Source organism: Pseudomonas sp. PSB11 (assembly GCF_014596605.1).
In the GTDB taxonomy this organism is placed as follows: Bacteria; Pseudomonadota; Gammaproteobacteria; order Pseudomonadales; family Pseudomonadaceae; genus Aquipseudomonas; species Aquipseudomonas umsongensis.
Window position 1 is genome coordinate 1 of record NZ_NOIO01000006.1, and the last position, 57671, is coordinate 57671.

55 protein-coding genes (1 of these 55 running past the window's edge) are annotated in these 57671 nt (G+C 60.2%); 28 read left to right on the forward strand and 27 right to left on the reverse strand.

The features are described from left to right. A partial coding sequence (locus CGA21_RS09465; protein ID WP_188264089.1) for a transposase occupies positions 1-131 on the reverse strand: 131 nt, incomplete at its 3' end. A gap of 90 nt (positions 132-221) precedes the next feature. Beyond that, positions 222-1100: an MBL fold metallo-hydrolase gene (locus tag CGA21_RS09470; protein ID WP_188264090.1), complete on the reverse strand. Its 879-nt coding sequence runs from the start codon at positions 1098-1100 to the stop codon at positions 222-224. A 118-nt stretch (positions 1101-1218) separates the two neighbouring features. Here CGA21_RS09470 and CGA21_RS09475 point away from each other — a divergent pair, with 118 nt between their 5' ends. Together CGA21_RS09475 and CGA21_RS09480 are read left to right on the forward strand one after the other, a co-directional pair. After that, entirely contained in the window at positions 1219-2124 is a 906-nt protein-coding gene (locus CGA21_RS09475; protein ID WP_223194086.1) for a LysR family transcriptional regulator, read from the forward strand. A gap of 147 nt (positions 2125-2271) precedes the next feature. Then, positions 2272-2448 (forward strand): hypothetical protein, encoded by a 177-nt coding sequence (locus CGA21_RS09480; protein WP_020799474.1) that lies wholly within the window; start codon positions 2272-2274, stop codon positions 2446-2448. Positions 2449-2456: 8 nt separating this feature from the next. Here CGA21_RS09480 and CGA21_RS09485 read toward each other — a convergent pair whose 3' ends face one another. Further along, positions 2457-3353 (reverse strand): helix-turn-helix domain-containing protein, encoded by an 897-nt coding sequence (locus CGA21_RS09485; protein WP_188264091.1) that lies wholly within the window; start codon positions 3351-3353, stop codon positions 2457-2459. On the opposite strand from CGA21_RS09485, the gene CGA21_RS09490 reads away from it, so the two are divergent. Both CGA21_RS09490 and CGA21_RS09495 read left to right on the forward strand, forming a co-directional pair. Continuing rightward, positions 3346-3651 carry a hypothetical protein gene (locus CGA21_RS09490; RefSeq protein ID WP_188264185.1) on the forward strand — a complete coding sequence of 102 codons (306 nt, stop codon included), beginning with the start codon at positions 3346-3348 and terminating at the stop codon, positions 3649-3651. The genes CGA21_RS09485 and CGA21_RS09490 overlap by 8 nt on opposite strands. 137 nt (positions 3652-3788) lie before the next feature. After that, on the forward strand, positions 3789-5243 hold the full coding sequence (locus CGA21_RS09495; protein ID WP_411157068.1) for an MDR family MFS transporter: 1455 nt from the start codon (positions 3789-3791) through the stop codon (positions 5241-5243). 134 nt (positions 5244-5377) lie between these two features. Here CGA21_RS09495 and CGA21_RS09500 read toward each other — a convergent pair whose 3' ends face one another. From CGA21_RS09500 to CGA21_RS09515, 4 genes are all read right to left on the reverse strand, one after another. Then, positions 5378-6226, reverse strand: a complete 849-nt coding sequence (locus CGA21_RS09500) for a cache domain-containing protein (RefSeq protein ID WP_033043449.1) — start codon at positions 6224-6226, stop codon at positions 5378-5380. 114 nt (positions 6227-6340) lie between these two features. Further along, positions 6341-7213: an ATPase gene (locus tag CGA21_RS09505; protein WP_188264093.1), complete on the reverse strand. Its 873-nt coding sequence runs from the start codon at positions 7211-7213 to the stop codon at positions 6341-6343. Between the two features lie 108 nt (positions 7214-7321). Beyond that, complete coding sequence (locus tag CGA21_RS09510) at positions 7322-8314, reverse strand: NAD-dependent epimerase/dehydratase family protein (RefSeq protein ID WP_110752801.1); 993 nt, start codon at positions 8312-8314, stop codon at positions 7322-7324. A 56-nt stretch (positions 8315-8370) separates the two neighbouring features. Continuing rightward, the gene (locus CGA21_RS09515) at positions 8371-9264 is read right to left on the reverse strand and encodes a LysR family transcriptional regulator ArgP (protein ID WP_110752798.1); all 894 of its coding nucleotides are present in this window, start codon (positions 9262-9264) and stop codon (positions 8371-8373) included. Between the two features lie 94 nt (positions 9265-9358). Between CGA21_RS09515 and CGA21_RS09520 the strand changes: the two genes are divergently transcribed. The 3 genes from CGA21_RS09520 to CGA21_RS09530 all read left to right on the forward strand — a co-directional run bounded on the left by CGA21_RS09520 (position 9359) and on the right by CGA21_RS09530 (position 11141). After that, entirely contained in the window at positions 9359-9760 is a 402-nt protein-coding gene (locus CGA21_RS09520; RefSeq protein WP_110752796.1) for an ACT domain-containing protein, read from the forward strand. Positions 9761-9765: 5 nt separating this feature from the next. Beyond that, positions 9766-10368, forward strand: a complete 603-nt coding sequence (locus CGA21_RS09525) for a LysE/ArgO family amino acid transporter (RefSeq protein ID WP_110752794.1) — start codon at positions 9766-9768, stop codon at positions 10366-10368. 176 nt (positions 10369-10544) lie between these two features. Beyond that, positions 10545-11141 carry a superoxide dismutase gene (locus CGA21_RS09530; protein WP_020799465.1) on the forward strand — a complete coding sequence of 199 codons (597 nt, stop codon included), beginning with the start codon at positions 10545-10547 and terminating at the stop codon, positions 11139-11141. Positions 11142-11260: 119 nt separating this feature from the next. Here the strand turns inward: CGA21_RS09530 and CGA21_RS09535 are convergent, their stop codons facing one another. Both CGA21_RS09535 and purL read right to left on the reverse strand, forming a co-directional pair. Further along, the gene (locus CGA21_RS09535) at positions 11261-11572 is read right to left on the reverse strand and encodes a YqfO family protein (protein ID WP_110752792.1); all 312 of its coding nucleotides are present in this window, start codon (positions 11570-11572) and stop codon (positions 11261-11263) included. Positions 11573-11577: 5 nt separating this feature from the next. Then, complete coding sequence (gene purL, locus CGA21_RS09540) at positions 11578-15474, reverse strand: phosphoribosylformylglycinamidine synthase (protein ID WP_188264094.1); 3897 nt, start codon at positions 15472-15474, stop codon at positions 11578-11580. A gap of 285 nt (positions 15475-15759) precedes the next feature. On the opposite strand from purL, the gene mltF reads away from it, so the two are divergent. Next, entirely contained in the window at positions 15760-17220 is a 1461-nt protein-coding gene (gene mltF / locus CGA21_RS09545; protein ID WP_188264095.1) for a membrane-bound lytic murein transglycosylase MltF, read from the forward strand. Between the two features lie 124 nt (positions 17221-17344). Here mltF and pdxJ read toward each other — a convergent pair whose 3' ends face one another. The 8 genes from pdxJ to lptF all read right to left on the reverse strand — a co-directional run bounded on the left by pdxJ (position 17345) and on the right by lptF (position 25751). Continuing rightward, on the reverse strand, positions 17345-18091 hold the full coding sequence (pdxJ, locus tag CGA21_RS09550; RefSeq protein ID WP_110752786.1) for a pyridoxine 5'-phosphate synthase: 747 nt from the start codon (positions 18089-18091) through the stop codon (positions 17345-17347). Between the two features lie 49 nt (positions 18092-18140). After that, positions 18141-18824 (reverse strand): DNA repair protein RecO, encoded by a 684-nt coding sequence (recO, locus tag CGA21_RS09555; protein ID WP_020799459.1) that lies wholly within the window; start codon positions 18822-18824, stop codon positions 18141-18143. 154 nt (positions 18825-18978) lie between these two features. Further along, positions 18979-19881 carry a GTPase Era gene (era, locus tag CGA21_RS09560; RefSeq protein WP_020799458.1) on the reverse strand — a complete coding sequence of 301 codons (903 nt, stop codon included), beginning with the start codon at positions 19879-19881 and terminating at the stop codon, positions 18979-18981. After that, the gene (gene rnc / locus CGA21_RS09565) at positions 19874-20563 is read right to left on the reverse strand and encodes a ribonuclease III (protein ID WP_018927089.1); all 690 of its coding nucleotides are present in this window, start codon (positions 20561-20563) and stop codon (positions 19874-19876) included. The genes era and rnc overlap by 8 nt, the downstream gene beginning before the upstream one ends. 184 nt (positions 20564-20747) lie before the next feature. Beyond that, positions 20748-21602 carry a signal peptidase I gene (gene lepB / locus CGA21_RS09570; protein ID WP_110752782.1) on the reverse strand — a complete coding sequence of 285 codons (855 nt, stop codon included), beginning with the start codon at positions 21600-21602 and terminating at the stop codon, positions 20748-20750. A 5-nt stretch (positions 21603-21607) separates the two neighbouring features. After that, a complete protein-coding gene (gene lepA / locus CGA21_RS09575; RefSeq protein ID WP_020799456.1) occupies positions 21608-23407 on the reverse strand; it encodes a translation elongation factor 4 in 1800 nt (599 codons plus the stop codon). 171 nt (positions 23408-23578) lie between these two features. After that, positions 23579-24640, reverse strand: coding sequence for an LPS export ABC transporter permease LptG (gene lptG, locus CGA21_RS09580; RefSeq protein ID WP_188264096.1), 1062 nt, complete (start codon positions 24638-24640; stop codon positions 23579-23581). Further along, positions 24633-25751 (reverse strand): LPS export ABC transporter permease LptF, encoded by a 1119-nt coding sequence (gene lptF, locus CGA21_RS09585; protein ID WP_188264097.1) that lies wholly within the window; start codon positions 25749-25751, stop codon positions 24633-24635. Before lptF ends, lptG begins: the two co-directional genes overlap by 8 nt. A 405-nt stretch (positions 25752-26156) precedes the next feature. Here lptF and CGA21_RS09590 point away from each other — a divergent pair, with 405 nt between their 5' ends. From CGA21_RS09590 to rlmF, 5 genes are all read left to right on the forward strand, one after another. Beyond that, positions 26157-27647 (forward strand): leucyl aminopeptidase, encoded by a 1491-nt coding sequence (locus CGA21_RS09590; RefSeq protein ID WP_033039432.1) that lies wholly within the window; start codon positions 26157-26159, stop codon positions 27645-27647. Positions 27648-27707: 60 nt separating this feature from the next. Continuing rightward, the gene (locus CGA21_RS09595) at positions 27708-28136 is read left to right on the forward strand and encodes a DNA polymerase III subunit chi (protein WP_188264098.1); all 429 of its coding nucleotides are present in this window, start codon (positions 27708-27710) and stop codon (positions 28134-28136) included. Positions 28137-28144: 8 nt separating this feature from the next. Next, on the forward strand, positions 28145-28534 hold the full coding sequence (locus tag CGA21_RS09600; RefSeq protein WP_188264099.1) for a DNA polymerase III subunit chi: 390 nt from the start codon (positions 28145-28147) through the stop codon (positions 28532-28534). Positions 28535-28758: 224 nt separating this feature from the next. Continuing rightward, positions 28759-31605: a valine--tRNA ligase gene (locus tag CGA21_RS09605; protein ID WP_110752770.1), complete on the forward strand. Its 2847-nt coding sequence runs from the start codon at positions 28759-28761 to the stop codon at positions 31603-31605. A 224-nt stretch (positions 31606-31829) separates the two neighbouring features. Further along, positions 31830-32861 (forward strand): 23S rRNA (adenine(1618)-N(6))-methyltransferase RlmF, encoded by a 1032-nt coding sequence (rlmF, locus tag CGA21_RS09610; RefSeq protein WP_188264100.1) that lies wholly within the window; start codon positions 31830-31832, stop codon positions 32859-32861. Positions 32862-32923: 62 nt separating this feature from the next. Here the strand turns inward: rlmF and CGA21_RS09615 are convergent, their stop codons facing one another. Next, positions 32924-33205: an HU family DNA-binding protein gene (locus CGA21_RS09615; protein WP_007905514.1), complete on the reverse strand. Its 282-nt coding sequence runs from the start codon at positions 33203-33205 to the stop codon at positions 32924-32926. 395 nt (positions 33206-33600) lie between these two features. On the opposite strand from CGA21_RS09615, the gene yejK reads away from it, so the two are divergent. Further along, positions 33601-34605, forward strand: coding sequence for a nucleoid-associated protein YejK (gene yejK, locus CGA21_RS09620; RefSeq protein ID WP_020799836.1), 1005 nt, complete (start codon positions 33601-33603; stop codon positions 34603-34605). Beyond that, positions 34605-34955, forward strand: coding sequence for a glutaredoxin family protein (locus CGA21_RS09625; RefSeq protein WP_110752766.1), 351 nt, complete (start codon positions 34605-34607; stop codon positions 34953-34955). Before yejK ends, CGA21_RS09625 begins: the two co-directional genes overlap by 1 nt. Positions 34956-35047: 92 nt before the next feature. Here CGA21_RS09625 and CGA21_RS09630 read toward each other — a convergent pair whose 3' ends face one another. From CGA21_RS09630 to CGA21_RS09665, 8 genes are all read right to left on the reverse strand, one after another. Continuing rightward, complete coding sequence (locus CGA21_RS09630; RefSeq protein ID WP_188264101.1) at positions 35048-35983, reverse strand: glutathione S-transferase family protein; 936 nt, start codon at positions 35981-35983, stop codon at positions 35048-35050. Positions 35984-36071: 88 nt separating this feature from the next. Further along, entirely contained in the window at positions 36072-36383 is a 312-nt protein-coding gene (locus CGA21_RS09635; RefSeq protein ID WP_188264102.1) for a GIY-YIG nuclease family protein, read from the reverse strand. 40 nt (positions 36384-36423) lie between these two features. Next, entirely contained in the window at positions 36424-36894 is a 471-nt protein-coding gene (locus tag CGA21_RS09640; protein WP_033043298.1) for a nuclear transport factor 2 family protein, read from the reverse strand. A gap of 100 nt (positions 36895-36994) precedes the next feature. Continuing rightward, on the reverse strand, positions 36995-38302 hold the full coding sequence (locus CGA21_RS09645) for a CynX/NimT family MFS transporter (RefSeq protein ID WP_110752760.1): 1308 nt from the start codon (positions 38300-38302) through the stop codon (positions 36995-36997). Next, complete coding sequence (locus CGA21_RS09650) at positions 38292-38951, reverse strand: FadR/GntR family transcriptional regulator (RefSeq protein WP_110752758.1); 660 nt, start codon at positions 38949-38951, stop codon at positions 38292-38294. The genes CGA21_RS09645 and CGA21_RS09650 overlap by 11 nt, the downstream gene beginning before the upstream one ends. 168 nt (positions 38952-39119) lie before the next feature. Beyond that, positions 39120-39461 (reverse strand): Grx4 family monothiol glutaredoxin, encoded by a 342-nt coding sequence (gene grxD, locus CGA21_RS09655; RefSeq protein WP_007938922.1) that lies wholly within the window; start codon positions 39459-39461, stop codon positions 39120-39122. 97 nt (positions 39462-39558) lie between these two features. Then, entirely contained in the window at positions 39559-41664 is a 2106-nt protein-coding gene (locus tag CGA21_RS09660; RefSeq protein WP_188264103.1) for a molybdopterin oxidoreductase family protein, read from the reverse strand. A gap of 134 nt (positions 41665-41798) precedes the next feature. After that, positions 41799-42089: a hypothetical protein gene (locus CGA21_RS09665; protein WP_110752754.1), complete on the reverse strand. Its 291-nt coding sequence runs from the start codon at positions 42087-42089 to the stop codon at positions 41799-41801. Between the two features lie 405 nt (positions 42090-42494). Here CGA21_RS09665 and argF point away from each other — a divergent pair, with 405 nt between their 5' ends. Together argF and CGA21_RS09675 are read left to right on the forward strand one after the other, a co-directional pair. Next, on the forward strand, positions 42495-43415 hold the full coding sequence (gene argF / locus CGA21_RS09670) for an ornithine carbamoyltransferase (protein ID WP_110752752.1): 921 nt from the start codon (positions 42495-42497) through the stop codon (positions 43413-43415). Continuing rightward, entirely contained in the window at positions 43412-44521 is a 1110-nt protein-coding gene (locus CGA21_RS09675) for an ABC transporter ATP-binding protein (protein WP_110752750.1), read from the forward strand. Before argF ends, CGA21_RS09675 begins: the two co-directional genes overlap by 4 nt. Before the next feature lie 99 nt (positions 44522-44620). Here CGA21_RS09675 and ybaK read toward each other — a convergent pair whose 3' ends face one another. Then, a complete protein-coding gene (gene ybaK, locus CGA21_RS09680) occupies positions 44621-45091 on the reverse strand; it encodes a Cys-tRNA(Pro) deacylase (RefSeq protein ID WP_110752748.1) in 471 nt (156 codons plus the stop codon). Between the two features lie 346 nt (positions 45092-45437). Between ybaK and CGA21_RS09685 the strand changes: the two genes are divergently transcribed. The 11 genes from CGA21_RS09685 to CGA21_RS09735 all read left to right on the forward strand — a co-directional run. Continuing rightward, the gene (locus CGA21_RS09685) at positions 45438-46289 is read left to right on the forward strand and encodes an MIP/aquaporin family protein (RefSeq protein WP_110752746.1); all 852 of its coding nucleotides are present in this window, start codon (positions 45438-45440) and stop codon (positions 46287-46289) included. A gap of 76 nt (positions 46290-46365) precedes the next feature. Beyond that, a complete protein-coding gene (glpK, locus tag CGA21_RS09690) occupies positions 46366-47871 on the forward strand; it encodes a glycerol kinase GlpK (RefSeq protein WP_188264104.1) in 1506 nt (501 codons plus the stop codon). Between the two features lie 95 nt (positions 47872-47966). Continuing rightward, a complete protein-coding gene (locus CGA21_RS09695; RefSeq protein WP_095193067.1) occupies positions 47967-48722 on the forward strand; it encodes a DeoR/GlpR family transcriptional regulator in 756 nt (251 codons plus the stop codon). 318 nt (positions 48723-49040) lie between these two features. Then, positions 49041-50579: a glycerol-3-phosphate dehydrogenase gene (glpD, locus tag CGA21_RS09700; protein ID WP_188264105.1), complete on the forward strand. Its 1539-nt coding sequence runs from the start codon at positions 49041-49043 to the stop codon at positions 50577-50579. A gap of 342 nt (positions 50580-50921) precedes the next feature. Further along, the gene (locus CGA21_RS09705) at positions 50922-51836 is read left to right on the forward strand and encodes a glutamate/aspartate ABC transporter substrate-binding protein (RefSeq protein WP_188264106.1); all 915 of its coding nucleotides are present in this window, start codon (positions 50922-50924) and stop codon (positions 51834-51836) included. Between the two features lie 188 nt (positions 51837-52024). Further along, a complete protein-coding gene (locus CGA21_RS09710) occupies positions 52025-52771 on the forward strand; it encodes an amino acid ABC transporter permease (RefSeq protein WP_020800742.1) in 747 nt (248 codons plus the stop codon). Further along, on the forward strand, positions 52771-53442 hold the full coding sequence (locus CGA21_RS09715) for an amino acid ABC transporter permease (RefSeq protein WP_020800743.1): 672 nt from the start codon (positions 52771-52773) through the stop codon (positions 53440-53442). The genes CGA21_RS09710 and CGA21_RS09715 overlap by 1 nt, the downstream gene beginning before the upstream one ends. After that, positions 53439-54173, forward strand: coding sequence for an amino acid ABC transporter ATP-binding protein (locus CGA21_RS09720; RefSeq protein ID WP_110752742.1), 735 nt, complete (start codon positions 53439-53441; stop codon positions 54171-54173). The genes CGA21_RS09715 and CGA21_RS09720 overlap by 4 nt, the downstream gene beginning before the upstream one ends. 205 nt (positions 54174-54378) lie before the next feature. Beyond that, positions 54379-56280, forward strand: a complete 1902-nt coding sequence (locus tag CGA21_RS09725; protein WP_188264107.1) for a sensor histidine kinase — start codon at positions 54379-54381, stop codon at positions 56278-56280. Beyond that, on the forward strand, positions 56277-57605 hold the full coding sequence (locus CGA21_RS09730; protein WP_188264108.1) for a sigma-54-dependent transcriptional regulator: 1329 nt from the start codon (positions 56277-56279) through the stop codon (positions 57603-57605). Before CGA21_RS09725 ends, CGA21_RS09730 begins: the two co-directional genes overlap by 4 nt. A gap of 8 nt (positions 57606-57613) precedes the next feature. Beyond that, positions 57614-57671, forward strand: partial view of a GlpM family protein gene (locus CGA21_RS09735; protein WP_177411659.1) — the beginning only. Its footprint extends 272 nt past the window's final position; 58 of the gene's 330 nt are visible here — the first part of the coding sequence; its start codon is at positions 57614-57616; its stop codon lies off the right edge, out of view.

Sequence of the window (57671 nt, forward strand, 5' to 3'; positions counted from 1 at the left end):
TAGGCCGCGATCCACTGGCGCAACGAAGAAAAATCAACATCGTGCCGATCCGCAACATCTCTAAGACCCGCATTACCGGAACAGTAATCCTGCACCGCCAACAGCTTCACTTGAACTGTGTACTTCCCCATGAAACACCCCATCGGTTGTGTCCAACCTTTGGGGTGCAGTCCACTCTGCGTGGGAATGCAGCCCGGGACGCTCTGCGTCCCATTGGCGGGTTACCACTTTATCTCGCCCTTGGCGACCTTGGCGCTCAGCTCCAACGAGCTTTCCTCCCCCAGTGCCGGGAAGCGTTTTTTCATTGCTGCGATCAGTGCCGCCGAATCCTTGGCCTTGGCGGTTTCTTCGTCGAAGGCCTTGATGTATTCGGCGGTGAACTGCACGGCGGCCAGGGAGCGGGCGCTATCGCCGAGGTAATGGCCCGGCACGACGGTGTTCGGCTTCAGGTTTTCGATCGAATGCAGGGTAGCCAGCCAATCGGCATGGGACTGCGCGGTCTGGGTATCGGCCATCCAGACGTGGATGTTTTCTGCCACGACCACACCACCGACCACGGCCTTGATCGACGGAATCCACACGAAGCTGCGATCCGGTTGCTTGCCCTCAAGGCCGATCACCTGCAGTTTCTGCCCTTCGAGCATCAGGCTGTCGCCCTTGAGCACATCCGGCACAACCGTTTGGGCGGGCGCGTCAGCTCCCAATTTCGGCCCCCAGAACGCCAGTTTGCCGTCGACGGTTTGCTTGATGTGATCAACGGTCGGCGGCGAAGCGAGCACTTTTGCATTGGGGAATGCAGCCGTCAGGGTATCGAGGCCGAAGTAGTAATCCGGGTCGCCGTGGCTGATGTAGATAGTGGTCAGTTGCTTGCCACTGGCGCGGATTTTTTCCACCACTTGCGCGGCCTGGGACTTGCCGAACTGGGCGTCCACCAGGATGGCCTCTTTCTCGCCGCTGACCAGTACCGAGGTTACCGGGAATATCGCTTTATCGCCGGGGTTATAGACATCCAGTGTCAATGTCGACGCGGCTGCGTGGGCGGCGAAGCCGAGGACAGCGGTCGCCAGCAAAACGCGTTTAAGTGTGGTGAAACCGATCATCTGTTGCTCCGTTGCTTGCAGGCCAGGGAAGGCCGATATGGGAACAGAGCTTAGTTGCCTGCTTCAGTACAAAAAATGCGATGCTTTAACATAGTTTGTTTCTGAAACCGGGCAAATCATGGATCGTCTACAAGCAATGCGGGTGTTCGTCACGGTGATCGATCTTGGCAGCCAGTCGGCCGCCGCCGATCATCTGGAGCTGTCACGGCCGGTGGTTTCGCGTTATCTGGCGGAACTGGAGAACTGGGTTGGCGCACGCCTGATGCACCGCACCACGCGCAAGTTGAGCCTGACCGCCGCCGGTAGCGAAATACTGCCCCGCTGCCGGCAGATGCTCGACCTGTCCACGGACATGCAAGCTGCCGTCAGCGTGCCAGACGATACGCCCCGCGGCCTGCTGCGAATCAGCGTCAGCACCTCGTTCGGCCAGGCGCAATTGGCCGATGCCATGGCAGCATTCGTCAAGCGCTACCCGGGTGTCAGCATCGACATGCAAATGCTTGACCGCACGGTGAACCTGGTGGACGAGCGCATCGACCTGGCCATTCGCACCAGCAATGACCTGGACCCGAACCTGATCGCCCGTCGACTTACCGTCTGCCGATCAGTGATCTGCGCCGCCCCCGCCTATCTGCGTGAACACCCTGCACCCCGGCGGATCGAGGACTTGAGCCTGCACAATTGCCTGACCCATTCGTACTTCGGCAAAAACCTGTGGCACTTTGAACAGGGTGGCGAACAGGTGGCGGTGCCCGTGCAAGGCAACATCAGCGCCAACGAAGCCAGCACACTGCTTCGCGCCACCCTGGCCGGCGCAGGCGTGGCCATGCTTCCCACTTATCAGGCCGGCGTGTACATCCAAAACGGTGATCTGGTGCGCCTGCTGCCCCGGGCAGAGCCAAGGCAGATGAGCGTGTACGCCGTGTACGCCTCACGCAAGCACATGCCGACAGCGTTGCGCTGCCTGGTGGATTTTCTGGTGGAGAGGTTCCCCGAAGATCCGGAGTGGGATACTGGCCTGTAGGAGCTGCCGCAGGCTGCGATCTTTTGATATGGATCTTCTAAACGCCGCTGAAAATCAAGATCAAAAGATCGCAGCCTCCGGCAGCTCCTACGCATCTGACCTATGCTCAAGTTAATACCGAAGGGTATTCGTTCAGAGGTCTACGCCATGAACATCAAAACAAGAAGGTACCTCGCCATCTTCATCACCTGCGCGGTCACGCTCGGGTTGTATGGCGCTGCTGCGTGGCGTGTCGAGCAGCTACGCAACTTGCCCCGGGAGGCTGCCAGTTGCAACTTCGAGCGCTGCATCCCACACAACGCCACCCTTAACGCACTGCGCTAAGGAGCGGATCAGCCTTCTTTGTCCTGATCGGCCTTCAAGCGGTCGCGAAACGCCTTTGGCGAGATGCCCACGCGTCGTCGGAACAGGCGCGTGAAATTGGTCGGATCAGAGAACCCCAACACGTCGGACATTTCATAGATGGTCATGCTGGTGTAGGTCAGCAGGCGCTTGGCCTCCAACAACTGCCGTTCGTGCATGATCTGCAACGCCGGTTGCCCCGCCAACTCGCGGCAGGTGCCATTGAGGTGAGAGACCGAAATCCCCAGCCGATGGGCCAGGTCTTCAACCTTGACGTGCTGGCGGTAGGTTTCTTCCACCAACTGGATGTAGCCATTGAGGTATTCCCGCGCCCGCTGCGGTCGTTGACCGGCTGACCGGCGCTGGATCACCTGGCGGCTGACCCAAACCATGATCACGCTGACCAGCGAATGCATAAGCATTTCCCGCGCCGGTTGGTGGCCGGTGTATTCGTTCTGCAACGCGCCGAACAGACTGTTGAGGTATGCGGCGTCGGGGCCTGCCGGGTAGCTCTCGGCCTGGGCCAGGGCATTTACCGAATGCCCCAATTGCGCCTGAAGATGCGCGATAAGTGGTGCCGCGAGGGTGACCACGAACCCCTCGACGTCTTCGCTGAACCGAAAACCATGCACCGACAACGGCGGCAGGATCTGGATCGCCGGCTCAGTCAGTTGCGAACGTTTGCCTTCGATTTCAAGCTCTGCCTGACCTTTGAACACGAAGAGCAACTGACATAAATCGGCGTGGCGGTGGGGTTTGATTTCCCATTGGTGTTCGCGACTGCGTTTGGAAATGGTTTCACAGTGCAGCAAGTCCGGGGTCGGCCAATCCAGGCTTTCACCGTAGAGCTTGAACACCGGAATCGAAGGCAGGTCAGGCTTGTTCATCACTTCAATCCAGGTTTCGGAATGGACGACGGGCGATAATCGCACCGATTGGCAGAATGTACAGCTACCCGCTCAGTTTTCACCTTCAATTGACCGACCCGCAAGGGGAAATTGCAAGCACTCGATCCATAAAAATCAATCACCGACCCCCGCCGCGTGGGATCTGCAAGGGCTGACCCGTTGCAAAACGGTGATGGTCTACGGCCAGACAGGAGTCATCCGCGACCTGATAGCCGCTCGTCAGTTCGACGGTTTGCAAATTGATCGGCCAGGCCTTCCATATGAGGCTATCGAATAGCCTCCTATCGACTTACACTGGCGAGCATCCCGCTCGCCTTGACTGGCGGGTCATTCACTGCCGCAGGTTTATTCGTGACCACTTTCCACCAGCCTGAATTGCCCAAACCGGCCATCCGCAGCGTGCTGATCGCGCTGATGCTGGCGATTTTCCTCGGTGCGCTGGACCAGACCATCGTTGCCGTGTCGATGCCGGCCATTTCCGCGCAGTTCAAGGACGTCAGTTTGCTGGCCTGGGTGATTTCCGGCTACATGGTGGCAATGACAGTGGCAGTGCCGATCTACGGCAAGCTGGGCGATCTGTACGGCAGGCGCAAATTGATGCTGTTTGGCATGGGGTTGTTCACCCTGGCGTCGCTGTTCTGTGGCATGGCCCAGAGCATGGAGCAACTGGTGCTGGCGCGAATTCTCCAGGGGATCGGAGCCGGTGGAATGATCTCCGTCAGCCAGGCAATCATCGGCGACATCGTGCCGCCCCGTGAGCGCGGCCGTTATCAGGGCTATTTCAGCAGCATGTATGCGGTGGCCAGCGTCGCCGGCCCGGTGCTGGGCGGGTACATGACCGAATACCTGTCCTGGCGTTGGGTCTTCCTGATCAATTTGCCGCTGGGCGTGGGAGCATGGCTGGTGGCCAATCGCACGCTGGTCGGCTTGCCGATTCCGCAACGCAAACCGGTGATCGATTACCTCGGTACCCTGTTGATGATCATCGGGCTGACGGCGTTGCTGCTGGGCATCACCCAATTCGGCCAGGGGCACTCCTGGCGCAGTACCGAAGTATTGGGATTAATGGCTTGTGCGGCAGCGGTGCTGGGCCTGTTCGTGCTGCATGAACGACGGGCATCGGAGCCATTGCTGCCGATGCACCTGTTCACCAACCGCAATGCGATCCTGTGCTGGTGCACGATTTTCTTCACCAGTTTCCAGGCCATCTCGTTGATCGTGCTGATGCCCCTGCGCTTCCAGAGTGTCACCGGTGCCGGTGCCGACAGCGCTGCCCTGCACCTGCTGCCGCTGGCCATGGGCTTGCCGATCGGTGCGTATTTCGCCGGCCGCCGGACTTCCGTGACCGGGCGTTACAAACCGATGATCCTGACCGGCGCCCTGCTCATGCCGTGGTCGATTCTCGGCATGGCGTTCAGCCCGCCCCAGGCCTTTTTGCTCAGTAGCCTGTTCATGCTGTTCTGCGGGATCGCCTCGGGCATGCAGTTTCCGACCTCCCTGGTCGGCACGCAGAACTCGGTGCAACAGCGAGACATCGGCGTTGCCACGAGCACCACCAACCTGTTCCGTTCATTGGGCGGAGCGGTGGGCGTGGCACTGATGTCGGCACTGTTGCTGGCGTTGTTGCAGGATTCGAGCTTCGCCCACCTGGCCGGCTCTTCGCTGTTGGCCGAGGGTCACTCGGGGAATGTCTTGCTGGATGGCCTGAACGCCGCGCAGGGTGACGCGCAGGATGCCCTGCGCGCTGAACTGCTGCTGACGTTCCGGCATTTGCTGATGGTGAGTGCTGCGGTGTCGCTGCTGGGGCTGGCGGCGGCGATCGCCATGCCGAACAGGGTGCTCCGCGGGCGCGAGGACAAGGTCCGGTAGAGAGACCGAGTCGCCCGCATTCGCGAGCAGGCTCGCTCCCACAATGTTTTCCAGAGTACACAAAATGTGTGATCACTGAAGATTCAATGTGGGAGCGAGCCTGCTCGCGAATGCGGTGCCTCAGGCAATACCATTCAAGGGCTGTAATACCCCACCGCCACCAGGAAATGCCCGACCTTTTTCAGATAGGCATGCTTGTTCTCGACCTTACCGGTCACCGGGTTCTTCCAGCGGTATTCATACTCGCCGTAATCCTGTTTCGCGATCAGCGCCAGCATCGGCTCTCCCACCGGCTTGCCATCCGGATCATTGATCTTGCTGAAATCGGTGTTGATCAATCGCAAGTTGGTGCCATGGGCGACGTAGCGCCGGGTATCGAGGTCGACGACGAAGACATACAGGTCATCCTGCAGGTAACCGCCCTTCAGTGAGTTGATGGCTTTCAGGGTGCCCTTCTCGTCCTTGGCCAGGTCGGCCGCCGCCTTGTTCAGCAAGGCCATGGCTTGCTCCGCCGAAGCCCGTGGCAGGTAGTAACCGACCGCGAGGATTCGCTGACCGACTCGCTGATAGTAGACATGCTTGCGCTCGACCTTGCCGTCGGACCAGTTTTGCCAACGGTACTCCGCTTGCTGGATGCCATTGCCCTCGGGCACTTTGAGCGCATCCTTGAAGGCCTTCTGCAGATCCGGCCCGAGCACATCCGATACATCCCGGCCAATCAATGCAGCCGAGGGCCCACCGCTGGCAAGCATCACGCCCTTGGTATCGACCACGAAGACGTACCGGTCCTGGTCGACAAACTCGCCCTGACGGCTGAAGGCGGCGAATGCCTTGTCGCCATTGTCGTGGTAGTAGGCCAAGGCTTTTTCCAGCAAAGCGATGGCGGCCTGACTGTCGGCCTTTTCCGTTTCGGCAGCTTGAACCTGGCCCAGGCACATCAACAGCATGCCTCCCAAACAGGCCAACTTTTGCACAACTCCCATGGCACGTCCCCCGTTCTCTTGATGTTTCAAGAGCGTAGACGGCAATGACGCATGCAGGGACATTCAGCGAATCGAGGTGGGATCATTCCCGGCGAACCGGGAATGAGGCAGGGCTTACTGGCGAGCGCGCACCTGCTGTTGCAGGTTCTGGATCTGCGCTTGCAGGCTGTTGATGGTCCGGGTGACCTGGCTGCGGAAGGCATCGAACTCAGCAGTGCTTGCGCCTTGAGGGGCACTCGGACGGTTATCCTGCTGGCTTTTGAGGACCACGATGTCCTGTTCCAGGCGGTCGATGGCGGCGTTCGGATTGCCCTGTTTCTTCAGCGCTGTGATGTCGGCGCCCAGGCTCTTCAGTTGCGCGTCGAATTTTTCGGTATCCGCCGGGGTATTTTTCAGCGTGGCCAGTTCACTACCCAAGGCTTTGACCTGCTCCTGCACTTGCGCATTGGCCTTTTGCTGCTCAGTGTCCTGGGCGGCCATCTGGGTCAGCCGTTTGTCCAGGTCGCTGGTCTGCGCGGTCATCTGCGCCAGACGCTTGTCCAGGTCCGAGGCCTGGCCGGCGACGCCCTGTTGTTGCTTGCCCTGATCCTGCAGCTGATTTTGCAACTGCCGGATTTGCAGCTTCAGCGCTTCGCTGTCGGTACTGACGTTAGTCTGGCTGGCGACCACCTTGCCGGAAATATCCTGCAGGCGCCCCGCCGCTTCTTCACTGATTCGCGCAAAGCTTTCCTGGGTCGCCACCAACTGTTGCTCCATCAGCGATATCTGCTGGAAGCTCCACCAGGCAAGGCCCGCGAAGGCAAAGAACAGGGCGCCGACCAGTGCCCACAACGGGCCGGTGCTCGCCGCCTTGACCTTGACCACTGGCGGCGTGCGCGAATGCACGGTGGTGCGGGTGCTCTTCGGGAAATCATCGTCATCGAGGATGTCTGCACGCAGGCTCGGTACATCGTCGAAGTCATCGTTGGCATCGTTACGCATGGACATTGAGTCAACCTTTGTGAAACAGGGTGTTGGCTGGATGCGGCGCAGTATAACCCCCCACGGCCGCAACGATTGACCCTGAACCCCAACCTCGGTTCAGTGATGCCGATTTCAGCGGATCTCCTGGGCTTTCCACCAGGCGCAGAATTCATCGAGCGCGGTCCAGAGACTGACCTTGGGGTCGTAGTCCAGATAATGCCGGGCTCGGCTGATATCCAGGGTGAAATTTTTCTTCATGACCTGCATACCCAGTCGCGACAGGGTGGGTTCGGGACGTCCCGGCCACAACTTGCAGAACCCCTCATTGAGCGCCGCGACGCTGTAGCCCAGGCTGTAGGAACGGTAGCGCGTGACTTGTGGGACTTCCATTTTACGCATGACGTAATTGACCACGTCCCACAAAGGGATCGGCGCGCCGTTGCTGATGTTGTACACCTTGCCCAGGGCTGAACCAGTGGCCAGCAAACTGCTGAGCAACGCTTCATTGAGGTTGTGCACGCTGGTGAAGTCGACCTTGTTCAAACCGTTGCCAATGATCGCCAGGCGCCCCTTGCGCTGCATCTTGAGCAACCGCGGGAAGATGCTCATGTCACCGGCCCCGGTCACGAAACGCGGGCGCAGCGCCAGGGTTTCGAGGCCAAACTCCTGGGCGCCGAAAACTTTTTGCTCGGCCAGGTACTTGGTTGCGGCGTACGGGTGCTTGAAGCGTTTAGGCACCTGCTCTTCGGTCAATCCCAGATGATCGCGACCATCGAAATAGATCGATGGCGACGACAAGTGCACCAGGCGCCGAACCCGCTGCTTCAGGCAGGCCTCAACCACGTTTTCGGTGACCTGGACGTTGCCCAGGTGAAAATCCTGATAACGCCCCCACAGGCCAACGGCGCCGGCGCAATGCACCACGGCCTCGACCCCGGAGCACAGGTCGCGTGCCAGCAGCGGGTCGCACAAGTCGCCCTGGATAAACTCGGCGCCACGGCGCACCAGATGTTCGACGCTTTCGGCCCGGCGACCGGTGACCCGCACGTCCAGTCCCTGCTCCAGGGCGAAACGCGCAAAGCGCCCGCCAATGAAGCCGCTTGCGCCGGTGACCAGAATCTTCATGTAGTGCTCCGAATATTTCGTTTTTTGCGTATTGCGTGAGGTCTTGACGCTGCCTGTCAGCCCAACGGCACCAACCACTGCCTGGACACCTGCACCAATTGCTCGGTCAGCAGCCCCAGCAACTGACCGCCATTACGCCAATGATGCCAGTACAGCGGCACGTCGATCGGTTTATCTGGCAAAAGCTCCAGCAAAATGCCGCGCTCCAGTTGTTCGCGCACCTGAAGTTCCGGCACCAGGCCCCAGCCAAGCCCGGCCTCGGTGAGGCGGATAAAGCCTTCAGACGATGGGCAGAGATGGTGTTCGAAACCGCCATCGACGCCCAGGGATGCCAGGTAGCGATGCTGCAGGAAGTCGTCCGGGCCGAACACCAGCGCAGGAGTCCGGGCCAACTGATTGGCGCGCACGCCTTGGGGAAAGTGCCGCGCAATGAAGGCCGGGCTGGCCAATGCACGGTAACGCATCGCCCCGAGCAATACGCTGCGCGCACCGGCTACCGGGCGCTCACTGGCACACAGGCACGCTGCGACCTCGCCTGCGCGCATGCGCTTGAGGCCGACGGTCTGGTCCTCGACCACCAGATCCATCAACAGGTGGTGTTGCGCGCAAAATTCCCCCACCGCCTGGGCCCACCAGGTCGCGAGACTGTCGGCATTCAGGGCGATCCGCAGGCGTTCCGGCAGGCCCTCGTCGTCGAGCGTCGGCACCAGCGTTTGCAGATCCCGCTCAAGCAGACGTACCTGCTGCACATGGTTGAGTAAACGCCGGCCGATCTCGGTCGGCGACGGCGGCGTGCCCCTCACCAGTACCGGCTGGCCGACCCGCGCCTCAAGCAATTTGATGCGCTGGGAGATAGCCGATTGCGACAAACCCAACACCTGGGCTGCCCGTTCAAAACCGGCCTGCTCGACCACCGCAGCCAGGGCAGAAAGCAATTTATAGTCGAACATCAGTTTTCCTAATGAGCGATCAGCAATATTGGTTTTTCTTATACAGGTGACTGCTGGAAAATAGCCAGCACGAACTCGCACAAGGATCCTCGACATGGCTGGCGAAACTTCACTGGCAACGCTACTGCGCAGCATGAGCCCGCACCTCAATGCTGGCGAGTACGTGTTCTGCACCCTGGCCAACGGCCAATTGCCCGCGGGCCTGGAAATCATCGGCAGCTTTCGCGAGCAGGAAGGCCTGACCGTGATTGTCGAACGCTGCCGCGCCGAGCAGGCGGGCTTGAGCTTCGACTATGTCGCCGCGTGGATCACCCTGAACGTACATTCGGCCCTTGAAGCCGTCGGCCTCACCGCGGCATTCGCCACGGCCCTGGGTCAGGCCGGGATCAGCTGCAATGTGATCGCCGGTTACTACCACGACCATTTGTTTGTCGGCCAGGCCGACGCCGAGCGCGCCTTGCAGGTATTGCGCGACCTGGCAGCCAACGCGGAGTAAGGAACATGTGGCAAAGCTATATCAACGGCCTGCTGGTGGCCTTCGGCCTGATCATGGCGATCGGCACGCAAAATGCGTTTGTACTGGCGCAAAGCCTGCGCCGCGAACACCACCTGCCGGTGGCGGCACTCTGCGTGGCCTGCGATGCCTTGTTGGTGGCCGCCGGTGTATTTGGCCTGGCGACGGTGCTGGCACAGAACCCGACCCTGTTGGCCATTGCCCGTTGGGGCGGCGCGGCGTTTCTGTTGTGGTATGGCAGCCAGGCGTTGCGCCGGGCCTGTTCCCGGCAGAGCCTGCAGCAGGGCGAAAACCAGACCGTTCGTTCTTTGCGCGCAGTGATGCTCAGTGCACTGGCGGTGACGCTGCTCAATCCGCATGTCTATCTGGACACTGTCTTGCTGATCGGCTCCCTCGGCGCTCAACAGACCGAACCCGGCGCGTACGTGGTGGGTGCGGCGAGCGCCTCATTGTTGTGGTTCTTCACCCTGGCGCTCGGCGCCGCATGGCTGGCGCCTTGGCTGGCACGGCCAGGCACCTGGCGTATCCTTGACCTGTTGGTGGCGGTGATGATGTTTGCCGTAGCACTGCAGTTGATCACTGCCGGCTGATTTATTCCAAATGGCTCTGGAACCTCTATTCCACACAGTTGTTGCGTGGTTATGCCGCACCCCCGGTGCTATGATCCGATCCCTGCGCCGCAAAGAGTACAAACTCCCCGGCGCTTGTTTGGCCGCCCGTGATCGGCCTTGCGCTCACCGCAACAGACCTGATTAGGAGAATCATCATGGCTTTCGAATTGCCGCCTCTGCCGTACGCACACGATGCCCTGCAGCCGCACATCTCCAAGGAAACCTTGGAATATCACCACGACAAGCACCACAACACCTATGTCGTGAACCTGAACAACCTGGTGCCAGGCACCGAGTTCGAAGGCAAGACCCTGGAAGAAATCGTCAAGACTTCCTCGGGCGGCATCTTCAACAACGCCGCTCAAGTGTGGAACCACACTTTCTACTGGAACTGCCTGGCGCCAAACGCTGGCGGTCAACCAACCGGCGCGCTGGCTGACGCCATCAACGCAGCCTTCGGTTCGTTCGACAAGTTCAAGGAAGAGTTCAGCAAGACTTCCATCGGCACTTTCGGTTCCGGTTGGGGCTGGCTGGTGAAAAAGGCTGACGGCTCCCTGGGCCTGGCCAGCACCATCGGTGCCGGCAACCCGCTGACCAACGGCGACACCCCGCTGCTGACCTGCGACGTTTGGGAACACGCTTACTACATCGACTACCGCAACCTGCGTCCGAAGTACGTTGAGGCGTTCTGGAACCTGGTTAACTGGAAGTTCGTGGCTGAGCAGTTCGAAGGCAAAACCTTCACCGCTTAAGCTCGACGCTCCTGAGAAACCCGGCTTTCATGCCGGGTTTTTTTACGCCCGAAGAAAAATGCGAGCCATAAAAAACCCGCTGACGAATCAGCGGGTTTTTTATGGCAGCGACCAAAGGATCAGAAATCCTCCAACCGCCACACTTCGTACGCCGGCGTCTCGTAGGGGTGACTCTGTTTAAGAGCCGCCACCACCGAGCCAATCAACTCATCGGCCACCACCAGCTCGACCTTCCATTCCTCGACCCGCTGGACCTGCCCCGCCTCGCCAATGAACGGCTGACTGCCGTCCAGTGGACGAAACTGGCCCTGGCCCAACACCTGCCAGGCACAGTGATCGTAAGTGCCGATCCGCCCGCCACCGGCGGCGAATACGGCACTTTTGACCACGTCGACATGGCTGTCGGGAACGAAGAAAGCGAGCTTGTACACAGCTATCAGTTCACCCACACACGCGCATTACGGAACATACGCATCCAAGGCGCGTCTTCGTTCCAGTCTTCCGAACGCCACGAGTTCTGCACGGCACGGAACACACGCTCCGGGTGCGGCATCATGATGGTCACGCGCCCGTCGCGACTGGTCAAACCGGTGATCCCGCGCGGCGAGCCGTTCGGGTTGGCCGGGTAGGTTTCGGTGACCTTGCCATGGTTGTCGACGAAACGCATCGCCACGCAACCGGACAGATCAGCTTCCAGCAACGCTTCTTCGCTGGCGAACTCGGCATGGCCTTCACCGTGGGCGATGGCGATCGGCATGCGCGAACCGGCCATGCCCTGCAGGAAGATCGAGTTCGACTCCTGGACCTGCACCATCGCCACGCGCGCTTCGAACTGCTCGGAACGGTTACGCACGAAGTGCGGCCAGAACTCACTGCCCGGGATCAGCTCGTGCAGGTTGGACATCATCTGGCAACCGTTGCACACACCGAGGGTGAAGCTGTCGTTACGCTCGAAGAAACCCTGGAACGCATCGCGGGCGCGGCTGTTGAACAGCGCCGACTTGGCCCAGCCTTCACCGGCGCCGAGTACGTCACCGTAGGAGAAGCCGCCGCAGGCAACCAGGCCCTTGAACTCGTTCAGGTCGACACGACCGGCCAGGATGTCGCTCATGTGCACGTCGATCGCGTTGAAACCGGCGCGATCGAACGCGGCGGCCATTTCCACCTGACCGTTGACGCCCTGCTCACGCAGCACGGCAACCTGTGGGCGGATGCCTTTCTTGATGTAAGGCGCGGCGATGTCCTGGTTGACGTCGTAGCTGAGCTTGACGCTCAGGCCCGGGTTGTCTTCTTCCAGCAGCACGTCGAACTCTTGATCGGCGCAGTCGGCGTTGTCACGCAGACGCTGGATCTGGTAGCTGGTCTCGGCCCACTGGCGTTGCAGCAGACGACGCTGGCCTTCGAACACGGTGTCACCGTTGAAGGTGATGTTGATCTGGCCATTGTTGATCGGCTGGCCGATCACCGACACGCACTCGCCAAGGCCGGCAGCGCTGAATTGCGCAAGGATGTCGGCAGTAGCGTCCTGGCGAACCTGGATCACGGCGCCCAGTTCTTCGTTGAACAGGATCGCGGCGATGTCAGCGGACGTTTCTGCCAGGCCGTCGAGGTTCAGGCTCAGGCCGCAATGGCCGGCGAAGGCCATTTCCACCACGCTGGTCAGCAGACCACCGTCGGAACGGTCGTGGTAAGCCAGCAGGTGACCGTCGGCGTTGAGGCCCTGGATCACTGCGAAGAAGGCTTTCAGGTCTTCGGCGTCGTCGACGTCCGGAGCCTGCTTGCCGAGCTTGCCATGCACCTGGGCGAGGATCGAGGCACCCATGCGGTTCTGGCCACGGCCCAGGTCGATCAGGATCAGGTCGGTGGTGCCCTTGTCCATGCGCAGTTGCGGGGTCAGGGTCTGACGGATGTCAGTCACTGGCGCGAAACCGGTCACGATCAGGGACATTGGCGAGGTCACGGCCTTGTCCACGCCTTCATCGTTCCAGCGAGTGGCCATGGACATCGAGTCCTTGCCCACTGGAATGGTGATGCCCAGCTCAGGGCACAATTCCATGCCGACCGCTTTCACGGTGTCGTACAGGCGTGCGTCTTCACCCGGGTGACCGGCGGCGGACATCCAGTTCGCCGACAGCTTGATGTCGGAGATCTTGGCGATGCGCGAAGCGGCGATGTTGGTCAGGGTTTCGCCGATGGCCATGCGGCCCGACGCCGGAGCGTCCAGCAGTGCCAGCGGAGTGCGCTCGCCCATGGCCATGGCTTCACCGGTGTAGACGTCGAAGCTGGTGGCGGTGACGGCAACGTCGGCCACCGGCACCTGCCATGGGCCGACCATCTGGTCACGGGCCACGAGCCCGGTGATGGTGCGGTCGCCGATGGTGATCAGGAAGCTCTTGCTCGCGACGGCCGGGTGATGCAGGACGCGCTCGACGCAATTGCCGATGTCGAGGGTCGACGGATCGAAATCGTCGCCCAGCTCGTTTTCACGCACTACCGAACGGTGCATGCGCGGGGCTTTGCCCAACAGCACTTCGAGCGGCATGTCCACCGGGCTGTTGCCGAAGTGGCTGTCGGTGACGGTCAGCTGCGGCTCGGCCGTGGCTTCGCCGACGACGGCAAACGGGCAACGCTCACGTTCGCAGATCGCCTTGAAGCGATCGAAGTCGGCCGGGCCGACTGCCAGCACGTAGCGTTCCTGGGATTCGTTACTCCAGATTTCGTGCGGGGCCATGCCCGGCTCGTCGTTTGGAATGTTGCGCAGTTCGAAACGGCCACCACGGTCGCCGTCGTTGACCAGTTCCGGGAAGGCGTTGGACAGGCCGCCCGCACCCACGTCGTGGATGAAGCTGATCGGGTTCTTGTCGCCCAGTTGCCAGCAACGGTCGATGACTTCCTGGCAGCGACGCTCCATCTCAGGGTTTTCACGCTGCACGGAGGCGAAGTCCAGGTCTGCCGAGCTGGTGCCGGTGGCCATGGAAGAAGCCGCGCCGCCGCCCAGGCCGATCAACATCGCCGGGCCGCCGAGCACGATCAGCTTGGAGCCGACCACGATCTCGCCTTTCTTGACGTGTTCTTCACGGATGTTGCCCATGCCGCCAGCCAGCATGATCGGCTTGTGGTAACCGCGCACTTCATCACCGTGCGGGGTGCTGATCGACTGCTCGAAGGTACGGAAGTAGCCGGTCAGTGCCGGACGACCGAACTCGTTGTTGAACGCAGCGCCGCCCAGCGGGCCTTCGATCATGATGTCCAGCGCGGTAACGATACGCTCGGGCTTGCCGTACGGCACTTCCCACGGCTGTTCGAAGCCCGGGATCTGCAGGTTGGACACGGTGAAACCGGTCAGGCCCGCTTTTGGCTTGGCGCCACGACCGGTCGCGCCTTCGTCACGAATCTCGCCACCGGAACCGGTCGATGCGCCCGGGAACGGGGCAATCGCGGTCGGGTGGTTATGGGTTTCAACCTTCATCAGGATGTGCACCGGCTCCTGCACCGCGCCGTACTGGCGGGTTTCGGGGTCCGGGAAGAAACGCCCGGCCACGGAGCCGACGATCACCGAAGCGTTGTCCTTGTAAGCCGACAGAACGCCCTCGCTGTGCATCACGTAGGTGTTCTTGATCATGCCGAACAGGCTTTTTTCCTGGCTTTCGCCGTCGATGTCCCAACTGGCGTTGAAGATCTTGTGACGGCAGTGCTCGGAGTTCGCCTGGGCGAACATCATCAGTTCGATGTCGTGCGGGTTGCGCTTCAAGCCGACGAAGGCGTTGACCAGGTAGTCGATTTCGTCTTCCGCCAGGGCCAGGCCCAGTTCGGTGTTGGCTTTTTCCAGCGCGGCGCGGCCGCCACCCAACACGTCGATCGCGGTCAGGGGCTTGGGTTCGGCGTGGCTGAACAGGCCGGCAGCCTGTTCGAGATTGCCCAGGACGATCTGGGTCATGCGGTCGTGCAGTGCGTCGGCGATCAACTGGGCTTCAGCGTCGCTGAACTGGCCAGCCACATAGAAGGCAATGCCGCGCTCGATACGCTGGATCTTGGTCAGGCCGCAGTTGCGAGCGATGTCGCTGGCCTTGCTCGACCAGGGCGAGATGGTGCCAAAACGTGGCAACACCAGGAACAGACGACCGGTCGGCTCCTGGACCGGAACGCTTGGACCGTACTTCAGAAGGCGCGCAAGCACCTGCTGTTCGTCGCCGGTCAGGTCGCCGGTAACTTCGGCGAAGTGAGCGAATTCAGCATACAGGCCACTGACAGCCGGAACCTTCTGGCTCAGTTGCTCAAGGAGCTTGCTGTGGCGAAAGGCAGAAAGGGCAGGAGCGCCGCGCAGGATCAACATCTTCGGGACAGCCTCGGGAAGGGGTGTGCTTTGAGGCCGTGCATTCTAGCCTAAACAGCCAGCGACAGCACCCGAAACGCTACGCACGGTTGCACTCGAGTGCCGATCTGTGTTTCTGCCCCGAAAGTCAGGTTAACCCGGCGGGTTACGACAGCTTATTTTAACTGTATCAAAATGCTGAAAAGGCCCGTTCCAGCGGGGTTTTGCCCGCTTTTGCGATCTCTAGCAGACTACCCCGTTGCTGTCGAGATATGGCGCTCGTGGTCCTTTGCGTATACTGCGCAAATGTTTTCCCCAACGGCTTTGCGTCCGCGGTACGCCAAATGGCTGATCGCAACCGGACTCTTCCTGATGCTCAGTGGCTGTGTTGATAAACCCAACACGCTGGAGCGCGTAAAGGAGGATGGTGTGCTGCGGGTGGTTACCCGTAACAGCCCCGCCACCTACTTTCAGGATCGCAACGGTGAAACCGGCTTCGAATACGAGCTGGTGAAGCGCTTCGCCGACGATCTGGGGGTCGATCTCAAGATCGAGACGGCCGACAACCTCGACGACCTGTTCAACCAGGTGGGCAAGCCCAATGGCCCGGTCCTGGCGGCGGCCGGCCTGGTCAGCAGCGAAGCACGCAAAAAACAGGTGCGGTTCTCCCACCCCTACCTGGAAGTCACCCCACAGGTCATCTACCGCAACGGCAAGTCGCGCCCTACCGACGCGAAGGACCTGGTCGGCAAGAAGATCATGGTGCTCAAGGGCAGCACCCATGCCGAGCAGCTCGCACAGCTGAAACAGAAATTTCCCGGTATCGAATACGAAGAATCCGACGCGGTCGAGGTCGTGGATCTCCTGCGCATGGTCGACGAAGGTCAGATCGATCTGACGCTGGTCGACTCCAACGAAGTCGCGATGAACCAGGTGTATTTCACCAACATCCGCGTTGCCTTCGACCTGGGTGACGCCAGCAACCAGAGCTGGGCCGTGGCGCCGGGCGACGACAACAGCCTGCTCAACGAGATCAACGAGTATCTGGACAAGGTCAAGAAAAACGGCACCCTGCAACGCCTCAAGGACCGTTATTACGGGCATGTCGATGTACTCGGCTACATGGGCGCGACCACGTTCGCCCAGCACTTGCAGCAGCGTCTGCCCAAGTACGAACCGCACTTCAAGGCTTACGCCAAGAAAGAACAGGTCGACTGGCGCCTGCTGGCGGCGATCGGTTATCAGGAATCCCTGTGGCAACCGGCCGTGACGTCCAAGACCGGTGTGCGCGGCCTGATGATGCTGACCCAGAACACTGCGCAAGCCATGGGCGTGTCCAACCGCCTCGATCCCAAGCAGAGCATCATGGGCGGCGCCAAGTACCTGGCCTACATGAAGGACCAGCTCGACGAGTCGATCCAGGAACCGGATCGCACCTGGTTTGCCCTGGCCGCCTACAACGTCGGCAGTGGTCACCTTGATGACGCCCGCAAGCTGGCGGCCAAGGAAGGGTTGAATCCAGACAAATGGCTGGACGTGAAAAAAATCCTGCCGCGCCTGTCCGAGAAGAAGTGGTACAGCAAAACCCGTTACGGCTACGCCCGTGGCGGCGAGCCGGTGCATTTCGTTGCGAACATCCGTCGCTACTACGACATCCTGACCTGGGTAACGCAGCCGCAGCTTGAAGGCGATCAGGTCGCCGAGGGCAACCTGCATGTGCCGGGGATCGACAAGACCAAGCCGGCCCAGGAACCTGCCCCCCTCTAACAGCCATCTCAATCAAATGTGGGAGCGGGCTTGCTCGCGAATGCGGTTCAACATTCAACATCTTGGTTGACTGTCACACCGCGTTCGCGAGCAAGCCCGCTCCCACATTGGTTTTGTGTTGTTTTTAAGACTTGGCGGCAGCCGCCAGGATCAACGCCTTCATCTCGGACACAGCCGACTTGAAGCCCACGAACAGCGCATGGGCCACCAGCGCATGGCCGATGTTCAGTTCGTTGATGCCCTTGATCGCGGCCACCGCCTCGACGTTGTGATAGTGCAGACCGTGGCCGGCATTGACGATCAGGCCCTGCGCCAGGCCGAACGCTACGCCGTCGGCGACGCGCTTGAGCTCTTCAGCCACTTCGGTCGGCGTCTCGGCATCGGCATAACGACCGGTGTGCAGTTCGATGGCTGGCGCACCGACGCGACGCGATGCTTCGATTTGCCGTTCGTCGGCATCGATGAACAGCGACACTTCAGAGCCAATCCTCGACAGGCGCTCCACAGCAGCCTTGATCCGCGCCTCCTGCCCCGCCACGTCCAGCCCACCTTCGGTGGTCAGCTCCTGGCGGGTTTCCGGCACCAGGCAGATATGCGCCGGACGGATGCGCTCGGCGAACTGCATCATTTCTTCAGTGACGCCCATTTCGAAGTTCATGCGGGTTTGCAGCACGTCCTTGAGCACCAGCACGTCGCGCTCCTGGATGTGCCGGCGGTCTTCGCGCAGGTGCACGGTGATGCCATCCGCGCCCGCCTCTTCCGCATCCAGTGCCGCCTTTACCGGATCCGGGTAGCGCGTGCCCCGGGCCTGACGCAGGGTGGCAACGTGGTCGATATTCACGCCAAGAAGAATGCGGGTGCTGGTGGTCACGGAAGCGCTCCAGAAAGAGAAAAAGTTCGGTGCACAGCATACGGGGAGACTACGGCTTGCGAAACAGCTCGCGACTGACCAGTGGACGACCGCCCAAGTGAACAGCCAGTGCCTGGCGCATCAAACGCTTGGCCGCTGACAATGCACCCGGCGCACTCCAGTCGGCCTCAGCCATGGCCAGCAATTCGGCGCCGTTGAACAAACCGGGCTGCAGCAGATAGACCCGCTCCAGCCCCGCATCCACCTGCAAACGGTAGAGACCGTCTGGCGCAACGGGTTCGTCGTGGATATCGGTAGTCAATGAAAAGCCGTAGCCCAGATCATCCAGCAAGCGCCATTCGAACGACCGCAGTAACGGCTCAAGGGCCCGACCTTCGGCCAGGGCGAGCAAGGTCGCGGCATAGTGATCGAACACCGAAGGGAAAGGGTCTTCGGCAGGTAGCAGGCGAATTAACAGCTCATTGAGATAAAGACCGCTGAACAGTGCCTCACCGTTGAGCCAGGTGGCGATGCCGGCGCTCTCCATGCGCCCGACATTCTTCAGCTCGCCACGCCCGCGAAACTCGACCTCCAGCGGCACGAACGGCCGCGCCAGCGTCCCGGCCTTGCCCCGCGCACTGCGCAATACCGCCCGCAGCCGACCTTGCGGCGTGAGGAAGTCCACCAGGGCGCTGTTTTCGCGGTAGGCACGGGAATGGAGGACGTAGGCGGGTTGGGGGATGGGTTGGGACATGGAGCTCTCAATGATGGATCGCGATTTGCTGACAACCCAAAACCAATGTGGGAGCGAGCCTGCTCGCGAAAGCGGTGGAACAGTCAACATCAATGCTGAATGTTACATCCTCTTCGCGAGCAGGCTCGCTCCCACAGTGGATCGTTATGCAGTCTTACAGGTCGCCGTAGCCCAGCGAACGCAGGGCACGCTCGTCGTCGGACCAGCCGCCCTTCACCTTGACCCACAGGTTGAGCATGATCTTGGAGTCGAACAACAGCTCCATGTCCTTGCGCGCCTCAGTGCCGATGCGCTTGATGCGCTCGCCCTTGTCGCCAATGATGATTTTCTTCTGGCCATCACGCTCCACGAGGATCAAGGCATGGATATGCAGGGTCTTGCCCTGCTGCTTGAACTCTTCGATTTCGACGGTGATCTGGTACGGCAGCTCGGCGCCCAACTGGCGCATGATTTTTTCGCGTACCAGCTCGGCGGCGAGGAAACGGCTGCTGCGGTCGGTAATCTGGTCTTCCGGGAAGAAGTGATCGTTCTCCGGCAGATGATCAGCGATGACTTTTTCCAGCGCGTCGAGGTTGTGTCCGTGCTGCGCCGAAATCGGGATGATCTGTGCGTTCGGCAACTGCTCCTGCAACCAGCTCAGGTGCGGCATCAGCTCGGCCTTGTCTTCGATGCGATCGGTCTTGTTCAGCGCAACGATCAGCGGGCCGGTGACATATTGCACGCGCTCGAGGACCATCTGGTCTTCGTCGGTCCACTTGGTGCGATCCACCACGAAGATCACCACGTCGACGTCTTTCAATGCCGCCGAGGCAGTCTTGTTCATGTAGCGGTTCAAGGCCTTTTCGCCGCCCTTGTGCATACCGGGCGTATCGACGTAGATCGCCTGCACATCACCCTCGGTCTTGATGCCGAGCATGTTGTGACGGGTGGTTTGCGGCTTGCGCGAGGTGATCGCCAGCTTTTGGCCGAGGATGTGGTTGAGCAGCGTGGACTTGCCCACGTTCGGACGGCCGACGATGGCAACATAGCCACAGCGCGTTGCGTTTGTATCAGTCATTGCCATTCTCCACACCCAGGGCAATCAGTGCTGCAGCGGCCGCTACCTGTTCGGCAATACGACGGCTCACACCCTGACCTCGGCTTTTTTCATTCAATAGGATGATTTCACATTCGACGAAGAACGTCCGGCAATGTGGTTCACCCTGGATATCCACCACTTCGTAACGCGGCAGCTCGCAACCACGGGACTGCAGGAATTCCTGCAGGCGGGTTTTTGGATCTTTGTTGGTGTCGACCAGCGTCAGGCCTTCGAACTCCCCAGCCAGCCAGGCCAGCACGCGCTCGCGCGCCACTTCCATGCCGGCGTCCAGGTAGATCGCGCCAATCAGCGCTTCCAGGGCATCGGCCAGAATCGACTCGCGACGAAAACCGCCGCTTTTCAGTTCGCCGGAGCCCAGGCGCAGGTACTCGCCCAGATCGAAACCACGGGCCAGTACGGCCAGGGTCTCACCCTTGACCAGGCGTGCGCGCAAACGCGACAACTGGCCTTCGCGGGCCAGCGGGAAGCGATCGAACAGCGCCTCGCCAGCAACGAAGTTGAGGATGGCATCACCGAGGAATTCCAGGCGTTCGTTGTTACGCCCGGCAAAACTGCGGTGGGTCAGGGCCAGGACCATCAGTTCCTGATCCTTGAAGGTATAGCCGAGCTGACGCTCGAGACGGCTTAAGGAGACGCTCACGGTTTACCCACGCTGAGTTCGTGGTTGGATTCCACCGCCATCGCCGGGAGTCGGCGCAGGCCTGGGACAATTAACGCTGTGTTCAAAAATAACGTCCTGAATATCGTTGTTTTCATGCCTCTGTCGCCGATTGTACCGACTCCAGAAATGCATTCGGCGCTGTGTTCAACAGCGCCGTGCTTGATTACTGGATCAGGCCAACCCGCGAGAAATTCGGCAGGTGACTGAGTTTGGGTTCCGGCCAGCTCATCCAGACCGCGAAGGCCTTGCCGACGATATTCTTGTCGGGAACCATGCCCAGCAGATCCTTGGGAATGGCTGGATCATCCCAGTAGCGACTGTCGTTGGAGTTGTCGCGGTTGTCGCCCATCATGAAGTAGTGCCCGGCAGGCACTGTCCATGTACGGTCCGGTGTTGCGCGATAGCGACTCATTTCCTTGCGGATCAGGTGCTCGGCGACACCGAGTTTTTCCTTGTAGAGCTCGGCACTGCCCAGCGTGCCCGGCTCGGAGCCGACCAGCTTTTCGGCAATCGACTCACCGTTGACGAACAGACGCTTGTCAGCGGTGTACCGCACCGTATCGCCGGGCAACCCCACTACACGCTTGATGTAGTTGACGTTCGGATCGCTCGGATAGCGGAACACCATCACATCGCCACGCTGTGGCTCACCGACTTCGATGACTTTCTTGTCGATCACCGGCAAGCGAATCCCGTAGGAAAACTTGCTCACCAGAATGAAGTCGCCGACGTCCAGGGTCGGTTTCATCGAGCCCGACGGGATCTGGAACGGTTCCACCAGGAACGAACGCAGCACCAGCACGATGAACAGCACCGGGAAGAACGACTTGCCGTATTCGACCAGCAACGGTTCCTTGCCCAGTTTCTCGATCACCACCCCATCAGGCTGGCTGACGCTGCCCTGATAGGAGGCGATGGCGGCACGCCGACGCGGCGCCAGGATCAACAGATCAAGCAACGCCAACAGGCCGCAGACAAAAACGGCGATGACCAGCAACAGCGGGAAATTTAGTGACATAGGACCTAACTATCCAACCTGAGCACGGCAAGGAAGGCTTCTTGCGGAATTTCCACGTTGCCGACCTGCTTCATGCGTTTTTTACCGGCCTTTTGCTTTTCCAGCAGCTTTTTCTTACGGCTGACGTCACCGCCGTAGCATTTGGCCAATACGTTCTTTCTGAGCGCCTTGACGGTTGTACGCGCCACAATCTGCCCGCCAATGGCGGCCTGGATTGCCACGTCGAACATCTGCCGCGGAATCAGTTCTTTCATCTTCTCGGTCAACTGGCGACCTTTGTAGTGCGCATTGTCACGGTGCACGATCAACGCCAGCGCGTCGACCTTGTCGCCGTTGATCAGCACGTCCAGTTTCACCAGACTAGCCGATTGGTAACGATCGAAATGGTAATCCAGCGAAGCATAGCCGCGACTGGTGGATTTCAGGCGATCGAAGAAGTCCAGGACCACTTCGTTCATCGGCAAGTCGTAGGTCACTTGTACCTGGGAGCCCAGGAACAGCATGTCGACCTGCACACCACGCTTTTCGATGCACAACGTAATGACGTTACCCAAGTGCTCTTGCGGCACAAGGATATTGGCACGCACGATCGGCTCGCGCATGTCCTCGATGGAAGACAGGTCCGGCAACTTCGACGGGTTATCGACGTAGATCGTCTCGCCGGTCTTGAGCAGCAGCTCGAAGATTACCGTCGGCGCCGTGGTGATCAGGTCCAGGTCATACTCGCGCTCCAGGCGCTCCTGGATGATTTCCATGTGCAGCATGCCGAGGAACCCGCAACGGAAGCCGAAGCCCAGGGCGTCGGAGCTTTCCGGGGTGTACTGCAGCGACGAATCGTTCAGGGTGAGCTTTTGCAGGGCCTCACGGAAGTCTTCAAAGTCGTCGGAGCTGACCGGGAACAGACCGGCGTAGACCTGCGGCTGGATGCGCTTGAAACCTGGCAGCACATCGACGTCCGGCGTCGAACTCAAGGTCAGGGTGTCGCCCACGGGGGCTCCGTGAATGTCCTTGATGCTGGCGATGATGAAGCCCACTTCACCGGCCTTCAGGTCAGCGGTAGGGGTGTGTTTCGGGTTGAATACACCGACGCTGTCCACCAGGTGGATCTTGCCGGTGGACTTGACCAGGATCTTGTCACCCTTCTTCACGCGGCCGTGACGCACGCGCACCAGGGACACGACGCCCAGGTAGTTGTCGAACCAGGAGTCGATGATCAACGCTTGCAGCGGATCTTCTATGTTGCCGGTGGGTGCAGGAATGGTAGTAACCAGACGCTCCAACACCTCATCGACGCCCAGGCCGGTCTTGGCAGAGCAAGTGACCGCGTCGGTGGCATCGATGCCGATGATTTTTTCGATTTCTTCTTTTACGCGGTCCGGATCGGCCTGTGGCAGGTCGATCTTGTTCAGCACCGGCATCACTTCCAGGCCCTGTTCGATCGCCGTGTAGCAGTTGGCAACCGACTGCGCTTCAACGCCTTGACCGGCATCGACCACCAGCAGCGCGCCTTCACAGGCGGCCAGCGAACGGCTCACCTCATAGGTGAAGTCAACGTGACCTGGGGTATCGATGAAGTTCAGTTGGTAAGTGACGCCATCACGAGCCTTGTAGTACAGGGTGACGCTGTGCGCCTTGATGGTGATCCCGCGCTCGCGCTCAAGATCCATGGAATCCAGTACCTGGGCTTCCATTTCACGCTCGGCCAGGCCGCCGCACATCTGGATGAAGCGATCGGCCAGCGTCGACTTGCCATGGTCAATGTGGGCGATGATGGAGAAATTGCGGATATGACTCAAATCACTCACGGATCAACACTCAAAAAGGCTGCAGGCATAGCCCGCCGAAAAATAGCCGGGAATTGTACCTGATCCACGGCGCAAGCGTCACGTTTGCAGGCCAGACGGCCCGTACAAAAACGCCCCGGTCTCGTGACAGGGGCGTTTTTTATCAGCTGCGAAGCGATGAACAAGTCGCCATCAACCGGCGCGACGCAACAACCACAGCCCCGCCAGGGCACAGACACCGGCTGGCACGAGCACCGCAAACAGTGGCGAAAAACCGAAGACCAGGCTTGAAGGCCCCAACAAATCCTGGGCAATGCGGAAGGTGAAACCGACCAGCACACCGGTAAATACCCGCTGACCGAGGGTCACCGAGCGCAGCGGACCAAAGATGAAGGAGATCGCCATCAGCACCAGGGCAGCGGTAACCAGCGGCTGCAACACCTTGACCCAAAATGCCAGCCAGTAACGGCCATTGTTCAGCCCCTGGTCAGCCAGATAGTGGATATAGCCCCACAGCCCCGAGATCGACAGCGATTCCGGCGCCATGACCACGGTACTCAGCAACTGTGGGCTCAATGCCACATCCCAGCGTTCGACCGGGGCGCTCACCACTTCGGTGCTCCTTTCGTGGAACACCGTGGTGGTGACGTCGGACAACTGCCAGTGATCCTTGTCGAACTCGGCGCGCTTGGCGAAGCTCGCCGACAGCATGTGCCGCTCCTTGTCGAAGTGGTAGCGGGTCACGCCGTACAGCAGGCCATTGGGTTGCACGGAGTTGACGTGGATGAATTCGTCACCCTGGCGATGCCACAAACCGTGTTTGGCGCTTTGCGCATCGCCACTGCCCTGGGCCAGCGAGCGATTGGCCTGGGCGGTGCTTTCAGTCGCCGGCGCGACGTATTCGCCAATCAGCACTCCCACCACCATCAGCACCAGCATCGGCTTCATGACCGCCCAGACGATCCGCCCGATGGACACGCCAGCCGCACGCATGATGGTCAGTTCACTGTTGCTGGCCAGACTGCCGAGACCGATCAGGCAACCGATCAAGGCGGCCATCGGCAGCATGTCGTAGAGCCGGCGTGGTGCCGTCAGCAGCACGTAGCTCAGGACGTCGAGCAATGTATAGGTATCACTGGCATCGCCCATCTCGTCGATGAACGCAAACAACGTGGCCAGGCCGAGAATAATCCCCAATACCGCCAGGATCGCCATGAACACACTGCTACCGATGTAGCGGTCGAGCTTAACCACGGGCCACCTCCAGCGCGCTGCGACGACTCGCCATCTTCAAGCGCAAAGGTTCCCAGTAGAGCAGACCCAGGCCAATGGCCAGGAATATCCCATGCACCCACCACAAGCCCAGCGCCGGTGGGATCTTGCCCTTTTCAAGCGCACCGCGAGCGGCAATCAGGATAGTCAGGTAGGCCATATAAAGAAGGATTGCCGGCAACAACTTGAGGAAACGTCCCTGGCGCGGGTTGACCCGCGACAATGGCACCGCCATCAAGGTGACGATGAACACCAGCAACGGCAGGGACAGGCGCCATTGCAGCTCGGTACGCGAACGCAGGTCTTCGCTACCCAGCAAGGAGCTCGTGGGCATCGCGTCACGGTCGGTCACTTCGTCGCTGACGTCCGGCTTGGGCAGCAGCACGCCGTATTCGTCGTACTTGATCGCCCGGTAATCGGCCTGCCCCGGACTGCCGTCATAGCGGTAGCCATTATCGAGGATCAGGTAGCGGTTGCCGTCGGGGCGAATTTCCTGACGGCCTTTTTCCGCCACCAGCACGGAGATCCCGCGATCCTTGTTGTCGGAACCGAGGTTCTTTTGCGAGATGAAGACCCCCGCCAGATGGATGCGGTCATCAGACAACTGCTCGGTATAGGTCACCCGCGTGCCATCGCGCAGGGCCTGGAAACGGCCAGGCTCCAGGGTGTCGAACTCGGTCAGGGCGTCCTGCTTGTTCAGCAGCAGCTGGAACTGATTGGCGCCTTGTGGCGCCAGGCTCAGGCTCAACCAGGCAACGACCAGCGCAACCAGGGTGGCCGGAAACAGGGTCATGCGAAACAAGCGTTGCTGGCTCATGCCCGTGGCCGACAGCACGGTCATCTCGCTCTCAAGGTACAGGCGGCCATAGGCCAGCAGTATCCCGAGAAACAGGCCCAGCGGCAGGATCAGTTGCAGGAATCCCGGCAGGCGAAAACCCATGATGAGGAACAGTGAGCCCGGGTCCAGTTGACCCGAAGCGGCCTGCGCGAGGTACTTGATGAAGCGTCCACTCATGATGATGACCAGCAGCACCGCACTGACGGCACTCAAGGTCAACAGGACTTCGCGGGATAGATAACGAAAGACGATCAAACCAGACACTCCAGGGTTGTCAGGCTATGGCGGCCAAACAAGCAAACACGTCAGACAGCCCGCAAGGCAGGGCCGCCGAAAAAAAGATTGCGCATTATCCTGTGATTGGGTGCGCCTGTCACTGCGCAATGCTCGAGCAGGAATGTAGGAGCGACCTCGCTCGCGATGGTCGTCAACGATAACGCGGGGAGTCTGACACCCGCGGCGGCCTCAGGTTCTTCGCGAGCAGTCGAGCGTCGACCGGCTGCTCCCACAATCTACAACCGAGGGTTGTCAGGCGCCGCTGGCGAGGTTCAAACTGCCGCCTTCGTCGCCGGTCGATCCTGGCGCCTTTCTATTTATAAGCAAGCGCTGCCCATACCTTGTCCAGCGCTTGCTATTGACCATCAATTCAGGGATCCGGACATGGAACTGGTTGTAAAAAGCGTCAACCCGCAAACGTTGAAAACCGCCACGCTGGTGGTTGCCGTCGGCGAGGGCCGCAAGCTCGGCGCCGTTGCCAAACAGCTCGACGAACTCAGCGCTGGCGCCATCAGTGCCGTACTCAAGCGCGGCGACCTGGCCGGCAAGGTTGGCCAGAGCCTGTTGCTGCACAGCTTGCCGAACCTGAAAGCCGAACGCGTTTTGCTGGTCGGCGTGGGCAAGGACGAAGAACTGGGTGACCGCCCGTTCCGCAAAATCGTTGCCGGCATCCTCAACACGCTCAAAGGCCTGGGTGGCAGCGACGCCGTGCTGGCCCTGGACGAAATCGTGGTCAAGGGCCGCGACAGCTATGGCAAGACCCGCCTGCTGGCCGAAACCCTGGTGGACGGCGAATACCAGTTCGACCAGTTCAAGAGCCAGAAAGCCGAGCCGCGCGCGCTGAAGAAAATCACCCTGGTGACCATCAAGGCCGCCGAGGCTGAAGTGCAACGCGCCGTGACCCACGCCACCGCCATCGCCAACGGCATGGCGTTTACCCGTGACCTGGGCAACCTGCCGCCGAACATCTGCCACCCGACCTTCCTCGGCGAGCAAGCGAAAAACCTCGGCAAGCAATTCAAGGACCTGAAAGTCGAAGTCCTCGACGAGAAAAAGATCAAGGCCCTGGGCATGGGCTCGTTCTACGCCGTCGGCCAGGGCAGCGCCCAACCGCCACGCCTGATCGTCATGCAATATAACGGTGGCAAGAAGTCCGAGAAGCCCTACGCCCTGGTCGGTAAGGGCATCACGTTCGACACCGGCGGCATCAGCCTCAAGCCGGGTGCCGGCATGGATGAAATGAAGTACGACATGGGCGGCGCCGCCAGCGTGTTCGGCACCGTGCGTGCCGTGCTCGAACTGAAACTGCCGATCAACCTGGTGTGCATCCTGGCTTGCGCCGAGAACATGCCCAGCGGCAACGCTTCGCGCCCGGGCGACATCGTTACCACCATGAGTGGCCAGACCGTGGAAATCCTCAATACCGACGCCGAAGGCCGTCTGGTGCTGTGCGACGCCCTGACCTACTCCGAGCGATTCAAGCCGCAAGCGGTGATCGACATCGCCACCCTGACCGGCGCCTGCGTGGTTGCACTGGGCTCTCACACCTCGGGCCTGCTGGGCAACAACGAGCAATTGATCGACCAACTGCTCAGCGCCGGCAAGGCTGCGGACGACCGCGCCTGGCAACTGCCGCTGTTCGATGAGTACCAGGAGCAGCTGGACAGCCCGTTCGCCGACATCGCCAACATCGGCGGCCCGAAAGCCGGCACCATCACCGCGGCTTGCTTCCTGTCGCGCTTCACCAAGAACCTGAACTGGGCGCACCTGGACATCGCCGGCACCGCCTGGACCAGCGGCGGCAAGGACAAGGGCGCCACCGGCCGTCCGGTTCCGCTGCTGACCCAATACCTGCTGGACCGCGCCAAAGCCTGAAACCAATGACCCGGGGCGACGTCACTTCTGGGCGACGTCGACCCGGGCTCAGGAACCGCAATGACCAAAGTCGACTTTTACATCCTGCCCAGCGCCGATCCTTCGGCGCGGCTGGACTTCGCCTGCAAGCTCACGGAAAAAGCCTGGCGCATGGGCCATCGCGTCTACCTGCATTGCAGCGATGCGGCCCAGCGTGACGATCTCGATGCGCGCCTGTGGACATTCAAGGGTGAAAGCTTCGTGCCCCACGGCCCCGCCGAAAATGAACCGGACAGCCTGATCGTGCTGGGCGTTGGCGATGACTGCGGTTCGCATCAGGACCTGCTGGTCAATCTCGACCTGAAAGTACCGGCCTTTGCCCAGCGTTTCGCCCGCGTGGCGGAAGTGGTGGTCGAAGATCCGGTCATACGCACGGCTGCGCGGGAGAGTTTCCGTTTCTACCGCGAACAGGGCTATCCTCTGCAAGATCACCGTTTACAGCGACTCTGAGCATTCCGATGGACACTCCAAAACCGCTGCAACAATCCGCGCACCTGCTGGACGACCTCGAGTCGATCCGCCAACTGCTCGGCGATGACAACCTGCAACCACCGCTGCTGACTGACACGGTCGAGGAAGGTGACCAGGAACAGATCCCGATGTTGTTCGACACCGTCCGCGAACCCGCGCCGGCCGTCGCACCAACCCCCCCCAAACCTGCTGTCGAACCCGCGCCGAGCGCCAATCAGAACGCCGACGCCCTGCTCTACCTCGACAGCGAACTGCGCGCCGCTGCGCAATTGATCATGCAAGACGTGATCGACGACTTCGCGCCGCACATCGAAACCGAAATCAAACGCCGCCTCAGCGCGCGCATGGATCGGTTGCTGAGCCAGTACAACGACTGAGCCATACACTGCCCCCCCTGTGGGAGCGGGCTTACTCGCGAAAGCGGTCTGACATTCAACATTTATGCTGACTGATACGACGCCTTCGCGAGCAAGCCCGCTCCCACAATGGATTTGCGCCGTATTTGATGCTGCGTGCCGTCCGCCCCTGCTCGCCCTGCGCCCCATGCCCCGCTATACTTGCCGGCTTTTCCTGAACAAATGCCAATAGGGTCCCGCCGCGCATGGATAAGACCTACCAGCCGCACGCCATTGAAACTTCCTGGTACAACACCTGGGAGTCAGAGAATTACTTCGCCCCGCAAGGCGCGGGCGAGTCCTACACCATCATGATCCCGCCGCCGAACGTCACCGGCAGCCTGCACATGGGACACGGCTTCAACAACGCGATCATGGACGCCCTGATCCGTTTCCGCCGCATGCAGGGTCGCAACACCCTGTGGCAACCGGGTACCGACCACGCCGGTATCGCCACGCAAATGCTGGTGGAGCGTCAACTCGAAGCCCAGGGCCAGAATCGCCACGACCTGGGCCGCGACAAATTCCTCGAGAAAGTCTGGGAATGGAAGGATCAGTCCGGCGGCAATATCAGCCGTCAGATTCGTCGTCTAGGTTCGTCCGTGGACTGGAGCCGCGAGCGCTTCACCATGGACGACGGTCTCTCGGAAGCCGTGAAGGAAGCGTTCGTGCGCTTGCACGAAGACGGCCTGATCTATCGCGGTAAGCGCCTGGTCAACTGGGACACCAAGCTGCACACGGCGATTTCCGACCTTGAAGTGGAAAACCACGACGAAAAAGGTTTCCTGTGGAACCTGAAGTACCCGTTGGCCGATGGCGCCAAGACCGCTGAAGGCAACCCGTTCCTGATCGTCGCGACCACCCGCCCGGAAACCATGCTCGGCGACTCCGCCGTCGCGGTTAACCCGAACGATGAGCGCTACAAAGCCCTGATTGGTAAATTTGTCGAGCTGCCGCTGGTCGGCCGCCGCATCCCGATCATCGCCGACGATTACTGCGACCCTGAATTCGGCACCGGCTGCGTGAAAATCACCCCGGCCCACGATTTCAATGACTACGAAGTCGGCAAGCGCCACAACCTGCCGCTGCTGAACATCTTCGACAAGAACGCTCATGTCTTGCCAGCCGTCCAGGCGTTCAACCTCGATGGCACCTTGAACGAAACGATCGACGGCAAGATCCCGGCTGAGTATGCCGGCCTGGACCGTTTCGAAGCGCGTAAACAGATCGTTGCGGCGTTCGAGGCCGCGGGCCTGCTGGTCAGCGTTGACGATCACGCCCTGAAAGTACCGAAAGGCGACCGTTCCGGCACCATCATCGAGCCGTGGCTGACCGACCAGTGGTATGTGTCCACCAAGCCGTTGGCCGAACCTGCGATTGCCGCCGTCGAGGACGGTCGCATCCAGTTCGTGCCGAAACAGTACGAAAACATGTACTTCTCGTGGATGCGTGACATCCAGGACTGGTGCATCAGCCGTCAGCTGTGGTGGGGCCACCGGATTCCCGCCTGGTACGACGAGTCGGGCAAAGTCTACGTCGGTCGCGACGAAGCCGAAGTACGCGCCAAGCACAACCTCGGCCCTGACGTCGCGCTGCAACAGGACAACGACGTACTCGACACCTGGTTCAGCTCGGGCCTGTGGACCTTCTCCACGCTCGGCTGGCCGGAACAGACCGAATTCCTGAAGAAATTCCACTCCACCGACGTCCTGGTCACCGGCTTCGACATCATTTTCTTCTGGGTTGCCCGGATGATCATGCTCACCATGCATTTGGTGAAGAACGAAGACGGCACGCCGCAGGTGCCGTTCAAGACCGTGTACGTGCACGGCCTGGTGCGTGATGGCCAAGGCCAGAAGATGTCCAAGTCCAAGGGCAACGTCCTGGACCCACTGGACATCATCGACGGTATCGAGCTGGAAGAGCTGGTGCAGAAACGCACCTCCGGCATGATGCAGCCGAAACTGGCGAAGAAGATCGAGAAGCAGACCCGTGAAGAGTTCGCCGAGGGTATCGCCAGCTACGGCACCGACGCCCTGCGCTTCACCTTCTGCTCGCTGGCGTCCACCGGTCGCGACATCAAGTTCGACATGGGTCGCGTCGAAGGCTATCGCAACTTCTGCAACAAGATCTGGAACGCTGCGCGCTACGTGCTGGACAAGGGCGAAGACTGCGGCCAGAACGGCGAAGCCTACGAGCTCTCGCTGGCTGATCGCTGGATCATTTCGCAGCTGCAACGCACCGAAGCCGAAGTCACCCGCCAGCTCGACCAGTTCCGTTTCGACCTGGCCGCGCAAGCCTTGTACGAGTTCATCTGGAACCAGTACTGCGACTGGTACCTGGAACTGTCCAAGCCTGTGCTGTGGGACGAAAACGCCCCGGTCGAACGCCAGCGCGGCACCCGTCGCACCCTGGTTCGCGTGCTCGAAGTTGCCTTGCGCCTGGCGCACCCGTTCATGCCGTTCATCACCGAAGAAATCTGGCAGCGCGTCGCACCGCTGGCCGGCATCGAAGGCAAGACGATCATGCTGCAACCTTGGCCAGTGGCCAATGAAGCGCGCATCGACCAGGCCGCCGAAGACGACATCGAATGGCTCAAGGGCCTGATGCTCGGCACGCGTAATATCCGTGGCGAGATGAACATCGGCCCGGGCAAACCGCTGCCGCTGTTCCTGAAGAACGTCAGTGCACAAGACCAGCGTCGCCTGACCGAGAATGAAGCCCTGCTGAAGAAGCTGGCACGTCTGGAATCGATCACCGTGCTGGCTGCTGGCGAAGAGGCACCGCTGTCCGCCACCGCCCTGGTCGGCGAGATGGAAGTGCTGGTGCCAATGGCTGGCCTGATCGACAAAGGTGCCGAGCTTGCGCGCCTGGACAAGGAAATCCAGCGTCTGCAAGGCGAAGTGCAGCGCGTCGGCGGCAAGCTGTCCAACGCCGGGTTCGTTGACAAGGCTCCGGCCGAAGTCATCGACAAGGAACGCGCCAAACTGGCCGAAGCCGAACAGGCTCTGGGCAAGCTGGCCGAGCAGCATGCGCGGATTGCCAGTCTGTAACGGCAAATCGCAATAAAAAAGGGAGGCCCAAGTGGCCTCCCTTTTTTATGTCCACCGCAAATCCCCCTGTAGGAGCTGCCGCAGGCTGCGATCTTTTGATCTTGCTTTTAAAAAACAGGATCAAAAGATCGCAGCCTGCGGCAGCTCCTACAGGGGCGCACCGATTACGGTTGGATGTGGGACAATAGCCGCCACTTTTAGCCATACCCGAATCGATCACACCCATGACCGCCCCCCGTACACCCAAACCTGCGCGTAAAAAGCCCGAATCCGTGACCCCGGCCAAAGCCGTGGAGCCGCGCGAAAAGGCCAGCTTGCATCCGCGCAACCGCCACCAGGGTCGTTACGACTTCCCCGCGCTGATCAAGACCACGCCGGAACTGGCGAAGTTCGTGATCATCAACCCCTACGGCAAGGAAAGCATCGACTTCGCCAGCCCGGACGCGGTGCGGGTGTTCAACCGGGCGCTGCTGAAGTCGTTCTACGGCATCGCCCACTGGGACATTCCGGCCGACTATCTGTGTCCACCCGTTCCGGGGCGTGCGGACTACGTGCACTTCCTCGCCGACCTGCTGGCCAGCGGCAATGATGGCGAGATTCCCCGAGGCGCCGCGGTCAAGGTGCTGGACGTGGGCATGGGCGCCAACTGCGTGTATCCATTGATCGGTCATAGCGACTACCGCTGGCAGTTCCTCGGCTCGGAAATCGACGCCACCGCCATCGCCGCCGCCAGGGCCATCATCCAGTCCAACGGTTTGAACAAGGCCATCCAGATTCGCCAGCAGGGCAACCGCAAGCATATTTTGCTGGGTCTGCTGGAGAGCGCCGAACGGTTTGACCTGACGATGTGCAACCCGCCCTTCCACGCCTCGCTGGAGGAAGCCACCCGAGGCAGCAGCCGTAAATGGCGCGCGTTGGGCAAGGCCGATCCGAAACGCAAACTGCCAGTGTTGAATTTTGGCGGTCAGGCGGCGGAATTGTGGTGCGAGGGCGGTGAAGCGCGATTCGTCACCCAACTGATCAGCGAGAGCGCGCAGGTGGGTCAGCAGGTGTTGTGGTTCAGCACCCTGGTATCGAAAGCCTCGAACCTGCCGGCAATCCAGACCGCATTGAAAAAAGCCGGGGCATTGCAAAGCCAGGTGGTGGAAATGTCCCAGGGCCAGAAACAAAGCCGCTTTGTGGCCTGGACGTTCCAGACCCCAGCGCAACAACAAGCCTGGCGTCAGACGCGCTGGGCGAGACCTGCAGCGCAATAATCTGCGGACACAAAAAAACCGTGCCCGGATCACTCCGGCGCACGGTTTTTTTTTAACAAGTCTTACTTGTTAACAGCGTCGGTCAGGCCTTTAGCCACAACCAGCTTGATCACTTTCTTGGCAGCGATTTCGATGGCGGCGCCGGTCGAAGGGTTACGGCCAGTACGGGCAGGACGCTCAGTCACTTTCAGTTTGCCGATACCTGGCAGAGTGATTTCGCCGCCGTTTTCCAGCTGATCGGCAACGATTTGGCCCAGTTGGTCCAGAGCGTTACGCGCGGTGGTTTTCGGCGCGTCGATAGCTTCAGCGATGTCGGCGATCAGTTGGTCTTTAGTAAGAGCCATGTAGTGTTCCTTCCCTATCAAATTCATATGGATTGCAGAGTGCAGTGTCAGCCATCGAGCCCGATCTTTTGGATCCGGCACCCTCGGCCAAATAACCACGGGATCGGGGTTATAGATTCCGAAATCAGGGTTTGGTTCGACCTGACAAATGCTGAATGCACGCTTAACGCAGTGACTACGCGTAAGACCGCGCAAAACTAGCACAGAGGCGGGGAAATATCCGCCTCTAGCTACCCAATTGGTCAGCTTTATTGCTCTAAATCGGCAAAAAAACCCATAAGCACCACCGGTCGCCCCGCAATTGCCGTTCGCACCGCGCCAAAACCAGTGGTTGCGGTACACTGGGCGCTTTTTCGGGGAGCACGCCCTCCCGTCTTCCTTCAGCCGAGAAGCCCATGCCGATCCGTCATTGCATCGTCCACCTGATCGACAAAAAACCCGACGGCACACCTGCAGTTCTGCACGCTCGGGACTCCGAGTTGGCCGAGTCCAGCGCCATCGAGAACATGCTTGCCGACCTCAACGAAAGTTATAACGCCAAACAAGGCAAGGCCTGGGGTTTCTTCCATGCCGAATCCGGGGCGCATCCGTTCAGCGGCTGGCTGAAGGAGTACTTCGATGGCGGCAAAGACTTCACCGCCTTCAGCCGCGTGGCGGTGGAACACCTGCAAAAACTCATGGAAGAGTCCAACCTCTCGGTCGGCGGCCACGTCCTGTTCGCCCACTATCAACAAGGCATGACCGATTACCTGGCGATCGCCCTGCTGCACCACAGTGAAGGCGTCGCGGTGACCGAACAACTGGACGTGACCCCCTCCCGTCACCTGGACCTGGGCCAGTTGCACCTGGCGGCGCGCATCAACGTGTCGGAGTGGCAGAACAACAAGCAATCCAAACAGTACATTTCGTTCATCAAAGGCAAGAATGGCAAAAAGGTTTCGGAGTATTTCCGCGACTTCATCGGTTGCCAGGAAGGCGTTGACGGCCCCGGTGAAACCCGCACCCTGCTCAAGGCCTTCAGTGACTTCGTCGAAAGCGAAGACCTGCCCGAAGATGACGCGCGCGAGAAAACCAAGACCCTCGTGGATTACGCCAGCAGCCAGGCCAAGCTCGGCGAACCGATGGGCCTGGAAGAGTTATCGGAACTGATCGACGAAGACCGCCCGAAAGCCTTCTACGACCATATCCGCAACAAGGACTACGGCCTGTCGCCAGAAATCCCGGCTGATAAACGCACCCTGAACCAGTTCCGCCGCTTCACCGGCCGCGCCGAAGGCCTGTCCATCAGTTTCGAAGCGCACCTGCTGGGTTCGAAGATCGAGTACGACGAAGAAGCCGGCACGCTTATCATCAAGGGACTGCCAACGTCGCTCACCGATCAGCTCAAGCGCCGTAACTGATGCTTGGCAGCGTATTGAAGAAATGCCTGCTGATCCTGCTGGTGGTCGTGATCTATCAGCATTGGGGCAAGATCGAGCGGGTGTTCAACCCGTCGCAAGTAGTGCCCGAGCAGACCCAGGCCAAGGCCAACGTCGTGCTTTACGCCACCGAGTGGTGCGGCTACTGCAAACTGACCCGGCGCTTTCTCGATCAGAAAGGCATTCCCTATAAGGAATTCGATATCGAGAAGGATGACGAAGCGCGCAAGGCTTACCAGGCGCTGGGCGGCGGCGGAATTCCGATCATCGATGTCAACGGGACGTTGATTCGCGGGTATGACCCGGATGCGATTCTGGCGGCGTTGAAATGATTTAAAGATCAAAAGATCGCAGCCTGCGGCAGCTCCTACAGGGTGTACATCGACCCCCTGTAGGAGCTGCCGCAGGCTGCGATCTTTCGCTTTTAGCAGGCCTCGATGCGAAATCCGAACCGCGGAAAATGCACATGTACCCAACCGCCGCGCTCGTCTTTACGACGCAGAATCAATTCCTCGCGACCGGCGAACAGCAGCTCCCCCGCTACTGGATCAACGCCATAGTCAGTCGCGGCAATCACCACCTGCTGACCGGCCTGGAACCCGTTCGGATCGGCAAACTGCTCGTCCGGCAGATCAGCCGGCGTGGCATTGCGCGCCACCTCCAGAGCCTCTTCAGACGTCATCTCGCTCGGCGCACCGTGACCGAAACCAAGCACCCGCGCCAACCAGGCCGACACCGCCGGATAGCTATCCACACAGGGTGAGGTCACGGCGGTTGCCTTGAGGAACCACAGCGGATGAGCCATCGCGAAGTCGGCAATCGAAGGCTCGCCAAACAGATAATCGCCCTCCTCGCGCTGCAACTGCTGCTCCAGGCGCGCCATGATCGTCGGCCATTGGTGTTTGGCCTGCTCAGTAGACAAGCGTGTAGCACTGCCACCGCTGAACAACGCGGCGCGGTCGGCGATGAATGCCTTGATCGCTTCCGGCGGCATATTGCCAAAGCGCACGGCTACCGATTCCGGCTGAAACACCAGGCTGACTGCATGCTGGAACACCACCGAATCGGCCCACGCGGCGAAGGACGCCGCGATCATTTCCTGGCCTTCGGGGAAGAAGGCCGGCAAGGCCTTTTCCTGTTCCAGGCGCCGGGCAATCAACGAAGTGTCGCAATAAATATCGGCACCCACCTGCAACACCGGGGTTTTGCGATAGCCTCCGGTCAGGGCCGTCAGGTCAGGCTTTGGCATCACCGGCGAAATGTTCACCGAGCGCCAGGACAGCCCCTTGAAGCCCAGCAGCAAGCGGGCCTTTTCAGAAAAAGGGGAGGTCGGGTAATGATGAAGAATCAACTCGGACATGCTCGGCTCCGCCGCACGGGTAAGGAATCCGCAGCTTAGCGCGCAATCCATAAGCATCACACCGATATGCCTGATGGGAACTTATCAGTCAGATTGATAAGCCGGCAGCAAAGCTCGCCACCAGGCATTCCTTGGCGCTTTTCCTGAGTTTCTTGATCAGCCGTTCCTGGCGCAACGCTTCGCTTTTATCGCGGCAGAGTTCGGTATAGACCAGCGCCACGGCAGGGCTGGAGAGAAAGAAGCGCGCGCCCTTGCCACTTTGGTGAGTGGCAAAGCGGCGTACCGGATCGTCGCTGATCCCGCAGTAGAGCGCACCATTGGCCGCGCGCACGAGGTAGACGAACCAGGGCTTGCTCACCGGTGCATTGGCGTCGAGAGGATTTTCGCAGAGGGTGGTCACGGCACAATCAAAACTTGAAAGGATACAAGCCGCGATCTTATCAGCGACTGGCCTGCCATGCCTTCAGCCCCTTCAGGGCCTGTGCCCGAACGGCGTTCCTTACCAATGGCGTCCAGCCCAGGATCAGGCCTTTGAAACCCAATGCCTGGCGCGACCAGGCCCACAGATCAAAACGGTCGTGGTGTTCGCAGATCTTGCCGTCACGGAAGACGAATCGTGCCTGGATGTCGTTGACCACGGTGTTGCCGGTCTGGCTGAACAGGTACGTCGCGACCCAATGCGCGGCGCCCGTGTGCTCATCGGCGTGAACGCTATCGAAGGTCAGGGAGAAATCCCTGGCCCGGGTCGTGAGCATGCGCCACATGTCGCCAGCATCGCGCCCCCGAAGTTCGCCAAACGCCGGATCACTGAACACCACGTCATCGGTATAGCAGGCGCTCATGGCCTCGGCGTCCAGCCGCTGGAAGGCTTGGTAGAACTGGGTGATCAATGCGCGATGGGCATCACTCATGGGCAGGCTCCGTACGAATAAAGGATTGCCTGCAAGATAGTCTGCAAAGCCGCCGAACACTATCGGCATTCGCAAGGCGAATACCGACAGTGCGCAAGGGTCAAACCCTTTCGCTTTCGACTTGGACGTAAAGTGCCCGCCCGGCACCAAGGCCGGCAATGATCGCACCCAGGCCGATCACCCCGAAGATCCAACCCACAGCGCTCCAGCCGCCGGTCCAGTCGTGCACGATGCCGACCGCGAACGGTCCCATGGACGCCAGGGTGTAACCGAACCCTTGGGCCATGCTCGACAGGTTCGCCGCCACGTGGGAATCGCGCGAGCGCAATACGATCAGGGTCAATGCCAGGCTGAACGTGGCGCCCTGCCCCAGCCCCAGCACAATCGCCCACCCCCACAAGCCTTCGATCGGGGCGTACAGGCAACCGAACAAACCTGCCAGGGTCAGCGCCATGACGATCACGATCGCCAGGCGCTGGTCCTTGCCACGCGTCGCCAGCCATGGCGCGGCGAGGGAGCTGACCAATTGAACGATCACCGACCCCGACAGCACCAGGCCGGCCTGGGTTGCGCTCAGGCCACGACCGATCAGGATCGACGGCAACCAGCCGAACACGATGTAGGCCAACGACGATTGCAGGCCCATGTACAAGGTGACTTGCCAGGCCAACGGGTCACGCAGCAATCCTCGCACGCGATAGGCAACGTTATGCGCGCCGTGTTTCTGCCCGGTTTGTGGCAGCCAGAAAATCGCCGCGATCAAGGCTGGAATCACCCAGAACCCGAGGCCCAGGCTCCAGCTTTTGTCGAAGTGTTCGCTCAACGGCACCGTGGCGCCTGCGGCCATGGCCGCCCCCAGGCACAGGGCCATGGTGTAGACACCGGTCATGGTCCCGGCGTGTTTAGCGAAGTCGCGCTTGACGATGCCCGGCAGCAACACGCCGATCACGCCGATGCTGGCACCTGCCAGCACACTGCCGGCAAACAGACCGATTTCGCCGAAGGCACTGCGCAGGATGATCCCTCCCGCCAGCGTCAGGAGAATGCCCAACACCACACGTTCAGCGCCGAAGCGGCGCGCCAGCACCGGTGCCAGCGGAGCGAACAACCCGAGGCACAGCACCGGTAGCGTGGTCAGCAAACCGGCTTGGGCCGCCGACAGGCCGAGGCTTTTCGACACCTCACTCAGCAGCGGCGCCATGCTCGACAGCGCCGGACGCAGATTCAAAGCCACCAGGATCAGGCCCAGCAGCAACAACCACGGACGCCGCAGAATTGGCTGGGTTTGCTGGACCTGCTCGTCATCGGCCTCGGCGTCGATCAGCAGCTCTTCCAGCTCTGCCGTGCGCTTGGGTGAAGTGACATCGGTGTGCTGGCTGGACATGGCGTTCTCGGTTTCAAGGTTCATTGATCAACTGCCTCGACAGGGCTTTGGCCCGCTCCGGGTCGCGTTGCTCCACGGCATCAAGCAGTTCGACGTGCAGGTCGAACACCTCTTGGCGTCGGGGAGTGATGTTCAGGCAGTGGCGCAATTGTTCGCCGACAACGCTGGAGAAATAGCGATACAGCTCACTGAGTGTCGGGTTGTGCGCGGCGTCCACCAGGCGCCGGTGGAACACCAGGTCACAGGCGATATAGGTGTCGAGATCGCCGTGATAATGGCTACCGCTGACGCCCAGTGCCTCGCGCAAGGCCACCAGGTCTTCATCGGTGCGGCGCATGGCGGCCAGGCCAATGGCCTCGACTTCCAGGATGTGCCGGGTCTCGCGGGCCTGTTCGAGTGAGCAGCGGGACAACGCCTTTAGGGTGTCCAGCGGATCGACCACCGCGCGCAGGTAACTGCCGTCACCCTGACGGATCTCGATCAACCCGGAAAACGCCAGCACGCGCATGGCTTCGCGCACCGTATTGCGGCTGATGCCCAGCTCTGCGGACAACTCGGGCTCGGTGGGCAAACGCTGGCCGACCGCCCAGACGCCCTGGTTGATGCGCAAGCGCAACTGCTCCAATGCCTGATCGACCAGGGAGCGCTTGATTAACGGAGAGGTATCTGACATTGGATTCATCCTTTCATCCAATCATAGGATGAATTTTTTGACATCTTAGTCAGCTTCATCCCAAAGGACAACCTCCTACAGGTATTGCGCTATCCATGTTTCCCAATCCAGAACCAAAAAAAAGGCCCTTCACGGTTTGCCGTGAAGGGCCTTTTTGATGCCCGTGTATCAGGCTTCGGTCTTGGCTGCTGCTGCTTTGGCAGCGGCGTCCTTGATCAGCGCCTGCAACGAACCATCAGCGGACATTTCAGTCATGATGTCGCTACCGCCAACCAGCTCGCCAGCTACCCACAGTTGTGGGAAAGTTGGCCAGTTGGCGTATTTAGGCAGGTTGGCGCGGATTTCCGGGTTCTGCAGGATATCCACGTACGCAAATTTTTCGCCACACGCCATCACGGCCTGCGCGGCTTTCGCGGAGAAGCCGCACTGCGGGGCATTCGGCGAGCCTTTCATGTAAAGCAGAATGGTGTTGTTGGCAATCTGCTCTTTAATCGTTTCGATGATATCCATGGAGCACCTCGGCTGAACTTTCCGACTCATGGGTCGGCACGGTGGCGCATTGTAACGGAAAGCCGAGCGCCCTGCTCGGTCTCTCCGTCAGATGCGATCAGGCCGCTACCACGGTCACTGGTACACCGTTCAACGCCGCATTACCCGACAACTCGTCGAGCTGACACTCGTCGGTCAGGTCATTGGCGCTGGAACCCGGCTGACCACTGGCGATGCTCATTTGCACACCTGGCCGGGCATGGCCCCAACCGTGTGGAAGGCTGACCACACCTTTCATCATATCCAGGCTGGCCAACACTTCCACTTCGATCACCCCGACCCGCGAGCTGACCCGCACCTTCTGCCCGTCGCTTAACTTGCGACTCGCCAGATCATCCGGATGCATCAACAACTGATGACGCGGCTTGCCCTTCACCAGACGGTGATAATTGTGCATCCATGAGTTATTGCTGCGCACATGTCGCCGGCCGATCATCAACAACTCATCGCTGGTCGGCGCCTGCAATGTCGCGAAACGCGCCAGGTCGGCGAGGATCGCGGCGGGGGCAGCCTGGACTCGTTGATTGGCGGTTTTCAGGCGTGGCGCCAAGTTGGGTTTCAGTGCGCCCAGGTCAACGCCATGGGGATGATCGAACAGGGTTGCCAGGGACAGCTTGTGCGGCGACGCGTCGCCGTACAGTCCCATGCGCAAACCGCGGTCGATCATCTGCGCCGGGGCGATGGTGGGCTTCAACTCCTTGCCGGTCTTGGCTGCAAACGCCTGGGCCAACCCGACGAAAATCTCCCAGTCGTGCAACGCACCCTCGGGCTTGGGCAGGATGGCGCGGTTGAAGCGGCTGACGTTGCGCACCGCAAACATATTGAAGGTGGTGTCGTAATGATCGTTTTCCAGCGCAGAAGTAGACGGCAGGATCAGGTCGGCATAACGCGTGGTTTCATTGATGTACAAGTCGACACTGACCATGAACTCCAGGCCGTCCAGCGCCTGCTCGAGCTGGCGTCCATTGGGCGTGGACAGCACCGGGTTGCCCGCCACGGTGATCAATGCACGGACCTGCCCTTCGCCTTCGGTGAGCATCTCTTCGGCCAGCGCCGAGACCGGCAGTTCGCCGCCATACTCGGGGCGCCCGGACACCCGGCTCTGCCATAAATTGAAGTGCCCGCCCGACGTCGAGGCCACCAGGTCCACCGCCGGTTCCGTGCACAAGGCACCGCCGACGCGGTCGAGGTTACCGGTAACCAGGTTGATCAACTGCACCAGCCAATGGCACAGGGTGCCGAATACCTGGGTCGAGACGCCCATGCGGCCGTAGCAAACCGCCGTGGGTGCGGCGGCAAAATCCCGTGCCAATTGGCGGATCTGCTCCGCCGGCACCGCACACAATGGGCTCATGACGTCGGCGCTGAAGCCGGCCACGGCTTCGCGCACCTGGTCCAGACCGTCCACTGGCAAATGACTGTCGCGGGTCAGGCCTTCGGCGAACAGGGTATGCAGCAGACCGAACAGCAGCGCCGCATCGCCACCGGGGCGCACGAACAGATGCTGGTCGGCGATTGCCGCCGTTTCGCTGCGACGCGGATCGACCACCACGACCTTGCCGCCTCGGGCCTGGATCGCCTTCAAGCGTTTTTCCACGTCGGGCACGGTCATGATGCTGCCGTTGGAGGCCAGCGGGTTGCCGCCCAGGATCAACATGAAGTCGGTGTGGTCGATGTCCGGTATCGGCAACAGCAAGCCGTGGCCATACATCAAGTGACTGGTCAGGTGATGGGGCAACTGGTCGACCGACGTCGCGGAATACCGGTTACGGGTTTTCAGCAAGCCAAGGAAGTAATTGCTGTGGGTCATCAGCCCATAGTTGTGCACGCTAGGGTTGCCTTGATAGACCGCCACCGCGTTCTGCCCGTGGCGCTCCTGAATCGCGGCCAGGCGTTCGGCGACCAGGTTGAAGGCGTCGTCCCATTCGATGGGTTGCCACTCGCTGCCCACCCGTCGCATTGGCTGATGCAGGCGATCCGGATCGTTCTGTATGTCTTGCAGGGCAACCGCTTTGGGGCAGATGTGCCCACGGCTGAAGCTGTCCTGGGGGTCGCCCTTGATCGAGGTGATCTGCAGGTTGCCATCGAGCTCGGTGGTTTCGATGGTCAGTCCGCAAATGGCTTCACACAAATGGCACGCACGGTGATGGAGAGTCTTGGTCATGGCCAGTCTCTGTCTTGTTCGGGGCGGGCAATAACGACCGCGGAAACAAAACTATGGTGCCAGCCCCTCCAGCGCGCCAGCGACGTTCATCTTGTGAATCGGTGGTTATCAGGCCTGCCGATAACCGCGGGCCATTAGCTCGAAGGCAACCTTGGCGGCGTGTGCAACTGGATTTCCTGGAGGGTTTCGACCGGCGCTTGGGCTGCGTGCACACCGGTCAGCTCGCCAATCAGGCGCCAGTGTTCGTCAAGCCCGGCACTGATGGTGACCATGCGATCGATCATGCGCCGTCCTGCGTCACGTGTGACCTGGTCGTCGCTGCGCAGCAGTTCGAAAGACATCGATGTCATGGAGGCGGTCAGGTGAGTCAGGCAGCGTGCCGTGAGGCCGAGCAATTCCATAAGCTGTTGTTCTTTCGATTCCATCGCTGAGCTTCCTGCGTCACTCGTGAATTAGTTATAACCCAGCACTTTGCATTCGCAAGTATTTCAGATCGGCTGTGCCCGGCACCAAGGCCACGAACCACCGGCCGAAAACCGACTGTCTGTTCGCCATCCCCGCCCCTCTGGATTGCCAAGTTCCAAGGCCCCGGTGTACAAATGCCTGGCTGCTGTCAGGAAACAGGCTTCAAAAGCGCTATTGCGGTCCACCGATAGCCCCTCTGAAATCCCCTAAAACCGTAGCCCTATTGGTAAGACGCGACATTTAATTATAAGATCGCGCCTTCCCCTATTTCGTCGCCCCGTGCGGCTTACGCCGCAGGTCTCGCCCGTTGTTCCGTTAAACAAGGCTTTGAGCATCTGCGGTTTGTAGCAAAAAGGTAGTCAATGATGAGCGCAAGGCACTTTCTCTCCCTGATGGATTGCACGCCCCAAGAGCTGGTCAGCGTGATCCGTCGAGGCGTTGAGCTCAAAGACCTGCGTAACCGCGGTGTACTGTTCGAGCCTTTGAAAAACCGCGTGCTCGGGATGATTTTCGAAAAGTCCTCGACCCGCACCCGAATTTCGTTCGAAGCCGGCATGATCCAGCTCGGTGGCCAGGCGATCTTCCTGTCGCCACGCGACACCCAATTGGGCCGTGGCGAGCCGATCGGCGACTGCGCGATCGTCATGTCGAGCATGCTCGATGCCGTGATGATCCGCACCTTTGCCCACAGCAACCTGACCGAATTCGCCGCCAATTCCCGTGTGCCGGTGATCAACGGCCTGTCCGACGACCTGCACCCGTGCCAGTTGCTGGCCGACATGCAGACGTTTCTCGAGCACCGTGGCTCCATCCAGGGCAAGACCGTTGCCTGGATCGGTGACGGCAACAACATGTGCAACAGTTATATAGAAGCGGCGATCCAGTTCGACTTCCAGTTGCGCGTCGCCTGCCCGGAAGGTTACGAACCCAATCCCGAATTCGTGGCCAAGGCCGGCGATCGGGTGACCATCGTTCGTGATCCCCAGGACGCCGTGCGCGGTGCGCATCTGGTGAGCACTGACGTCTGGACCTCCATGGGCCAGGAAGAAGAAACTGCCAAGCGCCTGCAGCTGTTTGCTCCGTACCAGGTCAACCGTGCCCTGCTCGACCTGGCCGCCCCGGACGTACTGTTCATGCATTGCTTGCCGGCTCACCGCGGCGAAGAGATCAGCCTCGACCTGCTCGACGACCCGCGCTCAGTGGCATGGGACCAGGCTGAAAACCGGCTTCATGCACAAAAGGCGCTGCTCGAGTTTCTGGTCGAAGCGGCGTACCACCACGCATGAGCCAGCCATTACTGCTCAACCTGCGCAACCTCGCCTGCGGCTATCAAGACCAGCGCGTGGTGCAAAACCTCAACCTGCATTTGAACGCCGGTGATATCGGTTGCCTGCTGGGCTCTTCGGGCTGCGGCAAGACCACCACCCTGCGCGCCATTGCCGGCTTCGAACCGGTGCACGAAGGTGACATCCAGCTGGCTGGCGAGACCATCTCCAGCGCCGGTTTCACACTCGCACCCGAGAAACGTCGCATCGGCATGGTGTTCCAGGACTACGCCCTGTTTCCGCATTTGAGCGTGGCTGACAACATCGCCTTCGGCATTCGCAAACATCCGAACAAGGATCGCGTCACCGAAGAGTTGCTCGAACTGGTCAACCTGAAAAACCTCGGCAAGCGTTACCCCCACGAGCTCTCCGGCGGCCAGCAGCAACGGGTCGCCCTGGCTCGCGCCCTGGCGCCAGAACCGCAATTGCTGCTGCTGGACGAACCGTTCTCCAACCTCGACGGAGAATTGCGCCGCAAACTCAGCCACGAGGTGCGCGACATCCTCAAGGCCCGTGGCACCAGCGCGATCCTGGTGACCCACGACCAGGAAGAGGCCTTCGCGGTCAGCGATCACGTCGGCGTGTTCAAGGAAGGCCGGCTTGAGCAATGGGATACGCCCTACAACCTCTATCACGAACCACTGACACCCTATGTGGCCAGCTTCATCGGCCAGGGTTACTTCATTCGCGGCCAGCTGAGCAGCCCGGAGTCGGTGCAGACGGAACTCGGTGAATTGCGCGGCAACCGCGCCTACACCTGGCCGGTCGGCGGTGCGGTAGATGTATTGCTGCGTCCGGACGATATCGTCTATGCGCCAGACAGTGCATTGAAGGCGCGGATCGTCGGCAAGTCTTTCCAGGGGGCCTCGACGCTTTACCGCCTGCAAATGCTGACCGGCGCACAACTGGAATCGATCTTCCCGAGCCATGTCGATCATCAGATCGGCGCAGAAGTCGGCATTCGTGTGGCGGCGGAACATCTGGTGCTGTTCCAGGCCTCCGGCAGCATGGCGGCGCAAATTCCGACCGTTGATTCAGGCGTGCGGCGCCACAGCACCGCGCACTGATCAACAGCAAAAGATCGCAGCCTGCGGCAGCTCCTACATTGGAATGCGCTCCCTGTAGGAGCTGCCGCAGGCTGCGATCTTTTCGTTTTCAACCCAAGTTCAAGCTCGGCCTATATCGGCGAATGTTGCCTGGGTGTGCTCCGCCAGCACTGCCGGTGCCAGTTCGACCTCCAACCCCCGCCGTCCCGCGCTGACAAAAATGCTCGCCAACGGCTGGGCCGAATTGTCGATAAAGGTCCGCAAGCGCTTCTTCTGTCCCAGCGGGCTGATACCGCCCAGCAGATAACCGGTGGAGCGTTGCGCCGCCGCAGGGTCGGCCATTTCGACCTTCTTCACCTTGGCCGCATGGGCCAGGCCCTTCAAGTCCAGGCTTCCGCCGACGGGCACCACCGCAACCAGCAATTCGCCTTTCTCACTGGCCGCCAGCAAGGTCTTGAACACTTGCGCCGGGTCCAGTCCGAGCTTCTCCGCAGCTTCCAACCCATAGGAAGCAGCCTTCGGGTCATGTTCATAACTGTGCACACGGTGTTCGGCGCGAACCTTTTTCAGCAAATCCAATGCGGGTGTCATGACAGCTCCAGACTGGGTGGCGGTAGAAAATCCTGGGCCGGATTCTAAGACATTGACCCACAAAAGGCTCTATCGCGGCGCTGCCTTAAAAAAGCCCACGTGATTCGCACACTCACCGACGCGATCATTCACAGAACTAATAGATTATTTGTGACCAATGGTTCACTTTCGACCTTTGACATCAGCGTTTCTTGTCTATATTTTTTCGTTTCTGAAACTGTATGAAATGTCTTACCGCAGTGCCCAGCTGTAAAACGGGAACAGGATGGGGATCCTGCCTCAATGAAAAACGCGCTTCGACCATGATGAAATGAAAGCGCCAGACAAGAAAAAAAATGAGGTTTCAATGACAACTGCTTTACAACAACCGTCGCTGTCGAGCCAATGCATGGCCGAGTTCCTGGGGACTGCGCTGCTGATCTTCTTTGGTACGGGCTGCGTTGCCGCGCTCAAGGTCGCGGGTGCCAGCTTTGGCCTCTGGGAAATCAGCATTATCTGGGGTGTCGGGGTGAGCATGGCGATCTACCTGACCGCCGGGGTGTCCGGCGCTCACCTGAACCCTGCCGTCAGTATCGCACTGAGCATTTTTGCCGACTTCGAAAAGCGCAAACTGCCTTTCTACATCGTCGCCCAGGTGGCTGGCGCCTTTTGCGGCGCATTACTGGTGTACACGCTATACAGCAATCTATTCTTCGATTTCGAACAAACTCACCAAATGGTTCGCGGCAGTGCGGCCAGCCTCGAATTGGCGTCGGTGTTCTCCACCTTCCCCAATCCAAGCTTGTCCACGGCCCAGGCGTTCCTCGTCGAAGTGATCATCACCGCCATCCTGATGGGCGTGATCATGTCGCTGACCGATGATAACAATGGCCTGCCCAACGGCCCGCTGGCGCCGATACTGATCGGCCTGCTGATTGCGGTGATTGGCAGTTCCATGGGCCCGCTGACCGGTTTTGCGATGAACCCGGCACGCGACTTCGGTCCTAAACTGATGACTTTCTTCGCTGGCTGGGGTGAAATTTCCTTCACTGGCGGCCGCGATATCCCGTACTTCCTGATTCCGGTTTTTGCGCCGATTGTCGGTGCCTGCCTGGGTGCTGCCGCCTACCGCGGCTTGATCGCCCGTCACTTGCCTGGCGCCGCGCCTGCTACACAGGGTGCAACACCGGCCATTGACGGCAAGCCCAGAATTTCCTGATAGCGTTGGCGCGCGAAACCTGCCCGTTTGCTCGCGCTCCAGACCTCACTTCCCTTTTTCGTCCAAGGCAATCGACATGACCGACACTCAGAACAAGAATTACATCATTGCCCTCGATCAGGGTACGACCAGCTCGCGCGCGATCATTTTCGACCGTGACGCCAACGTGGTCTGCACCGCACAGCGCGAGTTCGCGCAGCATTATCCGCAAGCCGGCTGGGTCGAACACGATCCGATGGAAATCTTCGCCACCCAAAGCGCAGTGATGGTCGAGGCCTTGGCGCAAGCTGGCCTGCATCACGATCAGGTCGCAGCCATCGGCATCACCAACCAGCGTGAAACCACGGTGGTCTGGGACAAGAATACCGGTCGCCCGATCTACAACGCGATCGTCTGGCAATGTCGACGCAGCACCGAAATCTGCCAACAGCTCAAGCGCGATGGCCATGAGCAATACATCAGCGAAACCACGGGACTGGTTACCGACCCGTACTTTTCCGGCACCAAGCTCAAGTGGATTCTCGACAACGTCGAGGGTAGCCGCGAGCGCGCGCGCAACGGTGAGCTGCTGTTCGGCACTGTCGACAGCTGGCTGATCTGGAAATTTACCGGCGGCAAGGTGCACGTCACCGACTACACCAACGCCTCGCGCACGATGCTCTTCAACATCCATACTCTGGAGTGGGATGCGAAGATGCTCGAGTTGCTGGACATCCCCCGGGTAATGTTGCCGCAGGTGAAGTCCTCTTCGGAAATTTACGGTCACACCAAAAGCGGCATCGCCATCGGTGGTATCGCTGGCGACCAGCAGGCCGCCCTGTTCGGGCAGATGTGCGTCGAATCCGGCCAAGCGAAAAACACCTACGGCACCGGTTGCTTCCTGCTGATGAACACCGGTGACAAAGCCGTGAAATCCAACCACGGCATGCTCACCACTATCGCATGCGGCCCACGCGGCGAAGTCGCCTATGCGCTGGAAGGGGCGGTATTCAACGGCGGCTCCACCGTCCAGTGGCTGCGCGATGAGTTGAAGGTCATCAACGACGCCCACGACACCGAATACTTCGCCAACAAGGTCAAGGACAGCAACGGCGTGTACCTGGTACCCGCCTTCACCGGCCTCGGCGCGCCGTACTGGGACCCTTACGCCCGTGGGGCGCTGTTCGGCCTGACCCGTGGCGTGCGCGTCGATCACATCATTCGCGCCGCGCTGGAATCGATTGCCTATCAGACCCGCGACGTCCTCGACGCCATGCAGCAGGATGCCGGCGAACGCCTCAAGGCCCTGCGCGTTGACGGCGGAGCAGTGGCGAACAACTTCCTGATGCAGTTCCAGGCCGACATTCTCGGCACCCAGGTCGAGCGTCCGCAGATGCGCGAAACCACGGCATTGGGCGCCGCTTACCTGGCGGGACTGGCCTGTGGCTTCTGGGGCAGCCTGGACGAGTTGCGCGGCAAGGCTGTGATCGAGCGCCAGTTCGAACCGACCCTGGATGAAGCAGCGAAGGAAAAACTCTACGCCGGCTGGAAAAAAGCCGTCAGCCGCACACGCGATTGGGAGCCTCACGAAGGGGCTGAATAATCCAGGCTGAAGGCTCGTATCGGGATGTAACTGGTAGGGAGCAGATTCCTGCGGCATCATGGGCAAATTTTGCACGGCAGCCCAAAGGACGCCCCATGAATCTGCCTCCCCGTCAGCAGCAAATCCTCGAACTGGTTCGCGAACGCGGTTATGTGAGCATCGAGGAAATGGCCACGCTGTTCGTTGTTACCCCGCAGACCATCCGCCGCGATATCAATCAGCTGGCGGAAGCCAATCTATTGCGCCGCTACCATGGTGGCGCAGCTTACGATTCCAGTGTTGAAAACACTGCCTACGCCATGCGCGCCGATCAAATGCGCGACGAGAAACAGCGCATCGGCGAAGCCATTGCCGCACAGATCCCCGATCACGCTTCGCTGTTCATCAATATCGGTACGACCACTGAGTCGATTGCCCGCGCCCTGCTCAATCACAGTCACCTGAAAATCATCACCAATAACCTGCACGTGGCCTCGATGCTCAGCGCCAAGGACGACTTCGACGTCCTGCTGACCGGAGGCAATGTGCGGCGTGACGGCGGCGTGGTCGGCCAGGCCAGCGTCGACTTCATCAACCAGTTCAAGGTCGACTTTGCCCTGGTCGGCATCAGTGGCATCGATGAAGATGGCAGCCTGCTGGATTTCGATTATCAGGAAGTGCGCGTATCCCAGGCGATCATCGCCAACGCGCGCAAAGTGATTCTCGCCGCCGACTCCAGCAAATTCGGGCGCAACGCCATGATCCGCCTGGGGCCCATCAGCCTGATCGATTGCCTGGTGACCGACCAGCAGCCGGTGCCGGCGCTGACGCAGTTGTTGAATCAACACAAGATTCGCCTCGAAGTCGTTTAACCCCTGCGCCTGTGGTGAGGGGATTTATCCCCGCTCGGCTGCATAGCAGTCGCAAATCCTTCGCACCCGGTGTACCAGGTACACCGTGGGTGCAGGCTTCAGGGCCGCTGCGCAGCCCAACGGGGATAAATCCCCTCGCCACAAGCCCTCGCCTGCCTTATTAAAATGTTCGAATATTTTCCTTTAACCGTCCTTCGATGAGTTTTTTCAATCGAAGTCGACTGGCTGTGCGCGTCTTTATGGGCTAAGATTTTCGCAAATGAACATTAATGTTCGAATTCAAATACAGAAAATCAAAGAATCCCGAGGCCTTAGCCGATGCCCACTTCTCTTTCACCTACGCCACCTCTCGCCGAGGTCTACGATATCGCCGTCATCGGTGGCGGAATCAACGGCGCAGGGATCGCGGCAGACGCCGCGGGCCGCGGGCTCTCGGTGTTCCTTTGCGAAAAGGATGACCTGGCCAGCCACACCTCGTCGGCCAGCAGCAAGCTGATCCACGGCGGTCTGCGTTACCTTGAACATTACGAATTCCGCCTGGTGCGCGAAGCCCTGGCCGAGCGCGAAGTGCTGCTGGCCAAGGCCCCGCACATCGTCAAGCCAATGCGCTTTGTACTCCCGCATCGCCCGCACCTGCGCCCGGCCTGGATGATCCGCGCCGGCCTGTTCCTTTATGACCACCTGGGCAAACGGGAAAAGCTGGCCGGTTCCAAAAGCCTGAAGTTCGGCCCCGACAGCGCGCTGAAAAGTGAAATCACCAAAGGTTTCGAGTATTCCGACTGCTGGGTCGACGATGCCCGACTGGTGGTATTGAACGCCATGGCCGCCCGGGAAAAAGGCGCCCACGTCCACACCCAGACCCGCTGCGTCAGCGCGCGTCGCACCAAGGGCTTGTGGCACCTGCACCTAGAGCGTGCCGATGGCAGCCTGTTTTCGATCCGCGCCAAGGCGCTGGTGAACGCGGCCGGCCCCTGGGTCGCCAAGTTCATTCGTGACGACCTGAAAATGGAATCGCCCTACGGTATTCGCCTGATCCAGGGCAGCCACTTGATCGTGCCGAAGCTCTATGAAGGCGATCACGCGCACATCTTGCAAAACGAAGATCAGCGCATCGTCTTCACGATTCCATACCTCAATCACTTCACCCTGATCGGCACCACCGACCGCGAGTACACCGGTGATCCGGCAAAAGTGGCGATTACCGAGGCCGAAACCGATTACCTGCTGCAAGTGGTCAATGCCCACTTCAAAAAACAGATCGGCCGTGGCGATATCCTGCACAGCTACTCCGGCGTTCGTCCGCTGTGCAACGACGAGTCCGACAACCCATCGGCCGTCACCCGCGACTACACCCTGGCGCTGTCGGGCAGTGGCGAGGAAGCGCCCCTGCTGTCGGTATTTGGCGGCAAACTGACCACCTACCGCAAGCTGGCCGAATCGGCGCTGGCGCAACTGGCGTCGTACTTCCCGCACATCTTGCCAAGCTGGACCGCCAACGCCACCCTGCCGGGCGGCGAGGACATGAGCACACCGCAGGCGCTGAGCGCGCAGATCCGTGACAAGTTCGACTGGATCCCCAGCGAAATCTCGCGCCGATGGGCCACCACCTACGGCAGTCGCACCTGGCGCATGCTCGAAGGCGTACAGAACCTCAATGACATGGGCGAACACATCGGCGGCGGTCTCTACACCCGCGAAGTCGATTACCTGTGCAGCGAAGAGTGGGCAACCAGCGCCCACGACATTCTGTGGCGACGCAGCAAGCTCGGCTTGTTCACCACCCCCGAGCAACAGCAAAGGCTCGCCGATTACTTGAGCAAGGTCGAACAGAACCGCAGCAAGATTGAAGCAGCCTGACGGATTGCTTGAATAGAGCAGCAGATCAAAAGATCGCAGCCTGCGGCAGCTCCTACAGAGCGAGTTGCCGCAGGTTGCGATCTTTTTGCATTCGGTTTTCCGAACGCGACTGGGCCGTCGATTCGGTTAACCGGATTTCCTTTAACTAAAAAAACCTCAATAAATATTTAATCTCCTTATAAATCAATGTATTGAGCCATCGAGCCTGGCCTGGCACGAGTCATGCTCTACACTCTTGGACGAATGCTTGTTGTACCGACGCTCCAGGAGCCGTCAGGCATTCGAAGCACAAAAGGGCCGACGAACTGGCTCCATAAAAAAAACAATGTCGAGGAAAATTTGATGCGCATCGTTCCCCATATCCTGGGCGCAGCCATTGCTGCCGCTCTGATCAGCACGCCAGTTTTCGCCGCCGAACTCACCGGCACCCTGAAGAAGATCAAAGAGTCCGGTGTCATCACCCTCGGGCATCGTGACGCCTCCATTCCTTTCTCCTACATTGCGGACGCTTCCGGCAAACCGGTCGGCTACTCCCACGACATCCAGCTGAAAGTCGTCGAAGCCCTGAAAAAAGAACTGGATCTGCCGAACCTGCAGGTCAAATACAACCTCGTCACCTCGCAAACCCGAATTCCGCTGGTACAGAACGGCACCGTGGACCTGGAGTGCGGTTCGACCACCAACAACGTCGAACGCCAGCAACAAGTCGACTTCTCCGTCGGCATCTTCGAAATCGGTACCCGCCTGCTGTCCAAGGCAGACTCCAAGTACAAGGATTTCCCGGACCTGGCCGGCAAGAACGTCGTGACCACCGCCGGCACCACGTCCGAGCGCATCCTCAAGGCGATGAACGCCGACAAGCAGATGGGCATGAACGTCATCTCCGCCAAAGACCACGGCGAGTCCTTCCAGATGCTGGAAACCGGTCGCGCCGTTGCGTTCATGATGGACGACGCCCTGCTGGCCGGTGAAGCGGCCAAGGCCAAGAAAGCCAGTGACTGGGCCGTGACCGGTACGCCACAGTCCTACGAAATCTACGGCTGCATGGTGCGCAAAGGCGATGCTCCGTTCAAAAAGGCCGTGGATGACGCCATCAAGGCCACTTACGCGTCGGGCGAGATCAACAAGATCTACGAAAAATGGTTCATGCAGCCGATTCCGCCAAAAGGCCTGAACCTGAACTTCCCGATGAGCGACGAGCTCAAGGCCCTGATCGCCAATCCGACCGACAAAGCGGCTGACGACAAGAAATCCTGATTTCTGACTAACCTTATCTCCTGAGAGGGCCACTGCCCTCTCGGGAGGTTGTCACTCCCTGCTGGCATTTCTGGAAACACTCGAACTGGTGGCTGTCGAGCCGGTGGCGTGTGCCCGAGCATCACGTTCGGGCGGGAACGGAGCTTCCCCCAAGCGGGTACATCGATTGATCTCAAGGGGAGACCCTAATGAATTACAACTGGGACTGGGGCGTGTTCTTCAAGTCCACTGGCGTTGGCAGCGAGACCTATCTCGACTGGTACATCGCCGGCCTGGGCTGGACCATCGGCATCGCCATCGCGGCCTGGATCATTGCCCTGACACTGGGTTCGATCCTGGGCGTCATGCGCACCGTGCCGAACCGCATCGTATCGGGCATCGCCACCTGCTACGTCGAACTCTTCCGTAACGTGCCGCTGCTGGTTCAGCTGTTCATCTGGTACTTCCTGGTACCCGACCTGCTGCCTGCCGACCTGCAAGAGTGGTACAAGCAGGACCTGAACCCGACCACCTCGGCCTTCCTCAGCGTTGTCGTGTGCCTGGGCCTGTTCACCACCGCTCGCGTTTGCGAACAGGTGCGCACCGGTATCCAGGCGCTGCCCCGCGGCCAGGAATCGGCTGCCCGCGCCATGGGCTTCAAGTTGCCGCAGATCTACTGGAACGTACTGCTGCCCCAGGCGTATCGGATCATCATTCCACCGCTCACCTCGGAATTCCTCAACGTATTCAAGAACACCTCCGTGGCCTCGCTGATCGGTTTGATGGAGCTGCTGGCGCAAACCAAACAGACTGCCGAGTTTTCCGCGAACCTGTTCGAAGCCTTCACCCTGGCCACGCTGATCTACTTCACCCTGAACATGAGCCTGATGTTGCTGATGCGCCTGGTCGAGAAGAAAGTCGCCGTACCGGGCCTGATTTCCGTAGGGGGTAAATGATGGAATTCGACTTCTCGGGCATCATCCCGTCCCTGCCTGGCCTGTGGAACGGCATGGTCATGACCCTCAAGCTGATGGCCATGGGCGTAATCGGCGGGATCATCCTCGGCACCATCCTGGCGCTGTGCCGTCTGTCGCACAACAAATTGCTGTCCAACCTGGCCGGCGCGTACGTCAACTATTTCCGCTCGATCCCGTTGCTGCTGGTGATCACCTGGTTCTACCTGGCGGTGCCGTTCGTGCTGCGCTGGATCACTGGCGAAGACACGCCGATCGGTGCGTTCACCTCCTGCATCGTGGCGTTCATGATGTTCGAAGCGGCGTACTTCTGCGAAATCGTACGCGCAGGCGTGCAGTCGATTCCCAAGGGCCAGATGGGGGCTGCAAAGGCGCTGGGCATGACTTACGGCCAGATGATGCGCCTGATCATCCTGCCGCAGGCGTTCCGCAAGATGACCCCGCTGTTGCTGCAGCAGAGCATCATCCTGTTCCAGGACACCTCGCTGGTATACGCCGTCGGCCTGGTGGACTTCCTCAATGCCTCGCGTGCCAGTGGCGACATCATTGGCCGCTCCAATGAGTTCCTGATCTTCGCAGGTCTCGTGTACTTCATCATCAGCTTTTCCGCCTCGCTGCTGGTCAAGCGTCTGCAAAAAAGGTTCGCCGTATGATCTCTATCAAAAACATCAACAAGTGGTATGGGGACTTCCAGGTGCTGACTGATTGCAGCACCGAGGTCAAGAAAGGCGAAGTGATCGTGGTGTGCGGGCCATCCGGTTCCGGCAAGTCGACCCTGATCAAGTGCGTCAATGCCCTGGAACCGTTCCAGAAAGGCGACATCGTGGTCGACGGCACGTCCATCGCCGACCCGAAGACCAACCTGCCGAAACTGCGTTCGCGGGTGGGCATGGTGTTCCAGCATTTCGAACTGTTTCCGCACTTGACCATCACCGAGAACCTGACCATCGCGCAGATCAAGGTGTTGGGCCGTAGCAAGGAAGAGGCCACCAAGAAAGGCCTGCAACTGCTGGAGCGTGTTGGCCTCTCGGCTCACGCCCACAAGCACCCGGGACAGTTGTCCGGTGGTCAGCAGCAGCGCGTGGCGATTGCCCGCGCGCTGGCGATGGACCCGATCGTCATGCTGTTCGACGAACCGACCTCGGCGCTGGACCCGGAAATGGTCAACGAAGTGCTGGATGTGATGGTGCAACTGGCCCATGAAGGCATGACCATGATGTGCGTGACCCACGAAATGGGCTTTGCCCGCAAAGTGGCCGACCGGGTGATTTTCATGGACCAGGGCAAGATCATCGAAGACTGCAGGAAAGAGGAGTTCTTCGGCGATATCAGCCACCGCGCCGAGCGTACGCAGCACTTCCTCAACAAGATCCTGCAACATTAACAGCAACACGGCCGCCCCTCTGTAGGAGCGAGCTCTGTGGTGAGGGGATTTATCCCCGTTGGGCTGCGAAGCGGCCCCGGCATTCAAAAGTCAAACCGCATGCAATGGTTTGGCGACTGCTGCGCAGCCGAACGGGGATAAATCCCCTCGCCACAAATGCTCGCTCCTACAGGAGGCCGACGCTGGTTGACCCAAGGCATCTGTGATGAAATGCGACCCCAATCTCTATCGCGCCACGTCGCCATCACTCGCCGTGAAACCTCGCCTGATTCGTCATTTGTTCCTGCCGCCGCTGATCATCGCGCTGATGATCGGACTGGGTTACATCGGCTTCTGGACCAGTGAGCACTATGGTATTCGCAGCCTCGGCGAAAATGGCCAGCGCCAGCTGGAACTGCACGCCCGCGCTGTCGAGAGCGAGATCAGCAAATACACATACCTACCCAGCCTGCTGGAACTCGAAACCAGTGTTTCTAAGCTGTTGGCCGACCCGACGCCGGAGCACCGGCAGACCGTCAATGATTACCTTGAAGGCCTGAACCGGCGCAGCCGCAGCCGGGCCATCTACGTGATGGACACCACCGGCCGCGTCATGGCCACCAGCAATTGGCGCGACGTCGACAGCTACCTGGGTGAAGACCTGTCTTTCCGTGCCTATTTCCAGGACGCCGTGCGTGGCCAGCCCGGGCGCTTCTATGGCATTGGCAGCACCAACGGCGAACCCGGTTACTACCTGGCCCATGGCCTGGAAGAACACGGCAAGATCATCGGCGTCGCGGTGGTCAAGGTCCGCCTCGAGGCCATGGAGGAGCGTTGGCAACGCGCGCGCCTGGAAGCCTTCGTCAGCGACGAGAACGGCATCATCATTCTCTCCAGTGACCCCGCTCGACGCCTGAAATCGGTGGTGCCGCTGAGCGAAGAAACCAAGGAAAAGCTCGCCCGCAGTCTCCAGTACTACTGGTTCCCACTGAACGAATTGCAACCGTTGGCCCGGGAAACCCTGTCCGAGGGCGCGGAGAAACTCACCTTCCCCGCCAATAGCGAACTGGATTCCGCTGACGAAAACATCAGCTACCTGGCGCAAACGCGTCCCTTGAGCGATACCCCGTGGAATTTCACCCTGCTCACGCCACTGCAGGATCTGCGCCGCGAAGCGATCAACCAGGGGATACTGGTGGCCGTGGCCTTTGCCCTTGTGGCGTTCCTGCTGATCGCCTGGAACGAGCGACGCAAAGTGATCGCCACCCGCCTCGCTGCCCGAGAAGCCTTGCAGGAAGCCAACAACCAATTGGAGCGTCGGATTACCGAACGCACCACCGACCTGCGCGCCAGCAACGAGCGGCTCAAGGGGCAGATCCGCGAGCGTCGTCACGCCGAAGAGACGCTACGCCGTGCCCAGGACGAACTGGTGCAGGCCGGGAAACTCGCCGCGATTGGCCAGATGTCCACCAGTATCGCCCACGAATTGAACCAGCCGTTGGCGGCGCTGCGCACCTTGTCCGGCAACACCGTGCGGTTTCTCGAGCGCGGTCAACTGGATGTGGCCAGCACCAACCTCAAGACCATCAACGAATTGATCGACCGCATGGGCCGGATCACCGCCAGCCTGCGCTCCTTCGCCCGACGCGGTGACGACAAGGGCCAGGCTTGTCTTGGCAAAGCCGTGGACGCCGCCTTGCAATTGCTCGGCGGGCGTGTGGAAAACGCCCATCTGCAAGTGCATCGCCACTTCGACGATGTGCAAATGCAGATCGATCAGACCCGTCTGGAGCAGATCCTGGTCAACCTGGTCGGCAATGCCCTGGACGCCATGCAGGCGCAGCCGAAGCCCGAATTGTGGCTTGAAGGCGAAGCACTGGAGGGTAAATATCGGCTGCGTGTACGGGACAATGGCCACGGCATCGATGCCGAAGCGCGCAAACACCTGTTCGAACCATTTTTCACTACCAAGCCCGGCGAACAAGGCCTGGGCCTCGGCCTGACCCTTTCCGCGAGCCTGGCCGCCGCCACTGGCGGTCACCTGGGTGTCGAACACCCGGCCAGCGGTGGTACTGCTTTCGTCCTCAGTTTACCGTTGGTAAGCCCCACTTCCGCTGAGCCAATATGAACAACGACCTTAGTGTATTGATCGTCGAAGACGACCCCCATGTTTTGCTCGGTTGCCAGCAGGCACTGACCCTGGAAGACATTCCCTGCATCGGTGTCGGCAGTGCCGAGGAAGCCCTGGAGCGGGTGGGCGAAAACTTCGCCGGCATCGTCATCAGTGACATTCGCCTGCCCGGCATCGATGGACTGGAACTGCTGAACCGACTCAAGGCCCGCGATCGCAGCTTGCCGGTAGTGCTGATTACCGGTCACGGCGACATCTCCATGGCCGTCGGCGCCATGCAGAAAGGCGCCTACGACTTCATGGAGAAACCCTTCTCTCCCGAACGCCTGGTGGATGTAGCGCGCCGTGCCCTGGAGCAACGCAGCCTGGCACGAGAAGTCTCTTCGTTGCGCCGGCAACTGGCCGAGCGCGACTCACTTGAAGGTCGAATCATCGGCCGTTCGCCGGCAATGCAGAACTTGCGCGAACTCATTGCCAATGTTGCCGATACTTCAGCCAACGTGCTGATCGAGGGCGAAACCGGCACCGGCAAGGAACTGGTTGCGCGCTGCCTGCATGATTTCAGTCGTCGGCACACCCGGCAATTTGTGGCGCTCAATTGTGGTGGCCTGCCGGAAAACCTGTTCGAAAGCGAAATCTTCGGCCACGAAGCCAACGCCTTCACCGGCGCAGGCAAACGGCGGATCGGCAAGATCGAGCATGCCGACGGCGGCACGCTGTTCCTCGACGAAGTGGAAAGCATGCCCCTGCCCCTGCAAATCAAACTGCTGCGGGTATTGCAGGAGCGCACCCTCGAACGCCTCGGTTCGAACCAGAGCGTGGCGGTCGACTGCCGGGTGATTGCCGCCACCAAATCCGATCTCGACGAGTCGAGCAAGGCCGGTGAATTTCGCAGCGACCTGTATTACCGCCTCAATGTGGTGACCCTGGAACTGCCGCCACTGCGCGAGCGTCGCGAAGACATCCTGCAATTGTTCGAGTATTTCTTGCAGCAGTCGTCCTTGCGTTTCGACCGCGACGTACCGGAACTGGATAACCAGACCCTGTCAAACCTGATGAGCCACGATTGGCCAGGTAACGTGCGCGAGTTGCGCAACGTCGCCGAGCGATTTGCCCTGGGCCTGCCGGCATTCAAGAAACCGGGTGCGGGCGGTGCCGCCCAAGGCCTGGCGTTCGCTGAAGCGGTGGAGGCCTTTGAGCGCAACTTGCTGAGCGATGCCTTGCAACGTAGCGGCGGCAACCTGACCCAGGCCAGCCAGGAACTGGGCATGGCCAAGACCACGCTGTTCGACAAAGTGAAAAAGTACGGGCTGAGCCACTGATGGATCTGATTCTCAAAGCAACCCTGGGCGCGGCGGTGGTGGTGATCCTCGCGGCCCTGGCCAAGA

Coding starts and splice junctions, on each gene's coding strand:
- CGA21_RS09470 (WP_188264090.1), bottom strand. CDS start 1,100: ATGATCGGTTTCACCACACTTAAACGCGTTTTGCTGGCGACCGCTGTC.
- CGA21_RS09475 (WP_223194086.1), top strand. CDS start 1,219: ATGGATCGTCTACAAGCAATGCGGGTGTTCGTCACGGTGATCGATCTT.
- CGA21_RS09480 (WP_020799474.1), top strand. CDS start 2,272: ATGAACATCAAAACAAGAAGGTACCTCGCCATCTTCATCACCTGCGCG.
- CGA21_RS09485 (WP_188264091.1), bottom strand. CDS start 3,353: ATGAACAAGCCTGACCTGCCTTCGATTCCGGTGTTCAAGCTCTACGGT.
- CGA21_RS09495 (WP_411157068.1), top strand. CDS start 3,789: ATGCTGGCGATTTTCCTCGGTGCGCTGGACCAGACCATCGTTGCCGTG.
- CGA21_RS09500 (WP_033043449.1), bottom strand. CDS start 6,226: ATGGGAGTTGTGCAAAAGTTGGCCTGTTTGGGAGGCATGCTGTTGATG.
- CGA21_RS09505 (WP_188264093.1), bottom strand. CDS start 7,213: ATGTCCATGCGTAACGATGCCAACGATGACTTCGACGATGTACCGAGC.
- CGA21_RS09510 (WP_110752801.1), bottom strand. CDS start 8,314: ATGAAGATTCTGGTCACCGGCGCAAGCGGCTTCATTGGCGGGCGCTTT.
- CGA21_RS09515 (WP_110752798.1), bottom strand. CDS start 9,264: ATGTTCGACTATAAATTGCTTTCTGCCCTGGCTGCGGTGGTCGAGCAG.
- CGA21_RS09520 (WP_110752796.1), top strand. CDS start 9,359: ATGGCTGGCGAAACTTCACTGGCAACGCTACTGCGCAGCATGAGCCCG.
- CGA21_RS09525 (WP_110752794.1), top strand. CDS start 9,766: ATGTGGCAAAGCTATATCAACGGCCTGCTGGTGGCCTTCGGCCTGATC.
- CGA21_RS09530 (WP_020799465.1), top strand. CDS start 10,545: ATGGCTTTCGAATTGCCGCCTCTGCCGTACGCACACGATGCCCTGCAG.
- purL (WP_188264094.1), bottom strand. CDS start 15,474: ATGTTGATCCTGCGCGGCGCTCCTGCCCTTTCTGCCTTTCGCCACAGC.
- mltF (WP_188264095.1), top strand. CDS start 15,760: ATGTTTTCCCCAACGGCTTTGCGTCCGCGGTACGCCAAATGGCTGATC.
- recO (WP_020799459.1), bottom strand. CDS start 18,824: ATGTCCCAACCCATCCCCCAACCCGCCTACGTCCTCCATTCCCGTGCC.
- era (WP_020799458.1), bottom strand. CDS start 19,881: ATGACTGATACAAACGCAACGCGCTGTGGCTATGTTGCCATCGTCGGC.
- lepB (WP_110752782.1), bottom strand. CDS start 21,602: ATGTCACTAAATTTCCCGCTGTTGCTGGTCATCGCCGTTTTTGTCTGC.
- CGA21_RS09590 (WP_033039432.1), top strand. CDS start 26,157: ATGGAACTGGTTGTAAAAAGCGTCAACCCGCAAACGTTGAAAACCGCC.
- CGA21_RS09595 (WP_188264098.1), top strand. CDS start 27,708: ATGACCAAAGTCGACTTTTACATCCTGCCCAGCGCCGATCCTTCGGCG.
- CGA21_RS09600 (WP_188264099.1), top strand. CDS start 28,145: ATGGACACTCCAAAACCGCTGCAACAATCCGCGCACCTGCTGGACGAC.
- CGA21_RS09605 (WP_110752770.1), top strand. CDS start 28,759: ATGGATAAGACCTACCAGCCGCACGCCATTGAAACTTCCTGGTACAAC.
- rlmF (WP_188264100.1), top strand. CDS start 31,830: ATGACCGCCCCCCGTACACCCAAACCTGCGCGTAAAAAGCCCGAATCC.
- CGA21_RS09615 (WP_007905514.1), bottom strand. CDS start 33,205: ATGGCTCTTACTAAAGACCAACTGATCGCCGACATCGCTGAAGCTATC.
- yejK (WP_020799836.1), top strand. CDS start 33,601: ATGCCGATCCGTCATTGCATCGTCCACCTGATCGACAAAAAACCCGAC.
- CGA21_RS09625 (WP_110752766.1), top strand. CDS start 34,605: ATGCTTGGCAGCGTATTGAAGAAATGCCTGCTGATCCTGCTGGTGGTC.
- CGA21_RS09630 (WP_188264101.1), bottom strand. CDS start 35,983: ATGTCCGAGTTGATTCTTCATCATTACCCGACCTCCCCTTTTTCTGAA.
- CGA21_RS09640 (WP_033043298.1), bottom strand. CDS start 36,894: ATGAGTGATGCCCATCGCGCATTGATCACCCAGTTCTACCAAGCCTTC.
- CGA21_RS09645 (WP_110752760.1), bottom strand. CDS start 38,302: ATGAACCTTGAAACCGAGAACGCCATGTCCAGCCAGCACACCGATGTC.
- CGA21_RS09650 (WP_110752758.1), bottom strand. CDS start 38,951: ATGTCAGATACCTCTCCGTTAATCAAGCGCTCCCTGGTCGATCAGGCA.
- grxD (WP_007938922.1), bottom strand. CDS start 39,461: ATGGATATCATCGAAACGATTAAAGAGCAGATTGCCAACAACACCATT.
- CGA21_RS09660 (WP_188264103.1), bottom strand. CDS start 41,664: ATGACCAAGACTCTCCATCACCGTGCGTGCCATTTGTGTGAAGCCATT.
- CGA21_RS09665 (WP_110752754.1), bottom strand. CDS start 42,089: ATGGAATCGAAAGAACAACAGCTTATGGAATTGCTCGGCCTCACGGCA.
- argF (WP_110752752.1), top strand. CDS start 42,495: ATGAGCGCAAGGCACTTTCTCTCCCTGATGGATTGCACGCCCCAAGAG.
- CGA21_RS09675 (WP_110752750.1), top strand. CDS start 43,412: ATGAGCCAGCCATTACTGCTCAACCTGCGCAACCTCGCCTGCGGCTAT.
- ybaK (WP_110752748.1), bottom strand. CDS start 45,091: ATGACACCCGCATTGGATTTGCTGAAAAAGGTTCGCGCCGAACACCGT.
- CGA21_RS09685 (WP_110752746.1), top strand. CDS start 45,438: ATGACAACTGCTTTACAACAACCGTCGCTGTCGAGCCAATGCATGGCC.
- glpK (WP_188264104.1), top strand. CDS start 46,366: ATGACCGACACTCAGAACAAGAATTACATCATTGCCCTCGATCAGGGT.
- CGA21_RS09695 (WP_095193067.1), top strand. CDS start 47,967: ATGAATCTGCCTCCCCGTCAGCAGCAAATCCTCGAACTGGTTCGCGAA.
- glpD (WP_188264105.1), top strand. CDS start 49,041: ATGCCCACTTCTCTTTCACCTACGCCACCTCTCGCCGAGGTCTACGAT.
- CGA21_RS09705 (WP_188264106.1), top strand. CDS start 50,922: ATGCGCATCGTTCCCCATATCCTGGGCGCAGCCATTGCTGCCGCTCTG.
- CGA21_RS09710 (WP_020800742.1), top strand. CDS start 52,025: ATGAATTACAACTGGGACTGGGGCGTGTTCTTCAAGTCCACTGGCGTT.
- CGA21_RS09715 (WP_020800743.1), top strand. CDS start 52,771: ATGGAATTCGACTTCTCGGGCATCATCCCGTCCCTGCCTGGCCTGTGG.
- CGA21_RS09720 (WP_110752742.1), top strand. CDS start 53,439: ATGATCTCTATCAAAAACATCAACAAGTGGTATGGGGACTTCCAGGTG.
- CGA21_RS09725 (WP_188264107.1), top strand. CDS start 54,379: ATGAAATGCGACCCCAATCTCTATCGCGCCACGTCGCCATCACTCGCC.
- CGA21_RS09730 (WP_188264108.1), top strand. CDS start 56,277: ATGAACAACGACCTTAGTGTATTGATCGTCGAAGACGACCCCCATGTT.